Below are 40,943 nucleotides of genomic sequence, written 5' to 3'. Positions count from 1 at the left end.
TGATGCTCGCCAGCTTTTCGCTGCCGGTTTTCTTTATCACCGGCCTGTTGCTGTCCCTGCGCCGCCGGCGTATGAAACGCCAGGTCGCCGCGCCGCCGGCCGTGCAGGCGAATGCTCCGCCCGGCACGGATACGCTGCTGGTGGCATACGCCAGTCAGAGCGGGCTGGCCCAGCGCATCGCCAGCCAGACCACGGCCGCGCTGCAAGCAACCGGACGCGCGGTGCGCATGTCCGGCCTCAACGACATCCAGCCGCTCTCGCTGGCCGCGCATCGCCAGGCGCTGTTCGTGGTGAGCACGCACGGCGAAGGCGACGCGCCGGTAGCGGCCCGTGGCTTCGATCGCCGCTTCTGCAGTGCCACCCAGCCGCGCCTGGAAGCCCTCGACTATGCCCTGCTATCGCTTGGCGATAGCGACTATGGCGATAGCTACTGTGCCTTCGGCCGGCGACTCGATCGCGCGCTGCGCGAGCACGGCGCGCGTACCCTGATCGCGCCGATCGAAGTGGACAAGGCCGATGCCGCGGCCCTGGCCGACTGGCATGCCGCGCTCGCCGGCCTGTTCGGCACGGCCCATACCGACGTTGAACCGGCATTCGATCGCTGGCGGCTGGCCGCGCGCACCATTGCCAATCCCGGCAGCCTCGGGGGGCCGACCGCCTGCCTGCGACTCGAGCCTATCGGCGCCGGCACCCCGGACTGGCAGGCCGGCGACATTGCCGAAATCCGCCCGCGCCAGCCGCAGGCCACGGTCGATGCCTGGTTGCAGCGTCATGACCTCGACGGCCGGATGTCCGTGGTTCGGGACGGGCAAGCCTGGCCGCTGCAGCAGGCACTGGGCGATCGGCACCTGCCGGATACCCCGCCCGACACGGGTAACGAATTGCAGCACTGGTTCGACAGCCTCGCGCCGCTGGCAGCCCGCGATTACTCGATCGCTAACGTCGGCGACGGCGCAATCGAATTGCTTGTCCGTCTGGCCCGCCACGAATACGGCCCCGGCATGGCCTCGGGCTGGCTGATCGAGCGGGCCGCAATCGGCGATGTCATCGAACTGCGCCTGCGCGCCAACCCCGGCTTTCGCGGCGACGAGAACAGCCACCAAAAGCCGGCGGTCTTCATCGGCAACGGCACCGGCATGGCGGGACTGCGCAGCCATCTGATCGCTCGCATCGGCGCCGGGCAACAGGCCAACTGGCTGTTATTCGGCGAACGCCAGCGCGCGGTGGATTTCTATTACGGCGACGCGATCCGCGCCTGGCACCAGGCCGGCGCCCTGACCCATCTCGACGCGGTGTTCTCGCGCGACGCCGACGATGGCCGCTATGTCCAGCACGCGCTGGCCGCGCACGCCGATCGCCTGCGCGACTGGATCGACCACGGCGCCTATCTATTCATCTGCGGCAGCCATGACGGCATGGCCACCGGCGTGACCGCAACGCTCGTGAACATTCTCGGCGCCGGCCTGTTCGAACAACTCAACGACGCCGGCCGGATCCGCATGGACGTCTATTAAGGAAGTTCTGCACAACCGCTCGCGGGTCGCGTTCGAGACCTCACAGAAGACGCGGCAAGGCGTACCTGAGGCCGAACCCGTTTTCGGTCGCCGGCTTTGCCCGCGCTTGGTCTTCGCCAAGGCTCGCGGGCCTACAACGAGCACGCCACGCGCCAAGCAGGCCGGCGAGACCGCGACAGGTTGTGCAGAGCTTGCTCAACAACCTGCCCGTTGTCGGGCGCGCCGTAACAAACAGTTTGCATAGCCATATCGTTCACAGGGGGATTCATGCACGACAGTAAAACCGGGCTCCGGCTTCGAAACGTCGACATTCGTATTGCCAGCGCGCTTGCCCTGGCCCTGGCGGCTTCGGCTGCCGGCGCCCAGACCACTACCACGCCGACGCCGCTTGCGCCGATCGACGTGGAGGGTGGCCGTATCAAGGGGGCCGATGCGCCAGTGGAAGGCTATGTGGCCGAGCGCAGCGCTACCGCCACCAAGACCGATATTCCGCTCATCGAATCGCCGCAGTCGGTCAGCGTGATCGGCCGCGAACAGATCGAGGACCGCGGTGCCGATACGCTGGCCGAAGCGGTCGAATACGCGCCCGGCGTGAATACCGCCAACAGCGTGAACAACGACGTCATCGACAGCAACGGTATCCAGATCCGCGGCTTTTCTGCCGCGGATGCGACCTATCGCGACGGTACGCGCCTGTTTGCCGGGTTGCCCTACGATGCCCCCATCGAGGCCTACGGCGTCGAACGTATCGAGGTGCTGCGCGGGCCGGCCTCGGTGCTCTACGGCCAGGGCCAGCCGGGCGGCATCATCAACCTGGTGACCAAACAGCCCACCGACACGCCGCTGCGCGAAATCGGGCTCGAAATGGGTACATTCCATCACAAGCAGCTCAAGGCCGACGTCAGCGACAGGCTCGATAGCGAAGGCAAGTGGCGCTACCGCCTCACCGGGCTGGTCCAGGAGTCGGGCACGCCGATCGAATATATCGACGACGACCGCGTGTACATCGCGCCGGCGTTGTCATGGACGCCGAATGCAGCCACGAAACTCACGCTGCTGGCGCGCTATCAGAAATCCCAGTCCGACTATTACTGGACCGGCTTTCCGCTGGCGGGCACCAAGCGCCCCAATCCCACGACCGGCGAACGCATTCCCGAAGATCGCTATATCGGCCAGCCCGGTCTGGGTGGCTACGATTCCGAGGTGTACGAAGTCGGTTATCTGTTCGAGCACCTCATCAACGACCGGCTCACCTTCGAGCAGAACGTGCGCTATCGCCAGATCGATTACGACGTGGTCGACGTCTTCCGCAACTACTTCGGCGCCAGCCCCCCATTCAACAACGACCTCACCACGCTGGAACGCGATATTCGCGTGCGCTACGACGACGCCGACACCCTGACCGCCGATCAGCGTCTGATCGCCGATGTCGAGTTCGGCGGTATCGACCACAACCTGCTGGTTGGCCTCGATTACAAGAGCCTGGATTACGACAGCCGTACCTCCGGCTTTCTGCGTGTTAGCGGCCAGGCGCCGGTGCCGGATCTCGATCTCTACGATCCCGACTACACGCAGTCGTTCACCGTCCCGGACGCACCCAACCAGAACGGCACCGAAGCCAGCCAGTACGGGCTCTACGTGCAGGACCATATGAAGTTCGCGGACAAGTGGGCGCTCACGGTCGGCGCCCGCCAGGACTGGGTCGACGAACAATCGCTGGGCGCCGACAAGAACGACCAGGACGAACTCAGCTGGCGCGCCGGGCTGGTGTATCTGGCCGACAACGGCGTGGCGCCGTATGTCAGCTATAGCGAATCGTTCGTGCCGCAATACGGCGTGAACGAGGTCACCGGTGAGACCCTGGACCCCATCAGCGGCGAACAATACGAGGCCGGTGTGCGCTACCGCCCCGACGGCTGGAATGCATCGTTCGAACTCGCTGCGTTCGAGATCACGCGTCAGAACGAAACGGTGGCGCTACCCAGCAACCCGACCGTACAGAGCCAGATCGGCGAAACCCGTTCGCGCGGCGCCGAAGCCTCGGCCCAGATCGATCTCGCCCGTGGTCTGAAGGCCATTGCCAGCTATACCTACAACGAGGTCGAAGTCGTCGAGGCCGGCGGTAGCCAGACCACCAACGGCAACCGCGTACCGGACCGCCCCGACCACCTGGCCAAGCTGTGGGTCGACTACAGCTTCCAGCAGCCCGCGCTGGACGGCCTGGGCCTGGGCGCCGGCCTGCGCTACACCAGTTCCTCGTTTGCCGACGCCGCCAACGAGGCCCGCTATCCCTCGGCCACGCTGGTGGATGCCTCGGTGCGCTACAGCTTCGACGACGTCACGCTGCAGCTGTCGGGGCGCAACATCTTCGACGAGGTCAAACTCTACTGTAACGGCTCGCAGGCGACGTCTTTCTGCGACTACGGCGTACCGCGTACCGTGGTCGGCAGCCTGACCTATCGCTGGTAGCAAACAGGCCGCGCCGGCCCGCCACGCCGCGGGCCGGCCTTAGCCACGGCTTTCGAGCTTGAAATCCAGGTTCTGGCGAACCGCTGGCCACTCGTGCGCCAGAATCGAAAAGACCACGGTATCGCGCAGAATGCCGTCATCGCTGATCTGATGGTTGCGCAGCACGCCGTCCTGTTTGGCCCCCAGGCGCGCGATCGCCGCTCGCGAGACTCGGTTGTGCCAATGGGTACGGAACTCGATCGCGATCGCATCGAGTGTTTCGAAGGCATGGGCAAGCATCAGCCGCTTGCATTCGGTATTGACCACGGTGCGCTGAAAGCGCTGCGCATACCAGGTATAGCCGATCTCGGCCCGACGGTTGGCCACGTCCACGTGACAGAAACGCGTCGAGCCAATCACCGTATCGCTGGCGCGATCGCGCACGGCAAAGGCAAGACCGCCCGCCGCCCGCTCGGCGTGGGCTGTATCGATATAGCCATCCACTGCGTCCGGGGCCGGCACGAAGGTGTACCACAACCGCCAGAGTTCGCCGTCACGTACCGCCTCGGCCAGCGCCGGCGCATGGGCCTGTTCGAGCGGCTCCAATACCACGCGATCGCCGGTCAGAACGCCTGGCTCAATCCACTTATTCATCTCGCCCCCAATATGATTGGACTACCGACTAATAGCGCCTACATACAACAACTTACCCGGCCCTGATATCATTTTATGCCATAGATCAGCCGGTTACGCAGAGTAACGTCTCATTGACCGGTGAGACGAACCGGGTTTCCTGCCATCGCCCTGGCGGGCCATGTTCTGCGGGACCGGTGCGACAGCCGTGACGCCGGCCTGTCGATGCGTCCCACCCCAACGTTCCAGCGCTTGATGAACATACGTCGATGGCTTGCCGGCGCACTCCTGATCACTGCAGTGGGCGTGGCAGCGCGTATCGCCATAACACCGCAGGAACCACAGCTGGAATTCGATCCGGCGCTGGGCGCGCAGCATTATTACCGGGTCGGCAACCGCGTGGTGGTTGACGTCGACGGACAAGAACTCGACGAGACGGTAACCAGCCACGGCATCGTCAACTATCGCGTGACCGGGCGCGAGCCCCTGCGTCTGCATGCCGCGATCGACCTGCTTGATATGGCGGTCAACGACCAGCCGACGCTGTCCAGCGTCGATATGGGCGGGCGCGATCGTGAGCTGGCCGCGGCGATACGCGACGGCTTCGACATGACGCTGACAGGCAACGGCGAAATGGATATACGTCCCACCAACGCCGCGGCTTTCAAACGCCTGTCCCGGCAGTTCGACAAGCGGGCAGAAAACCCTTTCCAGCAGGCCCTGCTCGGACCGATGCCGCCGGCGGATATTCCAGCGCGCGCGGGCGCCGAGATTACGCTCGACAACTTCCAGGGTTTCGAAGGCCTGACGCTCAGCGTGGACGCGCTCGACAGCGAACACGCCTGGCTGCGTATCGACGGCGAACTCGAAGAGCTGCCAAGCGACTCACCGTTGATCCGGAACATGGCCCCGCCGGGCCAGAACATCGACGTATCCGATATCCACGTGGCCGCGCGTATGACCGTGGAACGCGAACACGGCTGGCTGACCGACATGACGCTGGTGCTACGCCTGCGTATGGCCCTCGGCGATAAAGCGGCGACCATGCGCTCGATCACCTATGCCCATCGCCGCGACAATCTCCTGGCCGGCGCGGTGGAGACACCCCTGAACGCCTTTCTACGCCTGCCGCCTGATTTCATCACGGCGAGCGATCTGATGATGGCCCAGTTCAGCCCTGCTTTCCTGGCGCCGCCGCTGCATGCGACGCCTGACCGCTTCGATGCACCCGACAGCGCACAGGCGCTCTCTGCATATCACGACGGCGTGATCTTGTATCTGGATGGCGGCAACGCAGGCAGGCTGCCATACGGCAGCCTCGAGCTGGAAAACGCGATCGCATACGACGCCCAGGGCAAGCGCCTCGACGGGACGCTGGCCTTCGACACCATGCACTACCAGACTGAAGGGGAAGGCGAAGGCGGGGGCGGCTGGCTGATCAATCTCGTACCGCTGGGCTGGAACGAAAACGATCCAAGCCGGATCGCCGAGGTACACGCCGATATCGGCTTTCGCCGACGCCCGCAGGGTGAACCGGTGACGCTCAAACTCGACGATCAGCGCCGTGTCCTCGAACACGGCGATGCGCGCGCCGTGGCACAACCGCTCGCAGACCGCGACAACGCCTGGCAGGTCACGCTTTCCACCGGCGGCGAACGATTTTACTGGCTCGACCCCGGCGCATTGCCCGAGGGTGTGACCGGCCAGGGACTGTTGCCGGAGCCGGACAGTGATTTAACCCCGGCCGAACAGATCATGCTCGCTCGCAACGACAATCCGCGTGCCTGGAAACACAGCCTGCGTATCGAAGCGGACCAACCATCGCTGGAACTGCCCCTGCTCGACACCGACAACGGCGATATCACGCAAACCGAGACCGTGCGTTTCGTGCTGCCCGGCAGCGCACCGGCAGCCAGGCCGGCAAAGACGCTGCATATCGATACGCCGGTACTCGACGAGCGCGATATCTCACTCGACGCAATCGATGCCCCGGTGGCAACCGCAACAGGCGGCCTGCGCATGACGCTGCCTGTCGAGCTGGCCGAGCCCTGCGGCTTGAGCGCCTGGCCCGAGGATCAGAATGCACCCACCCTGCTGTGGCGCCGCGTGGCGCCTGACAGCAACGCCGGGCACGACCACACAAGCACCGACTGGCAGCTCACCGATGTCCAAGGCAATGCCGTCGACGTACGCGAGCGCGCTTTCGAGACGGTCCTGACCTGCCCGGGCACGCCGGTCTGGCATCGAGTAACGATCGAGCACGACATGCCCTGGCGGATCGACCTGAAGCGTGCGACCGGTCGCTGGCCCAATCGATCGCTGCCGGCGGCCGAGTATTTCAGCCGGGTCCAGTTCCTGGACGCCGACGGCCGACCGCTGCGGCCGAGGCTCAACCGCGGCAGCGAGGAGCCCGCCACGGACTGGGCACAGGAGGCGGCCGCACATAGCGTCGGCGATTACGTGGATGACAGCGGCCAGATTCGTATCTGGGGCGATGTCGCCCAGCTGTTGGCGCTCGATTTCCAGGCACCCAGCGTAAAACGCCGCTGGCCGCATGCGGCCGACGGGGCCGAAACCCGCGACACAGCGGCGCGCGATAATGCGGAACAGGCCGAAAACACCCCATGAAACGATCGCTCGTATTCGCCGGCATCGCATTGCTGCTCATCGCCTGTGCCGGCGCTGCCGGATGGTTCGCACACAATGGCCTGACCGGCACGGACGCATTCGATGCGGCAGCCGGCTCGAACACGACGTACGTCGTCGGCCACCGGGTGACCGAACACCGCCTCGATACCCACAGCTTCGATCACTGGGTGAAGGCGATCGGCGTCCTGCGCTATCGGCTGGAGGATTTCGGCGACTCGCGTCAGCTCCACGTCGAGCCGCTGCTGACGGAAGTTCGCGGCGACGACCAGAAAGCGATGGCTCGAATCACGTATGACGGCGATCTGGCGCGCCGAGTCGGCGGCTTCGATATGCCCATCGAAAACGGCCGCCCAACCTTCGATCACGCAGCGGCCGCGGCGCGGACCTCGCTCGGCGACGAACTCGACGCCCCCGCGGGCAATCCGCTCGTCGCGCCCATCGTGGTGCCGACACTGCCCCGGCCCATCGACGACCGAGTGGGCGCTGAATACACGCTCGCGGCCTGGCGCGGGCTTAGCGATATCCGCTTTCGCGTAGAGACGATCGACGACGACACCCTGAGCCTGCGTATCGAATCGACCGCCGCCACGCGCGCGCTCGATGCCGACGTCCAACCCGCCGATGTCCGTCTGCTTGGGCGCATGCGTATACGCCGCGCCGACGGCTGGCTGGATGCGCTCACGCTCGTACGCCGCGACGTGGTCGAACGCGACGACGGACCGGTTGCCATCGATCGCGTCACCCGCGCCTATCGCAAGATCGATCTGCTCAGCGGTAATGGCGACGACAAGCTGGCGCCCTTCTTCGGGGCTACGGATAGCAACCGCCGCGAGATCGAGTTTGCACAGACGCCGGACGACATCGCGCGCCCCGCCCCGGCCAGCAGCAATCCGTCGCTGGCGGACTACGACACCGCCCTCAGCGTCGATCTTCTAGGGCTGATCCTGCATATCCGCTACAACAAAGACGAGCGCGTTCCGGCCCTTTCGCTGGGCATCAGCGACGTAACCTTCTACGACGCAGACGGCAACGCCCTGGACGTGCCGGCCGTGCTGTATGCCGATTCGCCGTTTTTCGACTACGAAAACTACGACGACGGCCAGATGTTCATCTATGTCCCGCTCGGCGGCGACCGGTCCGTGCTCGAGCGCATCGCACGCGCCGAAGCAACGCTGATCTATCACGAACAAAAGGCGCACTATTTCACGCTGCGCCTCGACGACGAGCCGCATACGCTCGAACACGCGGGTGCGCAGCTACAGGCCACGCCCGATCCTGCGCACGCCCACCGCTGGCGGCTGCGGGCCGACAACACCGCCGGTACCCGTTATTACACCAGTCGTCACGCGATCGCGCCCGGGGTGACGGGCGCCTATGACCTCGCGCTCGACGACAGCTGGCTGAGCGTTGGCGAAGCGACACTGCTCTCGCGCGTCGACGGTCTGGGCCGCGATGTCTCCAGTATCCGCATCAACGCCGACCGCTCGCCCGTCGACTTGCCGCTGGTGCGGCTGACCAACGGCAAGCGATATGAATACCGCGTCGAATTCAAACGCAGTACATCGCCATGAAAAACACCGCTCGAATTCGTGGACGAGCATTTTCTGATCGTGGGTCTCGACCAAGCCCTTGTCTGTTTTATCCAACCGGAGTTGCGCGTGCCGCATAGAAAATTCATTTCGGCGCTGGTCGCCGTGTTAGCGCTTAACACGTTTGCAGCAGCCGCGTTCGCGGCAGATTCGGCTGTGTCTTTCGACCCCGCGCAGGGCGACCATCGCGATTATCGCGTCAACATGCGCATGCAGTTCAAGGCCGACGACGAGCCGGCCGCCTCTGCCAGCCGCTGGTTCACGCTCCAGAGCGTGATGCGCTATCGCGTCGACGCGACCGACCCCCTGCTGCAGGTCAATATCGAACCCCGCTTCATGCAGGCCGAGAACAACGACGAGGTCCTGTTCTCGAGCGCACAGCCGGAGGCGTTCGAACAAAGCGACATTCCCAGCCTGATGGGTGCCGGCTTCGATCTGACCCTAAATCGCGAAAGCGGCGAAACACGCTTGCAAGACAACGGCCGCGCCGCCCTGCGAGCGCTCGCGGACCAAGCCGAGGCGCCAATCGATCAGTTCGAGCAACAGCTGTTCGCCCCGGCGCTCGCCCAGTCGGTACCGGCTCGCCAGGGCGAGCAGATGACGATCGACGGTCTCCAGAACCTGCCGGCGTTGCGGCTGACCGTCACGCAGGTCGATAGCAACAGCGTGACCGCCACCTTCAAGCGCGCCAAAGACAGCTCGGCGCCGGCCCACGCCATGGACGGCACCGCCTACGGCACCAGCGCACGTTTTACCGACATCCACGGGCGTGTGCGTATCGATCGCGACAGCGGGTGGATTGATGCCATGACGCTGATCAGCGAACAGGCGCTGACAAAAGGCGATCGTACCGCCCGTATGCGCAGCGCCATGACCATGCAGGCTGTCGATAACCCGACCACCGGCGCGCTCTATGACAGCCTGAAGCAGTTCAAGACCAATACCCTGCTTGCCGCCATGCCCGGCAGCGAGCTGCATTTGCCCGACAGCGCGGACGCCGTGCCGGAAGACCAGGCCTTCGAAGCGTCGAAGCAGCCGCTGGCCCATGTCGACAGCAATTTTCATATCGACGATGAAGACGGCGCGTTGGTGCTCACGATCCGGTATCACGAGGACACCAACCCAGGCCTCGATGAGCTGAGGCTGGATACGCTCACGCTACGCGATGCAAACGGCAAGCGGTTGGACAAGAACTTCGTGCTGGAATGGATCGGCCCCGATTTCAGCGAAGGCAACACCGCTGAGGTGCGTCTTCTTCCGCTTGGATGGCAGAAAGACGACCTGAACGATATCGCCGAGGTACAGGCAACGTTCACCTACCAGCCGATCGACGCCCCGGCCGATGTGGCACTGCCGTTGCAAGACACGCCCACCCAGCTCGACGACGGGCCGGCACATGCCCGTGCCGTACCGATCGACGGCGGCTGGCGAGTAACGCTGCGGGGAAGCTATACCCAGTACTACACACCCGATCACGCCGCCGTGTTCGAAGGCTATTCGGCTGTCACCAGCGATCATGCGGACAGCGGCGTGCGTCCAACGGACCAGACCCTGCTCGATCGTGTCGACAATACGAACGTGTGGCGCCAGCAATTCGAACTAAAAGGCGATATCGACGCATTCGATCTCGTGCTTTTGAGGCCTCGAGCCAACACCACTACGGCCACGATCAAATTCACCCGACGCGACCCGGCGCGCTAACCGTTGTGACTCCCCTGCCTGGAGTCCATGTGCTCGACGCCCGCCTGCACGAATCACGGGCCGGCGGGCCGAGGTCGGGCCGCAACGAAACCGAGTTCGTCGTTTCTATTATCCGGAGCTGCGCGTGTCGAATAACAAACTGATTCTGGTCCTGATTGCCGTGGTCGCCATCATCGCGGCCGTCGCAGCGGCGATCGTGTTCTCGACGCCCTCGGATATCGCCTTCGACCCGGCCAAGGGCGATACGCGTGATTATCGCGTCGGCGTAATGACACGGATTCATGCCGAAGCCGATTCGCCCACCGGCTTCAACGACGTGTCGGTAGCCATGCAGAGCGTGATGCGCTATCGGGTGGACGCTGCCGGGCCGTCGTTGAAGGTTCATGTCCAGCCGCGCTTTATCGATGTCGAAGACGATAGCGGCTATACGATGTTTTCGAGTGCCAAACCACGCGATCGGCGCGACACGCCGGTGGTCGATCTCATGCGTGACGGCTTCGACCTGATCGTGAATCGCGAAAGCGGCGACACCCGACTGAGCGCAGTCAACCGCGGGGCCTGGAATGCGTTCAGAGAACAGGCCGGCGACTCGCAGATGAATCAGTTCGAACAGCAGATGGCTGCCCCGGCGCTTACCCGGAACGTACCGGCCCGCGCGGGTGAAAAAATTACGGTGGACGCATTTCAGGGCATGCCCGCGCTCACGCTTACGGTCGAAAACGTCGACGACGACAGCGTCACGGCTTCCCTGACGCGCGCCAACGACAAACCCACGGCCTACACCAAGGTCGGCGGCGCTCACAGCCGCGCCAGCGCGCGCGTCACCCGGGTGCACGGGCGCATGCGCCTGAATCGCGATACGGGCTGGATCGAAGCCCTGACCCTGGTCAGCGAACAACAGATCAACAACGGCGACAAGACCGGCCGCATGCACACGACGCTGACCATGCGCGCGGTGGACAATCCGGCCCTCGGTACGGCCGGCGACGGGCTGAAGGCGTTCAGCAACACCGCGTTCAGCAGCCAGCGCCCGAACGGCATGGAACTGCCCCTGCCGCACAGCCCCGCAGCGGCCGCAAAGCGGCCGATGGTCAAAGCGGCCCGGCAGCCCTTCGCCAACGTCGACGCCAGCTTTTTTGTCGACGACGACCATGCGCTCATGCTTACGCTGGGGCACGACATCGCCAGAGACGCGCATATGAGCGTGCCCTCGCTCACCGGGCTCACCCTGCGCGACGCCGAGGGCCGGGTGCTCGATATTCCGCTGGTACTGGACTCGATCGGCCCCGACTACGACCAGGGCCGTATCAGTACGAAGGTGCGCCTGTTGCCGATGGGCTGGCAGGACGCAAAGCTGGACCGGATCGCGAACGTCGAGGCCCGGTTCGACTATGTAACGCCGGTCGAGCCCGAGCATATCGAGCTGCCGCTGGCCGATACCCCCACCGAGCTGCACGAGGGCTCGGCCCGGGCGCGTGCCGTGCCCACTGAAGACGGCTGGCGATTGACCCTGACCGGCAGCGCGAAGGCGTTCTATATCTACGACATGAGCGCGATCTATGGCAAGGACCTGTCGGCCCGGATCAGCGACCGTGCCCACGAGGGCCTGACGCCTTCGGATCGCACGCTACTCGAACGGGTCGACAGGCCGGACGCCTGGGTGCAACAGATTCGGGTGACCGGAGAGAGCGACCGCTTCGCCCTGGCGCTGTACAACAACATGCCTGCGCCGAGTTCTCACCAGGTCAACTTCACCAGCCGACGGCAACGCTACGCCAACCGCGAACTGCCGCCACCGGAAATCCGTCAGCTGTATATCGCGCCTGTGCCGGACAAGCCGTCGCTGGCGGTCGACGCCGAACCCGAAGGCGCGGACCAGAATCGCCTGAGCCTGCGCCTGCCGATCGGCGTGGGCTCGGCCTGCGAACTGGCCGCCGACGCACCGGCACAAGAGGGCCATGCCCTGGTCTGGCGCCCGGAAGACCAGCGTGCGTCCGGTTTCGGCATCGGCCAGCCGCGCACCGGCGAACACCCCGATACCGAGCGCTGGGTACTGATGACCGACGACGGCGTACGCGTCTATTTCTACGGCATCGATGTCACCACCACGCTGCGCTGCCCCGGCCAGCCCGCCTGGCAAGCCCGTGAACTCGATAGCGACCGCGACAAACCCTGGCTGGTGGATATCGACGCCGTGGTCGAAGGCGAGATCGACCCCGACATGCAGGCGGCCCGCTTTTTCGACAGTCATCGTTTTATCGATACGCGCGGCAAGCCCGTACGCCCCATGCTCAAGCACATGAGCGCGGATACCCGGCTCGACGACTGGCGTGTCGAAGGGGCCAAACACCGTGTGTCGGACTATCTCGACGAGTCCGGTCGTATCCGGTTCTGGGGCAACATCGCGGCCGTGCAATCGCTGACCTTCTCCGGCGCACCGATCGAAAAGCAATGGCGTAGCCATCTGAAGGGCCTGCAATGAACCGTTCGACCCTATTACGTCCACGATTCGCCCTGATCGCAGCCTATCTGTTCGTTCAGACCGGCAGCGCCTGGGCACAGGGCACCTTCTGGCTCAACGATGAATTCGAAGTCGTCGCCAAGGCCAAGGCCAGTCGCAAGGCCACGGTCGCCGACGAACGCGACGGCCCGGGCTGGCCGGTGGAAGTTCGTCGTATCCGCTACGACCAGCTGAATTTTCGCGGCTATAGTTCGACGCCGGATCTAGCTGATCCTAATCAGAAATGGGTGGGCGCCTATCAACTCTACCGCTTCGCCGGCGATTACAAGCTCGCGGAAGTGGGTACCCGCAACATGGCCGGCGAGCGCCACGGCCTGGCGGTGGGCTTCGAGCGGGATGGCGATCTCAGCTACGAAACACCGTATGTAAAAGGCGTCATGCAGGGCATGGGCCGCCGCTATGTCGGCGGCGAACTGCGCGATCTCACCCCGCTGGTTGATGGCAAGCGCGAAGGCTTCGAAACCAGCTATTACGACGGGCGCATCCGCAAGCTCACCGAGCTGCACGACGACAGCATCGACGGCGTCGTCGAACAGTACGGCAGCCTGCATTCACCGCAGGTACTCACCCAGCGCAGCCACTATCGCAGCGGCCGGCTCCACGGCTGGGAACGGATCTGGTCGCTCGAAGGCGCGTTGTTGCAGGAAACCCACTACGTGGACGGGCGCAAGAACGGCATCCAGCGCAACTGGGCCGACCAGGCCGCCGGGCATCTCGCCTCCGTGTACCACTATCGCGACGGCAAGGTGCGCGGGCTTCAGCAAGAATATCGCGGCGCCTATCTCGACGAAGAGCGCGTCATCGGCGACGACGGGCAGCGGCTGCGCCGGACCCTGTTCTGGCCGATCAAGGGCAACCCGCGCAAGACCGAGAACCGGATCGAAACCGACGCACAGGGGCGCACCCAGCGCGTAGACGAAACCTTTTCCAATACCGGCCACCTGGTCACGCGTCACGTCAGCTTTCGCGATGCACCGCACTACATCAAAACGCGCTTTAGCGAAGACGGCCACGTCCTTTATCGAAAAGAAGTCGTGGACGGCAAACCGAACGGCCTACAGATCGACCAGACCCTGGACGGCCACTACGAATGGCGCCGCTACGACGACAGCGGGCGCCTGCACGGTGAGCAGGCCGATTATCGCAATGACCAGGTGGTTCGCCGCTGGACGATGGACCACGGCGAACCGGTCGGCGACAGCCAGCACAGCGGTTCGGACAGCGCCGGCTGATTCACCGTGCCAGTACGAGAGGTTTTTACATGATCACCCGCTTGCGCTGCGTATTGGCTGCCGCCCTTTTGGCCGGTAGCGCTGCCGCCCATGCCGACACCCGCCTGTGGTACGACGCCGAACTCAACCCGGTCGACGACCCGGCTGCGGCCAGCTATCGCGTACGCGTCGAGGATCAACGCGACGGCATCGGCTGGCCGGCCGAACTGCGCCGTATCGAAGACGATGCCCTGCGCATGCGCGGCTATGTCGCCCGACCCGAACCGGGCGATACGGATGTCACCTGGATCGGCCATTACGAGCTCTATCGCCTGAGCGGCGAACACCGGCTCGCCGAAGTCGGCACCGCCGATGCGCAGGCCCGTTATCAAGGCCTGATGACCAACTTCGACGCCCAGGGCCGGCTCGAACGCGCCGCGCTCTATCGCGACGGCGAACTCGACGGCAAGACCCGCCGGTATGTCGACGGCGAACTCGACAGCATCACCGACTACGAAAACGGTCAGCGCGAAGGCGTACATGCCCAGTATGTCCAGGGCGCGCTGTTTCGTATCGAGGAATATCACCACGATCGCCTCGACGGGGTCGCCGAGCAATACAGCACCGGCGACCGGGCCTGGCTGGTCAGCCGGGTCGAATACCGCGACGGCCGGACGCATGGCTGGGCACGCGAATACAGCGCCGGCCAGACCGTGGCCGAAACCCGTTTCGTGAACGGGCGCAAGGACGGCCCGCAACGCCAGTGGCACGATCAGGAAAAGAACCTGCTCAGCGAGATCGTGCACTACCGCGACGGCAAACAGATCAGCAATGACGTGGTCACTCGCTACAACGTGAACGACCAGGTCACCGCTCAGATCGTGCTCGATCGCGACGGCCAGTTACGGGCCACGACCCATTACGACACCGCCACCGGTCAGCCTAAAACCCGGGTGCGTCATGTCCGCGATACCCATACCGATACCGACACCCCCAAGGAAATTCACGAGTATTTCGACCGCTACGGCTATGTCGAAGTCCGCCGCATCACATTCCCCGGCCAGGCCCACGAAATCGAGCTGCGATTTGCCGCCGACGGGGCGCTGACCTATCGCCGTGAACTGCGCAACCACCATCGGGTGGGTCTTTATATCGAAACCCTCGAACCCGACCACACCATGCGCACCCACTACGACGACAACGGCAAACGTCAGGGCCAACAGATCGAAACCCGCCACGGTAAAGTCGTGAAAATGACCACCTGGGCGGATGGCAAGCGCAACGGCCCCTTTTTCGAACGCGCCTATAGCGGTCGGCGTACCGAAGGCCAGTATGTCGACGGCAAGCTCGACGGCGAATACCGCGTGCTCGACAGCGACCAGCAACCTGTCGAAATCGCGCACTACGACCAGGGCAGCAAAGACGGCCTGTACGCGCGCTACGATCGCTATACCGACGACGACAAGCCCGTCGAGCAGGGCCGCTATGTCGATGGTGCCCGGCACGGGCGCTGGATCGAGACATCGGCCAGCGGCGGCCCGACCTGGCACGGGGACTATCGCAACGGCCAGAAGATTGGCCGCTGGCAGGCCGTCAACGCGCAGGGGTATCCGCTCACCGAAGGTAATTTCGAGGCCGGCCAGCGCAACGGCCTATGGCGCAACTTCCGCGACGACGGCGCGCTCGACAGCTGCGAGCTGTATCGCAACGGCGAACGCGTCGACACGCCGGCCTACGACCCGAGCGCCGGCCAGACCCGTATCGAATACTGCAACGGCCTGCGCAATATGCGCTGACGGATTCGTACCGCATCGCTATCGCTGCTATCTGATTTTTCACCCTTAAACCCATACCGGCACGCACCGCGGCTGGCTGTCGCCTGCGTCGCCACGTCCTGATAGGTCTGTTTTGAACCGAAAAATTCTCTGGATCGCTTTATTGTTCGTCATCGGGGGCTTCGCTTTGGCGGCCTACACGCTGTACTCCCCCGGCAACGTCCGTTTCACCCCCACCGAAGGCGAGGTCCGCGATTATCTGGTCGCGACCCAGGTCGAGATCACGCCCGACGAGGATTCCCGCCAACAGCGCACGTACGAAACCACAAGCCGGGGCGTGATGCGCTATCACGTGGACGATGCCGGCGACACGATCAGGTTGCGTGTCGTGCCTGAACTGCTCGCGATCACGCGCGATAACGACACGTTGTTCGCCAGCAACGATACCGGCAGCCGCGCAACACAACCGATCGCCGACCTATTGCGCGACGGCTTCAAGCTCACCCTCGACGCGGACGGTAAAAGCCGCATCGAACTGGTCAACAAGGACAAGCTCGACGCCCTGGGCGCCGACATGCCCGACCTGACCGGCGATGCGTTCCAGACCCAGGTCATCGATCCGATGATCGCCCAGTCGTTGCCCGCAAAGGAAGGCGCCGAAGTCAGCCTGGACACGTATCGCGGCATGCAAAACGTGAGCGTGAAAGTCGTGCGTGTGGACGACGACTCGCTGTCGCTGCAGATCACCGGCTCGGCCGACACACTGGACGAGGGCAACCCGATCGTCGGCCAGCTGTCGGGCCTGGGCCTGGACGCGCGTATTTCCGATGTGCGCCTGCAGGCACGCGTGCGCGTGGATCGCAGCAGCGGCTGGATGGAATCGATGGCCGCGGTATCGGATATGCGTATACAGGTCCGAGATCGCACGGCCAACGTGCGCAGCCTGAGCTATGCGCTTCATCGCGACGACCTGGCGACAGGCGGCTACGGTGACGGCCTGTCGGGCCTGTTCGACAACCTGCCGGTCGCCGAGGATCGCGAATACCCGATCCCGCAATCGCCGGCGGACACCCACCCCGAGCCGCAGACGCCACCGACCGATCTAGAGCTCGCCTCGCGCAATCCGGCATTCATTGCCCAGGATCGTCGACTGACCCTTGCGCTGGACATGGACTCGTTCGACGACATCCCGTTCAGTTCGCTCGAACTCACCGATATCACCCTCTACGACGACCAGGATCAGCGGCTCGATATTCCGCTGGTATTCGACACCATCGATTACGACTACGAGTCCACCACCAACAGCGACGGCCCGGCCCTGCTGTTCAAACTCGTCAGCCTGGGCTGGGATGACCCCGACCTCGATCGTGTCGCCCGTGTCGAAGCGCAGTTCGCCTACACACGGCCCGATGCCGGTGAGCCCCAGCAGCTCGAACTCGGCGACGAACCCAGCCAGCTGGGCGCCGGCGATATTCGTGTGACCGCTCGACCGGTGCCGGATGAAGACAACAGCTGGTGGGTCGACTTGTATACGGACAGCAGCGCCTACTACTGGCTGGATGGCTCGACAGCCCAGCCGGACCTGCAGGCGACGACGCTGGCCAAGGCGCAGGGCAGCTGGCTGACCACGCCCGAGGAAGTGGCCCTGGCACGCGTCGACCAGCCGATGGCATGGCGACAACACCTGAAGGTGCAGGCCGATCACACGCCGGCCGAACTGGCGCTGCGCCATACCCGTACCGATGCCGACAAGAAGGTCTACACCGTCTCGTTCAAGGACTATGCCGCCCGCTATAGCAATCGCGATCTGGCCCCGCCGCAGAAGAAGAAGATCACCGCGGCCGCGCGCACGCAGATGCCCGCCGAAGGCCCGATCGCGCTCGACGATATCCAGACCACGGATGCCGACAAGAACCGCCTGCGCATGGTGCTGCCCGAAGGCCTCGTCGGCGCCTGCGAACTGAGCGCGGACGCACCGGCACAGGCCGGCCATGAACTGGTCTGGCAACGCCGGCCCGCGCCGAAGCGCTACTACGGCCGCCAGGAAGATGCCGACACGCCCGGTGAGCAAACCTGGGAGCTGGCCACCGATGACGGCATCCGCACCTACTTCTACGGCATCGAGGTCGAGACCACCCTGGCCTGTACGGGCACGCCGCGCTGGCAGCGCACCTCGATCGACTCGGACAAACCCTGGCTTATCGATCTGAAAGCCGTGACCGGGCGCATGCCCGACCCGGACCAATCGGCAGCCGCGTTTTTCGACAGCGTTCGCATTGTCGATGCCGATGGCAACGCCCTGCGGCCGATGCGCAAGGACGCCGCGCCCGACCAGCGTCTCGCCGACTGGCCCGAGGAAGCCGCCGAGCACAGCCTGGGCGATTACATGTACGAAGACGGCATCATCCGGCTCTGGGGGTCGGCCGATCAGGTACTCGCGCTGAAACTGGGCGGCGAGCCGAACGAACGCCGCTGGAACGACAAGCTCGAGGCGCTGCCATGAGCTCGCTTAGACAGCCCGTACTGGCGCTGGCATTGCTGCTCGCGCCGGCCGCCGCCTTCGCACAGGGCATCTTCTGGCTCGACGACGATTTCGACCCGGTACCCAAGGCCCAGGCCATCTACAAGGCCACCGTGGCCGACAAGCGCGACGGCCCCGGCTGGCTGACCGAAGTGCGCACGCTCGATGGCGATCAGCTGCGTTATCGCAGCTATCTGTCCGACCCGGACATGAACGCCGACGACAGCTACTGGATCGGCTATTACGAGAGCCACGACCCGGAAACGGGCACGCTGCAACAGGTGGGCACCCACGACAGCGACGGCCGCTTCAACGGTCTCATCGTCGGCTTTACCGACGACGGCAAGCTGGGCTTCGAAAAACCGGTCAAACATGGCGTGGTGGACGGCGAGGTGCGCTGCTACAACCGCGCTACCGGTCTGCTGCGCTGTCGTACGCCGTATGTCGACGGCAAGATCGAAGGCATCAAGCAAACCTATTCTGCCGGCTCGCTCTATCTTCTCGAACAGTACAAGGACGACGAGCGCAACGGCTGGTCCGAACGTTATAGCAACGGCGGTGCCCATCTCACACGCCGCAGCCACTATCGCAACGATAAACTCGACGGCGAGCAACACCACTGGAACGACGAAGGCCGTCTTGTCCGACTGTGGCGCTACGCTGACGGTCAGCGCGACGGCGAGCAACGCAGCTGGTTCAACAACGGCCAGCTCAAGAGCGTCGAACACTATCGCGACGGCCAGTACGTCGGCGAAAATCGATGGTACGACCAGAAAGGCCGGCCCGCGCGTTCGAGAACCTATGCCGACGACGGCAGTGGCGAACTCATCGCCTCGACGAGCTACAACGGCGGTATGCCCAGCATATTCATGCACCACGTCGAGCGCGACGGCGAAACACTCAAGATCACGCGCTGGCACGACAAGAACGGCTATGTGATCTCGAAGCGTATCGAAAACCCCGACACCGGCTATCGCGAGAATATTTCGTTCTTCACCAATGGCCGGGTCCGCCGGCACACAGTCGAACGAAACGGCCACCCGGTCGGCAAGCAATACAAGGCCAGCGGCTCGCAAGCCGGGCGCTACACCATCGAACGCTACGACGACAACGGCAAGCGCCACGGCAAACAGCAAAGCTATCGCGATTTCGAGCTGTACGCGTATTCAAGCTTTCGCCATGGCACCCAGGTGGGCGATGCGGTGGAATACGGCTACAGCGGCCAGCGCACCGAAAGCCACTACGACGGCCAGGGCAAGCTTCACGGCACCGTGACAAAAACCGACGCCGATGGCGAACTGCTCTCACGCGCGCATTACCGCCATGGCGTTCAGGTCGGCGACTACGTCGAATATCGCGGCTACGACCGCCGTTTGATCGCGCGCGGCCAGTACGAAAACGGCAAGCGCAACGGGCCGTGGCGGATGCACGAAAACAGTCAGGTCTGGAAAGGCCGCTATCGCAACGGTGTTCGGGTCGGACGCTGGGTGGCCATCACCAAGCAGGGCTATGCCGTCTCGGCCGGGTATTTCGACGACCAGGGTCGCCGCGATGGAACCTGGTACGGCTTCGCCGACAACGGCCGCATGACGGGGCTGGAAACGTACAGCCACGGCACGCGAGATGGGCGCAGCGCAAGCTACGGTGACGACGGCTCGCTGATCTACGAGCAGTACTATCGCGACGGCAAGTACGTGGACGCACCGGACGCGCAAAGCTGAACGCAAGGCCTGCCCGCGTCGTTTCTCGAACGATGCGCGCAGGCCATAGCGTCGAGCGGCCGCGCTGCCGTTGAGCGGGATGAAATCGGGGGCTTCGCGCAGGGTGAAGTTGCGCATTTGATGATCGACGTCGTTGAACGACACACGCGCATCGACCGTCGTTTGGCCAATCTCAGTCTTGTGGCCGAGCTGGGCCCGCGTGGTATCGAAGAATTCGATATCCAGCGACAGCGCCGATGTGCCGGTACGGCCCGTGTCCTGATGACGCAAAAAAACCGGTGGTTTCGCGCGCCGGCCACCGCCGGCCGAAATCCAGGTCGTACGGGCGGCGGTCGTAGCTGGAAGCCCCAATGGTGCCCATCGGCGTCTCGGTATCGCCGGTCTGATCGGTCAGCGCGGACGGCGCATAGTGCAGCAGCGGCTCCATCCAGTTCGCGCCACCGCTGGTATTGCCGATACCGTCGATACGAACCGCGTTGCGATAACCTGCGCTGCCTCGATACTGCATCTGGCCGCTGATACCACCGTTATCGAGCAGAGCGCCATTGGCACGTCGCGCGGGTCGCCGCCGTATCGGCAGTTGCATGCGGCAAATCGCCGCAGCGCAGCTGCGCACAGGGTGTCGGTGTGTCGCACCGATATTGGCGCCGCGCACGCTGCTATGCTGTCAGCCGCTACGTTCGAGACGCTATTCACATGTCCCTCGTTGTCGATATCGTCATCAACACCTGGCTGTTGTTTCTCAAGGCAGCACCATGGTTATTGCTCGGTCTGGTAATCGCCGCCTGCATCCGCGCCTTCGTGCCGCAGGCACGCATCGCCGGCTGGCTGGGCGGGCGCGGTGCCTGGCCGACGATCAAGGCCGCGCTCATCGGCGCGCCGCTGCCGCTATGCTCCTGCAGCGTGATCCCGGTGGCGGTGGGCCTGCATCGCAGCGGCGCGTCGCGGGCATCGACCACGTCGTTTCTGATCGCCACGCCGGAAACCGGCGCCGACTCGGTGGGTGCGTCCTATGCCCTGCTCGGGCCGTTTTTCACCGTGGTACGACCCGTCGCGGCAATCGCCAGCGCAATCATCACTGGCCTGGCCTCCCATCTGATGCCGACCTCGGGCCGCAGCGGCGCGGCCGCAGCCGCAGCCGCTGGCTGTTGTGCCAGCTCGAACATAGACAGCGACTGCTGTGCCTCAAAACCGGCGCAGACGTCGGCCGTCGGCGATTGCTGCAGCACGGCCGCGCCCGCCACGCATCGCTCGGCCGGCGCGGCGGCGGCGACGCGACCAGCCGACCCCTCAACGGGCGCCGGCTGCTGCGGCCCGCGTGAGACGCCGCCGGGCGTTGGCGCACGTCTGGCCGAGGGCATTCACTACGCCATCACCCGTATTCTCGACGAATTCGGGCTATGGCTGCTGATCGGGCTGGTGGTGGCCGGGGTCACGCTCACCGTGGTGCCGCCACAAACCCTGTCCACCTACGGCAGTGGCTTTCCGGCCATGCTCATCATGCTGGCGATCAGCGTGCCGCTGTATGTCTGTGCCACCCAGTCCACGCCGATCGCCACCGCCCTGCTCGCGGCCGGCATGTCGCCGGGGGCCGTACTGGTCTTTCTGCTCGCCGGGCCCGCGACCAATCTGGCCACGATCGGCGCCGTGCGACAGGAGTTCGGCACCGCCTTTGCCGGCTTCTATGTCGGCTGCATGGGCGCCTGTGCACTGGCGTTCGGGCTCGCTACCGATGCCGCGGTCACCGCCCTCGGTATCGATCTGGTCACCGGCGTCGATGCCGAGCATGCGCTTACCCCGTTATGGCTGTCGTTGCCGGCCGTCATCGTGCTGGTCATGATCTCGATCAAGCCGCTGCGCGCGCCGCTGCTGCAACGGCTCCAGCAAGCATGAGCCGTCGCCGCGAACACGGGCGTCTGACTCGCCGGGTGCTGCTCGTGCTGGCCTGTGTCTTCGCGCCCGCGCTGCACGCCGCGACGCACTATGTATTCAGTTACGGTTTCGATAACACGTCGCAACAAACGCCGGCACCGCGCGGCGGCACCACACACGGCGCGCCGGTCGAACTCGACGCGCGCGTGCCCGCGGCTTATGACGCCATCCAGGCGCCGGATATCGAAGCGCGCGAGCGCGATGCCCGCGCCATTCGTGCGCTGGCCGGTGACTATCGCGCGACATTCGAATTCATCGAAACCGCCACGCTCGCGCCCGGCATAGAACGCGACGCCCGACCCTATCGCTCCTGGGCCACCGAGCGCGTATTCGTAATCGCCGATACGCCCACCGAAATCGAGCTGCAGCACATCATGGTGATGCGCTTTGTCGACGATGAGGGACAGATCAGCGAACCGATGGTGATGAAACACTGGCGCCAACGCTGGCAGTGGCAGCCGGCCACGATCTGGCGCTACGACGGCGATCGCCTCTGGCACAAGCATAAGCTATCCGATCGCGAGGCGGCCGGGCGCTGGAAACAGACGGTCTATCAGGTCGACGACTCGTTGCGCTACGAAGCACTCGGGCGCTGGCACTACGACGCCGGCGTGGCGAGCTGGCAAAGCGAACGCTTCGGCCGCCCACTGCCACGCCGCGAGTCCAGCGTGCGCGACGATTACGATGTGCTCGCGGGCCGCCACCGCATCACTCACACCCCGCACGGCTGGCTGCACGAACAAACAGCCCGCAAGATCGCCCATACCGACGGCGATGCCACGGCACTGGCCGAGGAAATCGGGCTGGTGCGCTACCAGCGTATCGTGAATACCGATTTCGACCCGGCCGAAACCTACTGGGCCCGAACCGGCAACTTCTGGGCCGCGGTACGGCGCTACTGGGATCACGCCCTGGCCCAGCATGACCACCTCGAAATCCGCGCGAGCGTCGACGGCACGCCGCTGTTCGCACGGCTGTTCGACGCAGCAGACAAGGCCGATGGCGACGACTCCGACGCGCTTGCCAGTCAGGTCGAATCCTTGATGGCTCCCTATATCGATTTGCGCTGATTGCGTCGAATCGCGTATGCCACTCGCCGGGCTCGGTATCGCCCTAAGTCACTGTCGATTCAATAATCGGCGATGCGATCCGCGGCCTGTAATACCTTGCGGCGCGAATTGCGGCGGCTGACATTCAGCCGGTAAACGAAGGCCAGGATGAACAGCAGGGTCAGCATCAGCACGATAGTCGGCGCGGTGGCGCTATCGATGAAAAAACTCAGATAGGCCCCGCCCAGCATCGAGGCCAGACAGACGGCCACGGAAACGATCAGCATCCACCCGAAACTGCGCACGGTGAGAAAGGCAATCGCGCCGGGTGTGATCACCAGCCCCACGGCCAGAATCAGCCCCACCGACGTCAGCGTGGCAACAATGGTCAACGACAGGCAGACCAGCAGGCCGTAGTGCAGCAGCGTGGTATTCAACCCCGACGCCTTGGCCTGGGCCGGGTCGAAGGCATGCAGCACCAGGTCTTTCCACTTGAGCAGCAACAGCACGGATACGCCCGCGCCGATCACCCCTGCCGTAATCAGATCGCCGCGGCCGATACCGAGCATGTTGCCGAACAGCACATGGCTGAGATGCTCGTTGGTGGGCACCCAGGCATACATGACGATGCCCACGGCGAACATGCCGGAGAACACCACGCCCAGCACCGTGTCCTGCTTGACCCGGCTGTTCTGCGACAGATAGCCGGTCGCCAGCACGCAGGCCATGCCGGCGACGAAGGCGCCCACGATCAACGGCGCGCCCAGAATCCAGGCCAGCACCACGCCGGGCAGCGTGGCATGGCTGGTGCCGTCGCCCATCAGCGCCCAGCCCTTGAGCACGAGAAAGCAGGACAGCAGCGCGGTCGGCGGCGCCACGCATAGCGCGATCCAGAACGCGTTGCGCATGAACGAGAATTCGAACGGCAACAGCAGGGTATCGACGCTCATGCCGAGCGCCCTGGTTGCACGCCGTCTTCATGGGCCGCGGCGCGATGCGCGCCGAGCGCGCGTGCGGCCTTGCGACGGCTGGCGAGTAGCCCGTGCTTGGGCGCGAACACAAAGGCGGCCAGAAACACCAGCGTCTGTAGGGTGACGATGATCCCGCCGGTCGCGCCATCGAGAAAATAACTGATATAGGCACCGATAAAGCTGGTGAGCGTGCCGATGAGCACCGACAGTGCAATCAGGCGCGGAAAGCGATCCGACAGCAGATAGGCGGTGGCCCCGGGGGTGACCACCATGGCAATCACCAGAAAAGCGCCCACGGTGATCATCGCCGCGACGATCGCGGCCGACAACAACGCGAAGAACAGCAGCTTGAGCAGGTCGGGCCGCAGACCGATGGAGCGGGCATGGTTTTCGTCGAAGAACGTCACCATCAGGTCTTTCCACTTCGCCAGCAGCACCGCCAGCGACACGAAGCCGATGATGGCCAGCTGCAACGTATCCTCGGGCGTGATCGCCAGGATATTGCCCATGACGATGGTCTGAATACTCACCGCCAACGGGTTGAGCGACACCATGAACAGGCCCAGCCCGAAAAACGACGTAAAGATGATGCCGATGATCACGTCGATCTTGAGGCCCGAGCGTTCGCTGAGAAACAGCATCGCGCCCGCGGCCAGCCCGCCGGCGATGAATGCGCCCACCGAAAACGGCAGGCCGAGCATGAAGGCGCCGGCCACGCCGGGTACCACCGAATGGCTCAGCGCATCGCCGATCAGCGACCAGCCCTTGAGCATGAGATAGGCCGACAGAAACGCGCACACGCCGCCCACCAGCGCCGACACCCACATGGCGTTGAGCATGTAGCTATAGGTAAACGGCTCGATGAGCGTATCGATCATGCGTCGCGTTCGCGCGGTTCGCGGGTCAGCGGCGCCTGGCGATGGCTGTCGTGCTTGCCCGGATCGCCGTAGTGCACGAAGGGACGCTCGTCGTCGGTGATGATGGACACCTCGCGCGGGTCGTCGTCATCGTGCAAAGTCGCGCCGCCAAGGCTGAAATGACGCAGCACGCCGCCGAAGGCGCGCTCCAGGTTGGCGCGGGTGAAGGTGGTGTCGGTCGGCCCGTAGGCGAGCACGGTCTGCTTGACCAGTACGCTCTGATCGCAGAACTCCGGCACGCTGCCCAGATTATGGGTGGATACAAGCATCACCCGGCCTTCGTCGCGCAGTTCGCGCAGCAATTTGACGATGCGCTCTTCGGTGCCGACATCCACCCCGGTGAACGGTTCGTCGAGCAGAATGATCTGGCCGTCCTGGGCCAGCGAGCGGGCTAGGAACACGCGCTTGCGCTGACCGCCGGACAGCTCGCCGATCTGGCGCTGCCGGAAATCGGCCATGCCGACGCGATCCAGCGCGCCCGCGACCGCCTCGCGATCGGCCCGCTTGGGCCGGCGTAAAAAACCCATATGGCCGTAGCGGCCCATCATCACCACGTCTTCGACAAGCACCGGAAAGCTCCAGTCCACGTCCTCGGCCTGCGGCACGTAGGCCACCATGTTGTTGCCCAGCGCCTGCTTGATCGTGTGCCCGAGCAGACGAATATCGCCCTCGGCCACCGGCACGAAGCCCATGATCGCCTTGAACAGCGTCGACTTGCCGGCGCCGTTCACACCGACCAGCGCCGCGATCGAACCGCGCGGCGTGGTAAAGCTCGCGTCGTAGAGCGCGGTATGGCCGTTGCGATAGGTCACGGTCACATGGCGGGCCACAATGCCGTCGTGCGTACTGTCTCGCGGGGCGGCTCGGCCCGAGTTCGCGGCAGACTCAGCCATGGTGCATGCCGTTAGATAGGTGCGAACGCCGATCATGGCTCATTGGCCACGACCGTGCAGACCGTCGGCAATGGTTTGTGCGTCCACGCGCAGCAGGTCGAGATAGGTGGGCACCGGCCCGTCGGCCTTGGACAGGGAGTCGACATACAGCACGCCGCCGTAGTGCGCACCCGTGTCGCGAGCCACCTGACGCGCCGGCGAGTTATTGACCGTGCTTTCACAGAACACGGCCGGGATATCGTGTTGCCTGACCCCGTCGACCACCTTGCGCACCTGCTGCGGGGTGCCGGTACGCTCGGCGTTTATCGGCCACAGATAAAGCTCCTTCATGCCGAAGTCGCGGGCCAGATAACTGAATGCGCCTTCGCAGCTGACCAGCCAGCGCTGCGACTCCGGAATACGCCCGATACGCTCGCGTAGTGGTTCGATGGTGTCGCGGATCTGTTTTTTGTAGGCCGCGGCGTTGTCGCGATAGGCCTGGGCATGATCGGGATCCTGCGCGATAAGCGCGTCGCGGATGTTGTCGACATAGACTTCGGCGCCCTCGAGCCCCATCCAGGCATGCGGGTTCGGCATGCCTTCATAGTCGCCGGCCGCGATGGCAATCGGGCGCACGCCGTCGCTGAGGGTGGCCGAAGGCACATCGCCCAGATGATTCAGAAACTGCTCGAACCAGCGTTCCAGATTGAAGCCGTTGTAGAGAATCAGATCCGCATCGCTGGCACGTACGATGTCTTGCGGTGTGGGCGAATAATCGTGGATTTCAGCGCCCGGCCGGGTAATCGACACCACCTGCGCATGCTCGCCGGCCACGTTACGTGCCATATCCGCAAGAATGGTGAACGTGGTGGCCACCTTGAAGCGGGCCTCGTCACTGGCGAAAGTGGGCGCTGAAACCGCCCAGCAGCCAACGGCCAGGAGAGCCATCATCCAGCGTCGAATTCCCATGCGTATCTCCGGCACGAATTGAAAACGAAACCAAGACGCTGTCAAACCCGCATGACACTTGGCCCTAAAGTTTAGCCGATGCTAATTTTTCGCGCCAAGGCTGTCAATTGCGTTTGAAGGCCCGCTGGATCGAACACCGAACAGTCAAGGAACACCCATGCCCAGCCACCGTTCACAGGCTACGCCGAAATCGTCGATGCACCCGGCCAGGCGCATGAGGCGCTGGTCAGGCCGCGCGCTGGCCCCCACCCTGCTCCTCGGCGCTGGCATAGCCGCCGCCGGCCCATCCCAGGCCGAATCCACGTACGACGCCGACGTAAGCGGGGCGCCGGATATCGCCACCCGCGATACGCTGCTCGGCGATATGGGCGGGCTGCGCCCCGCTGCACAAGCCCGTGGGCTGAGCTTCGATGCGGTGGCCATCGGCGATTATTCGATCGTACTCGACGGCGGCGCGGAGCCACGCGCAACCGCCGCGCGCTATCTGATCGAGGCCGGCATCGAGCTGGATACCGAGGCCGCCTTTGGCTGGCCGGGCGGCACGCTGCGCGCGTCCTACCTGGGCTTTCACGGCGACAACGGCAACCTCGACAGCGGCGATATCCAGGTCTATTCCAACATCGACGAAACGCCGCTGGATGCGTTCTATTCGCTCTGGTATCGCCAGGATCTGTTCGACGAGCGCCTGGCCATCAAGATCGGCAAGATGGATGCCAACGAAGACTTCGCCTATGTCGACAACGGCGATCAGTTCCTGAATTCCTCGCCCGGGTTTTCGCCCACCATCCTGGCGTTTCCCTCCTACCCCGATCCGGCCACCGGCATCGCGTTGTTCGCGGAGCTACCGGCCGGCGTCTATGCCCGTGCCGGCGTCTATGACGGCTCCAGCCTCAACGGCCGACGTACCGGTACGCGCGGGCCGGACAATTTTCTGGGCGACGACAGCGACCGCTTCAGCGTTGGCGAAGTCGGCCTCGAGTACCGGCTTGCCGAGCTGGACGGGCGGCTGGGATTCGGCTATTGGCGGCACGACGGCGACTTCCCTCGTTTCGACGGCGGCGTGGATGACAGCAGCGACGGCGTGTATCTGGTCTGGGACCAATCGCTCTACGACGACCCGGCCTCGCCGCTGGCAGTCGACGGCTTTGCCCAATATGGCCGGGCCGACGAGCAGGTGAGCGAATTGGCTTCGCATATCGGCGCCGGGGTTCAGGTCACCGGCCTGATCGCCGACCGTCCCGACGATCTCACCGGTTTGATGGTCAGCCGGGTGGATTTCTCCGACGCGCCGGGGGCCGGCTTCACCCAGGACCACGAAACCGCGCTCGAAGTCTTCCACGCCGTTCAGGTCACGCCCTGGATGGCGCTCAAGCCGGACTTCCAGTACATCGTCAACCCCGGCGGCATGGGACTGGACGACGCCAGGGTCGCGACCCTGCGCGGCGAGATCGCCTTCTAGCCACGGCCGGCCCGACATGACGGCACGCGTTTGACGTAGAAGCCCGGGCGGCCTAAAACGTTCGCCATGAAATTCGGCGTCATCGGCGACATACACGGCTTCTGGGACGAACGCGATACCGCGTTCTTCAATGCCAGCGACTACGACATGCTGTTGTTCGTGGGCGACTTCGCGCGCGTGGTCAACAGTCTTCCCGTGGCGCGCCAGCTCGCCGCCCTGACCAAGCCGGCCTGGGCCATTCCGGGCAATCACGACGGCGTAGGCCTGTGGCAGCTGCTTGCCGAGGTCAAGAACCGGCCCCTGGCGGCGCGGCTGGGCGCCCGCGGTATGCACAAACGCGTACGTCAGCTCGACGAGGCCCTGGGCGGCGTCCGTCTGGGCGGCTATACCCTGGCCGAACTCGATCGCGACCTGGGCCTGCTTGTCGCCCGTCCGCATGCCATGGGGCCCGACCGTTTCTATTATCGCCACTATCTGAAATCGGCTTTCGGTGTCACCGATTTCCAGGCCAGCGCGGACAAGCTATGCGCGCTCGTCGACGCCGCCCCCGAAAACCTCATCGTGCTGGCCCACAACGGCCCGGGCGGCCTGGGCGATACACCGGGTACGCCCTTCGGCTGCGACTTCGACCCGGAACACGGCGACTTCGGCGACCCGGATCTGCGCTCCGCCATCGACCATGCCCACGCCACGGGCCGGCACGTTCGCGCGGTGCTGGCCGGGCATATGCACCATCGCAGCAAGCATACCGGCGCCTGGCGCGATACCTGGGCTCAGGACGCCGCCACGCTCTATCTCAATGCCGCACGCGTGCCGCGTATCGAAGACGACGGCGCAAGGCGCCACCATATTGCGCTCACGGTCGACGCCGATACAGTGCAGGCCGAAACCGTGTTCGTCGACAACGCCGGTCACGAGGTCAGCCGTTGCCCGCTCGGGCGCGCCTGAGCGCGAGATCGCTAGCGCTCGCTTGCGATCAAGCCGCACAGGGGTAACGTCATCACCAGCATCAGCAGGCCCACGCCGGCATAGCTCGGCCCGAAACCCAGCAGGCGGCCGAGCTCCAGACCGGCGGCCGGGCCGAGCGCGCCGCCGAAATCGCTCGACCACTGATACACCGACAACGCCCGGCCGTGCAGATGCGCAGGCGCGACATCGCCGAGCAGCGTCAGCAAGGGAATGGTCAGCCCGCCCGAGCCGACGCCGATCACCATCAGCGCCGCGGCCGCGGTAAGCGATGTACCGGCCAGGCCGAGACCCACGAAACCGATGGCCACCAGGGCCATGGCCGGCAGCAGCAATCGCGTGCGCGATGCCGAGCGATCGAGTATGCGCCCCGCGGCCAGCGACGCACCCGCCCGAGCGGTCATGAGCACCGCCATAAGCAGGCCGGCACTGCCTTCCGGGCCCAGCCCGAATACGAACAGCCCGCGCTGATCCACCAGCACCGCGATGGTGGCCAGCAGCACGCCGGATACGGCAAAGAACAGCAGCGCGTTCGCGCCCCAGATGATGCGCAACGTCTTCACGCTTAGAAGCGCACGCCACTGTTCGCGCGTGCTTTCGCTGTCCGTGCTCGGCCGTTTTTCCCCCGCCTGTGGCGCCGGCGTGGGTGGCAGCAGGAACAGCGTCAACGTGGCGGCGGCCACGCTCAGCGCGGTGGCGGTTAAAAACGCGGCGTTGGCCGAGGCCGCATCGGCGATCAGTCCGCCGATGACGAGCCCCGCGGGCAGCCCCAGGCTGATGGCCGTACGCACACGCGCGGTCATGCCACCTCGGCTGGCGCGTGGCGCGATGGCCATCACTGCCGCCAGGGTGCCCACCAGCAGCAGCGAGGAACCGATACCCCAGATGACGCGCCCGGCAAGAAACCACAGGCCCGGCGAATCGGCCACGAGCCCCACGGAGAAGGCCAGCGTACCGGCGGCCTCGATGGCCAGGCCCACCGCCACGGGCCAGCGGGCGCCAAAACGATCGAGCAGACTGCCGGTGACCGGATTGAAACCCAAGCGGGTGATGCGGTTGGCCGACAGGATCAGCCCGATCATGAACCCGGAAATACCCAGATCCATACCGATCACCGGGAGAATCGGGAACACAACGCCACCGCCCACGCCGCCCAGAAAGGCGATGCCGGCAATCCCCCACCCGGTCGCGGGGCTTTGTTTAGGTTGCACCGGCGCGCTGAAAATCAGCGGCTGGCCCGCGATACGGCTTCGGCAGTCTGTATTTCAGCCGCGTCCGCAGCCCGGCCGTAGCGCGCGGCGACCAGAGCGCACACAATCAGCTGCAGCTGATGGAACAGCATCAGCGGCAGCACGGCACTGCCCAAGGCGCTGCCCGCGAACAGAACCTTGGCGATGGGAATACCGCTGGCCAGGGATTTCTTGGAACCACAGAACAGCAGCACGATTTCATCCTCGCGGGAGAAAAAGCGCCGGCCGACCGCGAAGGTCAGGCCCATCACGATCGCCAGCAGCACGGCACATACCACCGCGATGACCGCCAGTGCCGACAACGGCGTGCGCTGCCAGAGCCCTTCCACCACCGACGCACTGAACGCGCCGTAGACCACCAGCACGATCGAGCCCTGATCGACGAACTTGACCAGCCTGGGGTGTGCGGCCACCCAGCTGCCGATCCAGCGCCGCGCGATCTGGCCGACAACGAACGGCAGCAGAATCTTGACCAGAATATCGACCACGGCGTTGAGCGAACCACCGCCGCTGATCGACTCGCTGCTGATCAGCAACCCGGCCAGCAACGGCGTGATGAAAACGCCCAGCAGGTTGGACAGGCTGGCGCTGCACACGGCCCCCGGAATATTGCCGCGGGCCACCGAGGTAAACGCGATCGACGACTGTACCGTCGACGGCAGCAGGCACAGGAACAGCACCCCTGCGAGCAGTTCCGGCGTGAGCCAGCCCGCCAGCAGGGGCTGCGACACCAGACCGATTAACGGAAACAGGGCGAACGTGGCCAGCAGCACCGCCACATGCAGTCGCCAGTTCGTCGCACCCGCATAAATGGCGTCGCGCGAGAGCTTTGCCCCGTGCAGGAAGAACAGCAGCGCGATGGCGGCGTTGGTGAGATAGTCGTAATAGACCGCCGCGGTGCCGTGGATCGGCAGAAAACTCGCGAGCGCGATGGCGCACAGCAGCGCGAGGATGAATCGATCCGGCAGGATCCGCTTGAGCCAGCTTAATTTCTGCATAGCGCAATTATACCGGCCGCGCCCTGGCCTGTTCACGCTTCACGCCCGACGGCCCGAAACCGCGCCGGCCGAAGCCATACCACGCCTGGCGTGCGTGCTGGTCGTGGCAGAATGGTGCGATGCCCGAGTTGCCCGAAGTCGAAACCACGCGCGCGGGGATCGAACCGCATGTGCGCGGCCAGCGCGTGCGTACGGTCGTCGTGCGCCAACCCCAGCTGCGCTGGCCGGTGTCCGAGGCGCTGGCGCGGGTACTGCCGGGCCAGCGCATCCGCACCGTCCATCGGCGCGCGAAATATCTGTTGTTCGAAGCCGAGACCGGGCATGTCTGCCTGCACCTGGGCATGTCCGGGCGGCTGCGTATCGTGCCCGCCGATACGCCTGTGGCCACGCACGATCATGTCGATATCGTGCTCGACAACGACTGGACGGTGCGCTTCAACGACGCCCGGCGTTTCGGTTCGATATTCTGGCTCGACGAGCCGCCGCAGACGTTCTCGCTGCTGGCCCATCTGGGCCCGGAACCGCTCGGCGATGCGTTCGACGGCGACTGGCTCTATGCCCGATCACGCGCACGCCGCGCGCCGGTGAAGACGTTCATCATGGACAGCGCGACCGTGGTCGGCGTGGGCAATATCTATGCCTGCGAAGCACTACACGCCGCCCGTATTCATCCCCGCCGGCCGGCGGGGCGCATTGGCAGGACGCGTTACCATGCCCTCGCAGCGGCCATACGGCAGGTATTGGCCGATGCCATCGTGGCCGGGGGCACGACATTACGCGACTATATCGGCGTGGACGGGGATACCGGGTATTTTCAGCTGCGCCTGGCCGCCTATGGCAAGGCCGGGCAGCCCTGCCCGCGCGGCTGTGGGCCGATCCGTCGTGAAGTCATCGGCCAGCGCAGCACCTTCTTCTGCCCGGTCTGCCAGAAATGAACGCGCTGTTCGGGCGCACCGCTTTCTACTGCCTGGATTGAGTCCATGCGCTATATCGCTTTAATCGCCTTCATTGTCGCCACCGTGGGGTTCGGCTATCTCACCCTCGGCATGCCGCGTTATTTCGGGCTGTTCTTTCTCATCAGCGTGGCTTTTCTGGGCATGGGGCTGCACGACTTCTTCCAGCGCGAACATGCGCTGCTGCGCAACTATCCCCTGCTGGCGCATTTCCGCTGGATGATCGAAGCGATCCGCCCCGAGATCCGCCAGTACCTGCTGGAGTCGGATACCGAGGCCGCGCCCTTTTCGCGTGAGCACCGCTCGCAGGTTTACCAGCGCGCCAAGAACGTCAACGACGCCGACCCGTTTGGCACCGAACACAACGTCTATGCCGAAGGCCACGAATGGCTGGTGCATTCGATCGCGGCCAAGACGCCGAGCGAGACTCCGCCGCGGGTGCGTATCGGCGGCCCGCAGTGCAGCCAGCCTTATGAGGCCTCTACGCTCAATATTTCGGCGATGAGCTTCGGCTCGCTGTCGGCGAACGCGATCCGCGCGCTCAACCTGGGCGCGGCCAAGGGCGGCTTTGCCCACGATACCGGCGAGGGCTCGGTCAGCCGCCACCACAAGGAATTCGGCGGCGACCTGATCTGGGAGATCGGCAGCGGTTATTTCGGCTGCCGGCGCGCGGACGGCGGCTTCGACCGCGATCAGTACGTCCAGGTCGCCAACGATGACCAGGTCAAGATGATCGAGATCAAGCTCAGCCAGGGTGCCAAACCCGGCCACGGCGGCGTACTGCCCGGCTCCAAGGTCACCCCCGAGATCGCCGAGGCACGCGGTATCGACGTGGGGCAGACCTGTGTTTCGCCGCCGTCGCACTCGGCATTTTCCACGCCGATCGAACTGATGGAGTTCATTGCCGATCTGCGCGAGGGTGCGAACGGCAAGCCAGTGGGCTTCAAGCTCTGCGTGGGCCACGGCTGGCAGTTCATGTCCATCGCCAAGGCCATGCTCAAGACCGGCATCACCCCGGATTTCATCGTCGTCGACGGCGCCGAGGGCGGCACCGGCGCGGCCCCGCTGGAGCTGGCCGACCATGTCGGCACGCCACTGCGTGAGGGCCTGGTGTGGGTACACAACACGCTCGTCGGCGCAGGGCTGCGCGATCGTATCCGTATCGGCGCCTCGGGCAAGATCACCTCCGGCTTCAAGATGGCCGCGAACATGGCCCTGGGCGCGGACTGGTGCAACTCGGCGCGCGGCTTCATGTTCGCGGTGGGCTGCGTACAGTCAGAATCCTGTCATACCGACCGCTGCCCCACCGGCGTAGCCACCCAGAACAAATGGCGCCAGCGCGCGGTGGTGGTGCCCGACAAGGGCGAACGCGTCTACAACTTCCATCGGCGTACGGTCGCGGCCATGCAGGAAGTCGTCGCCACGGTCGGCCTCGACCATCCCGGCCAGCTCCGCCCGGAACATCTGTGCCGGCGTACTACCGACTCCGAAATCCATACCGCCGACCAGGTCTACCGGTTCCTGGAAACCGGCGAGCTGCTCACCCGCCAGGGCGACGGCCGCTACGAGCAGGCCTGGCGCAAGGCACAGGCGCATAGTTTCCTGCCCGCGATCTAGGCACCGCGCCCCGAGGACCCGCGAACGATACGGATACGCGCAGCGCCGACGCATGCGCTACGCTCGGTCATACCGTTCTCACCCAGGGCGCTCTGCGCCGGGAGTACTGATGACCGTAACGACCGTTCACCGGCCGGCCGAGGCCCCGCAAACCGCGGCCGAGGTTCGCGACTATGCCGGGCAATACTCGACCACGCGCTTCTGGACCAAGGTCTCGCGGGTCGCCAAACGCGCCGGCTACGAGCTGCTGGAAAAGGCCCTGTGGCTGCACTATGCCGCCCAGCGCCCGGAGACGCCGCGCTGGGCAAGGGTCACCGCCTACGGCGCGCTCGGCTACTTCATCCTGCCCATGGACGCGATTCCGGACTGGCTGTTCGGTTTCGGGCTGACCGACGATCTGTCCGCCCTCGCGCTGGCGGTGGCGGCCCTGTCGCAGTACATCAACGACGACGTGCGCCGCCGTACCGCCCAGAAGCTCGATCAATGGTTCGAGCGCCCCGCTTACAAACGCCCACTGCGGCGAGTCGAGTAACATCATGACGGTCAAAGATTTTTCGGGCCGGGTGGCGCTGGTGACCGGCGCCTCGGCCGGGGTCGGCGAAGCCACGGCCCGCGCGCTTTCGGCCGCGGGGGCGAAAGTCGTTATCGCTGCCCGGGGGTTGGAAAAGCTCGAGCGCGTCGCAGCCGATATCGACGCCACCCCCATCGCCGCCGACGTGGCGAGCGAGGCCGGCTGTCGAGCGCTCATCGAGCAGGCGCTGGCCGTGCACGGGCGACTCGATATGCTGGTCAACAACGCCGGCTGCCATCATCGCGGGCCGGTGGCCACGCGCAGCGCCGACGAAATGGGCCAGATGGTGGATACCAACCTGCGTGCCCCGCTGATGCTGTCGCGGCTGGCGCTGGACGCGCTCGGCCAAAGCGACGGCGCGGCCATCGTCAACGTGGCGTCGATCGCCGGCTATATGCCGCTGGCCGGCAGTGCGAGCTATTCGGCGACCAAGTTCGGGCTGCGCGCCTTCACCTATGCCCTGGCCGATGAACTCGCCGATACCGATATCAGCGTGAGCGTGGTCTCACCCGGCCCGATCGCCACCGGTTTCATCCTGGAGGATATCGATTCGGTGTCCGATATCACCTTCTCGCAGGGCATGAGCACGCCTGAGCAGATCGCCGAGCTCATCCTCGCCTGTGCCCGAGACGGCCGTGTGGAACGCGCACGCCCGGCCATGAGCCGGGTGATGGCCACCGCCGGCTATCTGCTGCCCGCCCTGCCTCGCATGCTGCATCCGCTGCTCGCCGCCAAGGGGCGTCGGGCCAAGGATCGCTACCGACGCAAGGCGTAAAATCACCCACTTGCACGGCTCTGCGGCGGCGCGCACAGTACGCGAACCCCCTACGAACAAGGATTTAACTGATGGGCATCATTGCATGGATCATCTTCGGCCTGATTGCCGGCGCCGTCGCCAAGCTGCTCATGCCCGGCAAGGATCCGGGCGGCATCATCGTGACCATCGTCATCGGCATACTCGGCGCGGTGCTCGGCGGCTTCATTTCCACTGCCCTGGGCATGGGCACGGTATCGGGCTTCAACCTCGGCAGTTTCTTGATCGCCATTCTTGGCGCCATTCTGCTGCTGTGGCTGTATCGCGTGATGAAATCGCGTTGATTGACGCGTTGGTTATATAAAACCGGCAACCGGCGCAGCGATGCGCCGGTTTTTTTATGCAGATCGATATCAAGGTCGTACCCGGCGCATCGAAGGATCAGATCAGCGGCTGGCTGGGGTCCGCGCTGAAGCTGCGCGTGCGCGCCGCGCCTGAAAAAGGCAAGGCCAACCGCGCCGTTGTCGCACTGCTGGCCGAGGCTCTAAACGTTGCGCCGGCCGCGATACGTATCGAGCGCGGCCATACACGCGCGCTCAAGCGTGTCGCCATCGACGATATCGACGCGGGCGAATTCGCCCGGCGACTGGGCTCGCCCGCGCCATGATCGTCGTCTATTGCACGCTGGCCGCGCTGGCCGCGATCGGGGTAATGCTGCTCGGCCATGCCACGACACGCCTGCGCCGACGGCGTGTATTCACCGCCACCTGCTCGGGCGCCTGCGGCGGCCTGTGTCTGGCGCTGACCGCCCTGGCCGGCGCCCTGCTGCTCAACCTGCATACCTACCAGCGCCTGAGCTACGAACAGCCGGTGGCACAGCTGAGCTTCCAGGCGCTGGCCGACCAGCGCTTTCAGGCAACGCTTGCCACCGATAACGGCCCGCCTCGGCTTTTCGAGCTGGCCGGCGACGAATTCCAGCTCGATGCCCGCGTGCTCAAATGGCACGCTTGGGCCAATCTGTTCGGCTTCGATGCCCTATTCCGGCTGGAGCGCCTGAGCGGTCGATATCGCGATATTGCCGATGAGCGAACCCAACCGCGCAGCGTGGTGGCCCTCGACGCCGAGGAACCGGGAGTCAACGCCTTCGCGCTTGCTAGGCGCCTTCCCGGCTGGGCGAAGGCGGTCGATGCCCGTTACGGCAGCGCGACCTACGTCCCCATGGCCGATGGCGCGCGCTACCAAATCACCCTGACCCAGAGCGGACTGATCGCACGTCCGGCCAATGCGGCCGCCCGGGCTGCGATCGAACGCTGGTAGTGCCGCGGCTCAGACAGTGCCGCTGGTCGCGGTATTCATGCGCGCATAGGCGCCGGTGACATGGGCCACCAGCGTGTCGAAATCCTGCGAGAACAGCTCAACCCGACAGGCCACGCTGCGCCGGCCCACGCGGAGCAAGCTGGCGCGCGCCAACACGTCGGCGGCTTTCGGCCGACGCAGAAAATCGATATTGAAATGGCTGGTGACCGCGTATTCGCCGTCCGGCACATGCGCGATGATGGCGGCATACATGGCCGCATCGGCGGCGGTCATGAGCACCGGCCCGGATATGGTATCGCCCAGGCGGGTCATGCCCGCGTCGTAGGGCAGGCAGATATCGGCATGGGCCGCCCCCACCGCGAGCACGCGAAAGGCAGGCCGACCGGGCGATCCGACGTTGCGTCGTATCACCGTTTCGATCTGGCCTGCGTCTTTGAGGCTCACGGTGCGCTTTCGGTTTCCGAACGCGCTTCCAGCCGATCGAGACGCTTTTTGAGCGCGACGGTCTGGGCGAACGCGACGGCAGCCAGCGAAAAGCCGACCGTGCCGAATACGAAGGCGAGCATCACGAAGGTGGGCAACGGCGTCTCCCGAATATGAGCCACAAAGGACGGTACTGACGAACCCGCCACGCCTCAAGTCGACCACAGGCCGGCCAGGCCGTCCCAGGCCAGACGCAGTGCCAGCACGATCATGATAGCCCGCACTGCCTGGCGGAAACCATGCTCGGAAAACACGCCGTGCAGCCGGCGCCCGACAAGCGTACCCAGCAGGGCTGCCGCGGCCATGGGCACCAGCAGATCGAGCCGTGCGAACGCATTGAAACCATTGAGCGAAAACGCGCCGATCTTGAGTAGATGACTGCCGGTCTGGGCGACCGCCAGGGTGGCGATGATCTGTTCCTTGCGCCAGTCGTCGCGAAGAAAGAACGGTGCTACCAGCATGCCGGTGGCCCCCACCACCGGGCCCAGTACGCCGGCGATCGCGCCGGCCGCAAGCAGGCCGCCCCGCCCGTGGATCTTCAGGCGTGCCGCCCAGCTCGGCCAGACGGCCAACGCCACGAAAAGCGCCAGAGTCAGCCGAATCCAGTCCGGGTTGGCATCGACCACCCAGGGCGCGACCAGAAACGGCCCGGGCACGGCCGTGAGCGCGAACAGCGCCAGCGCCGGCCAGCGCACATGGCGGCCATAGGCGACGCTGCGCGAGGCGTTGGCCGCGAACTGCACCCCGGCATGCAGCGGCAAAGCCAGGGCCGGCTGCATGCCCAGCGCGAACATCAGGGCGATCAGCAAAGTGCCGCCGCCCATGCCGGCCATGCCCGACAGCACGGCGGTGACAAAGGCGGCCGCGACCAGCAGGGCAGTCAATGCGAAAGCGGCCCGCGCTCGCTCCTAGCGACGCCAGGCATGAAACCGCGCCAGCCAGGGAAAGACCCACTCAGGCGCATGCGCTTTTTTCCATTCGCTGGCGGCAAAACGGTTGGCCTCGGCCAGGGTCGGATAGGGATGAATGGTCGCCAGCATCTTGTTCAGGCCGATGCCGTGCTTCATCGCCGATACGAATTCGATGATCAGCTCGCCGGCTGCCTCGCCAACGATGGTGGCACCCAGAATCGTATCCTTGCCGGGCACGGTCAGCACTTTCACCACGCCCTCGCGGGCCGATTCGGCGATTGCGCGATCCAGGCCGGCCAGATCGTAGCGGGTGACTTCGTATTCGATGGAGGCGGCGCGCGCGCTGTTCTCGTTATGCCCCACATGTGCGACCTGGGGATCGGTGAACGTACACCAGGGCAGCTTGGAATAATCCACCGCAAAGCGCTTGAAGGCGCCGAACAGGGCATTGACCGTGGCATGCCAGGCTTCGTGAGAGGCCGCATGGGTGAGCTGGTAGCCGCCAATGGCGTCGCCACAGGCATAGATGCTCGGCAGCGCGGTCTGCAGATATTCGTCCACCGCGATACGCCCGTCCTTGATCAGGCCCAGCTCTTCCAGGCCCATGCCCTCGGTGCGCGCCTTGCGACCGACGGCCACCAGCACCCGGTCGCAGCGAATCTCGGTCTCGCGCTCGCCCAGCTTGCAGGTAAGCACCGTTTCGCGGCTGTTACGGCTGGCCGCCGTCACCTTGAGGCCGGTTCGCACGGTCACACCCTCGGCAACGAGCCGATCGCGCATCTGCGCGCTGATATCGTCGTCCTCGACCGAAAGGATGCGCTCGCCCTGCTCGATGAGCGTCACCTGGCTGCCCAGCCGTGCGAAGGCCTGGGCCATTTCGCAGCCGATCGAACCCGCCCCCATCACGGCCAGGCGCTCAGGCAGCTCGGTGAGATCCCAGAGGGTGTCGGAGGTGAGATAGTCGATATCGGCCAGTCCGTCGATCGCCGGTACGAACGGCACCGCGCCGGTCGCCAGCACGATATGACGCGCGCTCAGCCGCTGGCCGTCGTCGGTTTCCACGGTCCACGGGTCGACCAGCCGGGCGCCGGCCTGAATACAGTCCACCCCCAGCGACTCGTAGCGCTCGACCGAATCATGCGGCGCGATCGTCGCCACCACCGACTTCACCCGATCCATGACGTCCTGGAAATGAAAGTTCGCGCTGGCCGAGCGAATGCCGTAATCCCGGCTATGGCGAATCTCGTGCATCAAGCGTGCACTACGTATCAGCGCCTTGGAGGGTACACAGCCGGTATTCAGGCAATCACCGCCCATCCTGTTCTTTTCAATAAGCGTGACCTTGGCCTTCACGGTGGCTGCAATCAGCGCGGCCACCAGCCCGGCCGAGCCGGCGCCGATCACGATCAGGTTGCGATCGAAATGCTTGGGCTTGTCATAGCCGGCGAGCGCCTTGCGCGAAGCCATGAAATCCAGCGTCTTGCGGGCGATCAGGGGAAACAGACCCAGCAGCACGAAAGAGCCGATCAAACCCGGCGACAGCACGCCCGACAACGATTCCACCTGACCGAGCTGGGTGCCCGCATTCACGTAGACGAGCGTGCCCGGCAGCATGCCGAGCTGGCTCACCCAGTAGAAGGTGCGCGTGCGAATCGGCGTGAGGCCCATGGCCAGATTGATCACGAAAAACGGAAACACCGGTACCAGCCTCAAGGCGAACAGATAGAAGGCACCGTCGCGCTCGACGCCGCGATTGAGCGCTTTCAGGCGCTGACCGAAGCGCTTTTGAACGCTTTCGCGCAGCACGAAGCGCGCGATGAGAAAAGCCAATGTGGCGCCGATGGCCGATGCGAACGACACCAGCAGCGTGCCTTCGACCAGGCCGAACAACGCGCCACCGACCAGCGTCATCACCGCTGCCCCCGGCAACGAGATGGCCGTAACCGCGACATAGATCGCGAAGAAACCCACCGCGAACAGCAGACCGTGGGCGGCAGCCAGCTCGCCGAGCGCGGCGCGCTGGCTTTCGAAACAGGCCAGGCTGAATACCTGATCGCTACAGGCCGCCCCGAGATACTGCCCCGGGTTCACCACGAACCAGGCCGCGATGAGCGCGATAACGAAAACGGCCAGGCCGATACGGGTGATGGTCATCGATTGCTTTCCTTTCAAACGCCTGCGAGCTTCGGCACCGACAGGCTATGTCGTTCGGGCGATTACGCCGCGACAGCGCATCCAGACGCCGTGTGCAGGCCCGCTAATAAAGCCCAACTATCGGTACAACATGCCCATGCCTGAAATCACGGCACGTCTGCTAGACTCGCCGCTCATTTTTACACGGTCTTCGCCGGCCGCATTCGCCCGAATAACCATGCACGAAACCGACAACCTCCGTATCAAGGGCATTCAGGAATTGATTTCTTCGCAGGCGCTACTCGAAGAGCTGCCCGTGAGCGAAGCCGCGTCCGAGACGGTCTACAACACGCGCACGGCCATCCAGAAGATTCTGCACGGCGAGGACGACCGCCTGCTGGTCGTAGTCGGCCCCTGCTCCATTCACGACGTGGACGCCGCGCTCGAATACGCCAAGAAACTGGCCGATGCGCGCGAGCGCTATGCCGATGATCTGCTCATCGTCATGCGGGAGTACTTCGAAAAACCGCGGACCACG

Annotated in this window: 33 protein-coding genes and 1 pseudogene; 22 read left to right on the top strand and 12 right to left on the bottom strand. The window is 64.8% G+C overall.

Going from position 1 to position 40,943, the window contains the following annotated elements; translation table 11 throughout:
* Positions 1-1,514, top strand: a 1,514-nt coding sequence (locus tag ABNU97_RS06425; protein WP_348765924.1) for a sulfite reductase flavoprotein subunit alpha, incomplete at its 5' end; no start/stop codon positions are given.
* Positions 1,515-1,781: 267 nt separating this feature from the next.
* A complete protein-coding gene (locus ABNU97_RS06420; protein WP_348765923.1) occupies positions 1,782-3,983 on the top strand; it encodes a TonB-dependent siderophore receptor in 2,202 nt (733 codons plus the stop codon).
* Positions 3,984-4,022: 39 nt separating this feature from the next.
* Here ABNU97_RS06420 and ABNU97_RS06415 read toward each other — a convergent pair whose 3' ends face one another.
* Positions 4,023-4,616 carry a GNAT family protein gene (locus ABNU97_RS06415; RefSeq protein ID WP_348765922.1) on the bottom strand — a complete coding sequence of 198 codons (594 nt, stop codon included), beginning with the start codon at positions 4,614-4,616 and terminating at the stop codon, positions 4,023-4,025.
* 234 nt (positions 4,617-4,850) lie between these two features.
* Between ABNU97_RS06415 and ABNU97_RS06410 the strand changes: the two genes are divergently transcribed.
* The 8 genes from ABNU97_RS06410 (at position 4,851) to ABNU97_RS06375 (ending at position 20,283) form a co-directional block, all read left to right on the top strand.
* Positions 4,851-7,223: a hypothetical protein gene (locus ABNU97_RS06410; RefSeq protein ID WP_348765921.1), complete on the top strand. Its 2,373-nt coding sequence runs from the start codon at positions 4,851-4,853 to the stop codon at positions 7,221-7,223.
* Positions 7,220-8,815 (top strand): hypothetical protein, encoded by a 1,596-nt coding sequence (locus ABNU97_RS06405; RefSeq protein ID WP_348765920.1) that lies wholly within the window; start codon positions 7,220-7,222, stop codon positions 8,813-8,815. Before ABNU97_RS06410 ends, ABNU97_RS06405 begins: the two co-directional genes overlap by 4 nt.
* Positions 8,816-8,989: 174 nt before the next feature.
* A complete protein-coding gene (locus tag ABNU97_RS06400; RefSeq protein WP_348765919.1) occupies positions 8,990-10,534 on the top strand; it encodes a hypothetical protein in 1,545 nt (514 codons plus the stop codon).
* A 124-nt stretch (positions 10,535-10,658) separates the two neighbouring features.
* Positions 10,659-13,016, top strand: a complete 2,358-nt coding sequence (locus ABNU97_RS06395) for a hypothetical protein (RefSeq protein ID WP_348765918.1) — start codon at positions 10,659-10,661, stop codon at positions 13,014-13,016.
* The gene (locus ABNU97_RS06390; protein WP_348765917.1) at positions 13,013-14,287 is read left to right on the top strand and encodes a hypothetical protein; all 1,275 of its coding nucleotides are present in this window, start codon (positions 13,013-13,015) and stop codon (positions 14,285-14,287) included. Before ABNU97_RS06395 ends, ABNU97_RS06390 begins: the two co-directional genes overlap by 4 nt.
* Before the next feature lie 29 nt (positions 14,288-14,316).
* Entirely contained in the window at positions 14,317-16,062 is a 1,746-nt protein-coding gene (locus ABNU97_RS06385) for a hypothetical protein (RefSeq protein WP_348765916.1), read from the top strand.
* 112 nt (positions 16,063-16,174) lie between these two features.
* Positions 16,175-18,544 carry a hypothetical protein gene (locus ABNU97_RS06380; RefSeq protein ID WP_348765915.1) on the top strand — a complete coding sequence of 790 codons (2,370 nt, stop codon included), beginning with the start codon at positions 16,175-16,177 and terminating at the stop codon, positions 18,542-18,544.
* Positions 18,541-20,283: a hypothetical protein gene (locus tag ABNU97_RS06375; protein WP_348765914.1), complete on the top strand. Its 1,743-nt coding sequence runs from the start codon at positions 18,541-18,543 to the stop codon at positions 20,281-20,283. The genes ABNU97_RS06380 and ABNU97_RS06375 overlap by 4 nt, the downstream gene beginning before the upstream one ends.
* A gap of 172 nt (positions 20,284-20,455) precedes the next feature.
* Here the strand turns inward: ABNU97_RS06375 and ABNU97_RS06370 are convergent, their stop codons facing one another.
* Positions 20,456-20,869, bottom strand: a complete 414-nt coding sequence (locus ABNU97_RS06370) for a hypothetical protein (RefSeq protein WP_348765913.1) — start codon at positions 20,867-20,869, stop codon at positions 20,456-20,458.
* 110 nt (positions 20,870-20,979) lie between these two features.
* Between ABNU97_RS06370 and ABNU97_RS06365 the strand changes: the two genes are divergently transcribed.
* Together ABNU97_RS06365 and ABNU97_RS06360 are read left to right on the top strand one after the other, a co-directional pair.
* Positions 20,980-22,176: an SO_0444 family Cu/Zn efflux transporter gene (locus tag ABNU97_RS06365; protein WP_348765912.1), complete on the top strand. Its 1,197-nt coding sequence runs from the start codon at positions 20,980-20,982 to the stop codon at positions 22,174-22,176.
* Complete coding sequence (locus ABNU97_RS06360) at positions 22,173-23,285, top strand: DUF6607 family protein (protein ID WP_348765911.1); 1,113 nt, start codon at positions 22,173-22,175, stop codon at positions 23,283-23,285. The genes ABNU97_RS06365 and ABNU97_RS06360 overlap by 4 nt, the downstream gene beginning before the upstream one ends.
* Positions 23,286-23,344: 59 nt before the next feature.
* Here ABNU97_RS06360 and ABNU97_RS06355 read toward each other — a convergent pair whose 3' ends face one another.
* Genes ABNU97_RS06355 through ABNU97_RS06340 form a run of 4 tightly spaced genes read right to left on the bottom strand, consistent with a single transcriptional unit; the run spans position 23,345 to position 26,993 of the window.
* Positions 23,345-24,214, bottom strand: coding sequence for a metal ABC transporter permease (locus tag ABNU97_RS06355; RefSeq protein WP_348765910.1), 870 nt, complete (start codon positions 24,212-24,214; stop codon positions 23,345-23,347).
* Entirely contained in the window at positions 24,211-25,113 is a 903-nt protein-coding gene (locus ABNU97_RS06350) for a metal ABC transporter permease (RefSeq protein WP_348765909.1), read from the bottom strand. The genes ABNU97_RS06355 and ABNU97_RS06350 overlap by 4 nt, the downstream gene beginning before the upstream one ends.
* The gene (locus ABNU97_RS06345) at positions 25,110-26,045 is read right to left on the bottom strand and encodes a manganese/iron ABC transporter ATP-binding protein (protein ID WP_348765908.1); all 936 of its coding nucleotides are present in this window, start codon (positions 26,043-26,045) and stop codon (positions 25,110-25,112) included. The genes ABNU97_RS06350 and ABNU97_RS06345 overlap by 4 nt, the downstream gene beginning before the upstream one ends.
* 39 nt (positions 26,046-26,084) lie before the next feature.
* Positions 26,085-26,993 (bottom strand): metal ABC transporter substrate-binding protein, encoded by a 909-nt coding sequence (locus ABNU97_RS06340; protein WP_348765907.1) that lies wholly within the window; start codon positions 26,991-26,993, stop codon positions 26,085-26,087.
* Positions 26,994-27,207: 214 nt separating this feature from the next.
* On the opposite strand from ABNU97_RS06340, the gene ABNU97_RS06335 reads away from it, so the two are divergent.
* Both ABNU97_RS06335 and ABNU97_RS06330 read left to right on the top strand, forming a co-directional pair.
* Positions 27,208-28,452: a carbohydrate porin gene (locus ABNU97_RS06335; RefSeq protein ID WP_348765906.1), complete on the top strand. Its 1,245-nt coding sequence runs from the start codon at positions 27,208-27,210 to the stop codon at positions 28,450-28,452.
* A 66-nt stretch (positions 28,453-28,518) separates the two neighbouring features.
* Positions 28,519-29,400, top strand: a complete 882-nt coding sequence (locus ABNU97_RS06330) for a metallophosphoesterase (protein ID WP_348765905.1) — start codon at positions 28,519-28,521, stop codon at positions 29,398-29,400.
* Positions 29,401-29,411: 11 nt separating this feature from the next.
* On the opposite strand, the gene ABNU97_RS06325 is transcribed toward ABNU97_RS06330, so the two are convergent.
* Both ABNU97_RS06325 and ABNU97_RS06320 read right to left on the bottom strand, forming a co-directional pair.
* On the bottom strand, positions 29,412-30,629 hold the full coding sequence (locus tag ABNU97_RS06325; RefSeq protein ID WP_348765904.1) for an MFS transporter: 1,218 nt from the start codon (positions 30,627-30,629) through the stop codon (positions 29,412-29,414).
* Positions 30,630-30,643: 14 nt separating this feature from the next.
* Positions 30,644-31,666: a bile acid:sodium symporter family protein gene (locus tag ABNU97_RS06320; RefSeq protein WP_348765903.1), complete on the bottom strand. Its 1,023-nt coding sequence runs from the start codon at positions 31,664-31,666 to the stop codon at positions 30,644-30,646.
* 119 nt (positions 31,667-31,785) lie between these two features.
* Between ABNU97_RS06320 and mutM the strand changes: the two genes are divergently transcribed.
* The 7 genes from mutM to ABNU97_RS06285 all read left to right on the top strand — a co-directional run bounded on the left by mutM (position 31,786) and on the right by ABNU97_RS06285 (position 36,878).
* Positions 31,786-32,601, top strand: a complete 816-nt coding sequence (gene mutM, locus ABNU97_RS06315) for a bifunctional DNA-formamidopyrimidine glycosylase/DNA-(apurinic or apyrimidinic site) lyase (protein WP_348765902.1) — start codon at positions 31,786-31,788, stop codon at positions 32,599-32,601.
* A 45-nt stretch (positions 32,602-32,646) separates the two neighbouring features.
* Positions 32,647-34,236, top strand: coding sequence for an FMN-binding glutamate synthase family protein (locus tag ABNU97_RS06310; RefSeq protein ID WP_348765901.1), 1,590 nt, complete (start codon positions 32,647-32,649; stop codon positions 34,234-34,236).
* 109 nt (positions 34,237-34,345) lie between these two features.
* The gene (locus ABNU97_RS06305) at positions 34,346-34,768 is read left to right on the top strand and encodes a DUF1232 domain-containing protein (protein ID WP_348765900.1); all 423 of its coding nucleotides are present in this window, start codon (positions 34,346-34,348) and stop codon (positions 34,766-34,768) included.
* Positions 34,769-34,772: 4 nt separating this feature from the next.
* Complete coding sequence (locus ABNU97_RS06300) at positions 34,773-35,582, top strand: SDR family oxidoreductase (RefSeq protein ID WP_348765899.1); 810 nt, start codon at positions 34,773-34,775, stop codon at positions 35,580-35,582.
* 71 nt (positions 35,583-35,653) lie between these two features.
* The gene (locus ABNU97_RS06295; protein ID WP_348765898.1) at positions 35,654-35,905 is read left to right on the top strand and encodes a GlsB/YeaQ/YmgE family stress response membrane protein; all 252 of its coding nucleotides are present in this window, start codon (positions 35,654-35,656) and stop codon (positions 35,903-35,905) included.
* Between the two features lie 56 nt (positions 35,906-35,961).
* Complete coding sequence (locus ABNU97_RS06290; protein ID WP_348765897.1) at positions 35,962-36,228, top strand: DUF167 domain-containing protein; 267 nt, start codon at positions 35,962-35,964, stop codon at positions 36,226-36,228.
* Positions 36,225-36,878 (top strand): hypothetical protein, encoded by a 654-nt coding sequence (locus ABNU97_RS06285; RefSeq protein WP_348765896.1) that lies wholly within the window; start codon positions 36,225-36,227, stop codon positions 36,876-36,878. Before ABNU97_RS06290 ends, ABNU97_RS06285 begins: the two co-directional genes overlap by 4 nt.
* A 9-nt stretch (positions 36,879-36,887) precedes the next feature.
* Here the strand turns inward: ABNU97_RS06285 and ABNU97_RS06280 are convergent, their stop codons facing one another.
* Genes ABNU97_RS06280 through ABNU97_RS06265 form a run of 4 tightly spaced genes read right to left on the bottom strand, consistent with a single transcriptional unit; the run spans position 36,888 to position 40,426 of the window.
* Positions 36,888-37,322 carry a PaaI family thioesterase gene (locus ABNU97_RS06280; RefSeq protein ID WP_348765895.1) on the bottom strand — a complete coding sequence of 145 codons (435 nt, stop codon included), beginning with the start codon at positions 37,320-37,322 and terminating at the stop codon, positions 36,888-36,890.
* The gene (locus ABNU97_RS06275; protein WP_348765894.1) at positions 37,319-37,459 is read right to left on the bottom strand and encodes a hypothetical protein; all 141 of its coding nucleotides are present in this window, start codon (positions 37,457-37,459) and stop codon (positions 37,319-37,321) included. Before ABNU97_RS06275 ends, ABNU97_RS06280 begins: the two co-directional genes overlap by 4 nt.
* Positions 37,460-37,513: 54 nt before the next feature.
* Positions 37,514-38,245, bottom strand: coding sequence for a sulfite exporter TauE/SafE family protein (locus ABNU97_RS06270; protein WP_348765893.1), 732 nt, complete (start codon positions 38,243-38,245; stop codon positions 37,514-37,516).
* A gap of 24 nt (positions 38,246-38,269) precedes the next feature.
* Positions 38,270-40,426 carry an FAD-dependent oxidoreductase gene (locus tag ABNU97_RS06265; protein ID WP_348765892.1) on the bottom strand — a complete coding sequence of 719 codons (2,157 nt, stop codon included), beginning with the start codon at positions 40,424-40,426 and terminating at the stop codon, positions 38,270-38,272.
* A 217-nt stretch (positions 40,427-40,643) separates the two neighbouring features.
* Here ABNU97_RS06265 and ABNU97_RS06260 point away from each other — a divergent pair.
* Positions 40,644-40,943 (top strand): annotated as a pseudogene (locus ABNU97_RS06260) (3-deoxy-7-phosphoheptulonate synthase); the annotation flags it as partial.

Origin of the sequence: uncultured Salinisphaera sp., assembly GCF_964012375.1 — a bacterium.
GTDB lineage: Bacteria > Pseudomonadota > Gammaproteobacteria > Nevskiales > Salinisphaeraceae > Salinisphaera.
Note: the sequence above shows the minus strand (reverse complement) of the source record. Positions and strands in the feature narration are given on the sequence as shown.

Bases quoted from the DNA above. Each gene is read 5' to 3' on its own strand.
- ABNU97_RS06305 (WP_348765900.1), top strand. From the start codon at position 34,346: ATGACCGTAACGACCGTTCACCGGCCGGCCGAGGCCCCGCAAACCGCG.
- ABNU97_RS06345 (WP_348765908.1), bottom strand. From the start codon at position 26,045: ATGGCTGAGTCTGCCGCGAACTCGGGCCGAGCCGCCCCGCGAGACAGT.
- ABNU97_RS06365 (WP_348765912.1), top strand. From the start codon at position 20,980: ATGTCCCTCGTTGTCGATATCGTCATCAACACCTGGCTGTTGTTTCTC.
- ABNU97_RS06370 (WP_348765913.1), bottom strand. From the start codon at position 20,869: ATGCAACTGCCGATACGGCGGCGACCCGCGCGACGTGCCAATGGCGCT.
- ABNU97_RS06375 (WP_348765914.1), top strand. From the start codon at position 18,541: ATGAGCTCGCTTAGACAGCCCGTACTGGCGCTGGCATTGCTGCTCGCG.
- ABNU97_RS06350 (WP_348765909.1), bottom strand. From the start codon at position 25,113: ATGATCGATACGCTCATCGAGCCGTTTACCTATAGCTACATGCTCAAC.
- ABNU97_RS06320 (WP_348765903.1), bottom strand. From the start codon at position 31,666: ATGCAGAAATTAAGCTGGCTCAAGCGGATCCTGCCGGATCGATTCATC.
- ABNU97_RS06295 (WP_348765898.1), top strand. From the start codon at position 35,654: ATGGGCATCATTGCATGGATCATCTTCGGCCTGATTGCCGGCGCCGTC.
- ABNU97_RS06410 (WP_348765921.1), top strand. From the start codon at position 4,851: ATGAACATACGTCGATGGCTTGCCGGCGCACTCCTGATCACTGCAGTG.
- ABNU97_RS06265 (WP_348765892.1), bottom strand. From the start codon at position 40,426: ATGACCATCACCCGTATCGGCCTGGCCGTTTTCGTTATCGCGCTCATC.
- mutM (WP_348765902.1), top strand. From the start codon at position 31,786: ATGCCCGAGTTGCCCGAAGTCGAAACCACGCGCGCGGGGATCGAACCG.
- ABNU97_RS06300 (WP_348765899.1), top strand. From the start codon at position 34,773: ATGACGGTCAAAGATTTTTCGGGCCGGGTGGCGCTGGTGACCGGCGCC.
- ABNU97_RS06290 (WP_348765897.1), top strand. From the start codon at position 35,962: ATGCAGATCGATATCAAGGTCGTACCCGGCGCATCGAAGGATCAGATC.
- ABNU97_RS06420 (WP_348765923.1), top strand. From the start codon at position 1,782: ATGCACGACAGTAAAACCGGGCTCCGGCTTCGAAACGTCGACATTCGT.
- ABNU97_RS06310 (WP_348765901.1), top strand. From the start codon at position 32,647: ATGCGCTATATCGCTTTAATCGCCTTCATTGTCGCCACCGTGGGGTTC.
- ABNU97_RS06285 (WP_348765896.1), top strand. From the start codon at position 36,225: ATGATCGTCGTCTATTGCACGCTGGCCGCGCTGGCCGCGATCGGGGTA.
- ABNU97_RS06390 (WP_348765917.1), top strand. From the start codon at position 13,013: ATGAACCGTTCGACCCTATTACGTCCACGATTCGCCCTGATCGCAGCC.
- ABNU97_RS06415 (WP_348765922.1), bottom strand. From the start codon at position 4,616: ATGAATAAGTGGATTGAGCCAGGCGTTCTGACCGGCGATCGCGTGGTA.
- ABNU97_RS06385 (WP_348765916.1), top strand. From the start codon at position 14,317: ATGATCACCCGCTTGCGCTGCGTATTGGCTGCCGCCCTTTTGGCCGGT.
- ABNU97_RS06405 (WP_348765920.1), top strand. From the start codon at position 7,220: ATGAAACGATCGCTCGTATTCGCCGGCATCGCATTGCTGCTCATCGCC.
- ABNU97_RS06340 (WP_348765907.1), bottom strand. From the start codon at position 26,993: ATGGGAATTCGACGCTGGATGATGGCTCTCCTGGCCGTTGGCTGCTGG.
- ABNU97_RS06335 (WP_348765906.1), top strand. From the start codon at position 27,208: ATGAGGCGCTGGTCAGGCCGCGCGCTGGCCCCCACCCTGCTCCTCGGC.
- ABNU97_RS06330 (WP_348765905.1), top strand. From the start codon at position 28,519: ATGAAATTCGGCGTCATCGGCGACATACACGGCTTCTGGGACGAACGC.
- ABNU97_RS06360 (WP_348765911.1), top strand. From the start codon at position 22,173: ATGAGCCGTCGCCGCGAACACGGGCGTCTGACTCGCCGGGTGCTGCTC.
- ABNU97_RS06355 (WP_348765910.1), bottom strand. From the start codon at position 24,214: ATGAGCGTCGATACCCTGCTGTTGCCGTTCGAATTCTCGTTCATGCGC.